We start from the raw sequence: 56,764 nt of genomic DNA, 5'->3' as shown, positions 1-56,764 counted from the left end.
CAGTCGCTGTTCCAGCGGCGGGCGGGGCTGTTGACCCTGACCGCCACCACCGCGGCGGGCAGCGGCGCCTACACGATCCACGACGCGGCACAGGACGAGGGGCTCGCCTTCGCCGCGGACGCGGTGCCGGGACTGCTGGAACCCTTCCTCGTACGGGACGAGCCGGCCGAGGAGGGCGCGGCGGCCGGCTGAGGTTCTGCGACGGGCATCAATGGCCGGTCGCCGGATAGAGGCAGCCCGTCTCCGGGTAGGGCCCGTTGACGGTCGCCCAACCGGAAGGCGTTGTTCAGACCGTTGTTCGGGGCGCCGTCCGCCACACCGTCTTCCCTGCGGGACGTGGAGGGGGCGTGTCTGCTCCTTCCGTGGAAGAGGCCACCCTGTCCGTGGAAGAGGCCACCCGGTCGGCGCCGGAAACATACCTGTGGCCCGGTCCGAGCAACGGACCGGGCCACGGCGGCAGTTGGTGCTTGCTAGGCGGATGCCGGCGGGTAGAGGTCCCGGGGCAGCTCGGACGCCGCCGCCGAGTCCAACAGCCAGAGCGTGCGGCTGCGCCCCCGGGCACCGGCGGCCGGGGTCTGGATCTCCCCCGCCCCCGACAGCGCCATCGCGACCGCGTTGGCCTTGTCCTCGCCCGCGGCCAGCAACCACACCTCACGGGCCGCCCGGATGGCGGGCAGCGTCAGGGAGATCCGGGTCGGCGGCGGTTTCGGTGCGCCGTGCACCCCGACCACCGTCCGCTCGGTCTCCCGTACGGCGGGCAACTCCGGGAACAGCGAGGCCACATGGGTGTCCGGACCGACGCCCAGCATCAACACGTCGAAGGTGGGCACAGGACCGTGGTCCTCCGGGCCGGATGCAGCGGCCAGCGCCTGTGCGTAGGCGGCGGCTGCCGCCTCCACGTCGCTGCCGTACGCACCGTCCGAAGGGGCCATGGGGTGCACCCGCGCCGGGTCCACCGCCACCCGGTCCAACAGCGCCTCGTGGGCCTGGGTGACATTGCGTTCGGGGTCCCCGTCCGGCAGGAACCGCTCATCGCCCCACCACAGGTCGAGGCGCTGCCAGTCCACCGCGTCCCGGGCCGGTGAGGCCGCGAGGGCCGCCAACAGGGCGTTGCCGTTGCGACCGCCCGTCAGCACCACCGAAGCCGAGCCGCGCGCCGCCTGTGCATCCACGATCCGGGTGAGCAACCGGGCCGCGGCTGCCTGCGCCATCAACTCCTTGTCCCGGTGGACGACCAGTTGCGGAGTGCTCACTTGGCCGCCGCCTTGCGTGCGGGAGCCTTGCGGGCCACGGCCGGAGCGGCTGCCTTCTTCTCCGCGGTCGACGCGGCGGAAGGCGCCGCGTCCGATGTGCCCGGACGCGGCGAAGCGCCCTCGGCCTCGCCGTCGTCGAGCCGGTCCACGCCGAAGCGCAGCGTCGCCTCGTAGGTGTCGTCCGGGTCCAGCCTGCGCAGCTCCTCCGCGATCAGTTCCGCGGTGTCACGGCGCTTGAGGGCCACCGCGCGGTCGGGCTGCCCGTGGATGGCGAGGTTCGCCAGGGACCCGTCGGCGCGGTCGAGGACGATCGGGCCGCTGCTCGTCTCCATGCGGACCGCGGTCAGGCCGGGCCCCGAGGAGAGCGAGCGCCGCACCGGCACCGAGAGCCGGTCCGCCAGCCACATGCCCAGCAGTTCCACACTGGGGTTGAACTCCTCGCCCTCCACCTCGACCGAGGTGACGTCGCACACCACCTGGTCCAGCGCGGCGGCGAGCATGGAGCGCCAGGGCGTGATCCGGGTCCAGGCCAGATCCGTGTCCCCGGGGGTGTACGCCTCGGAGCGCGCGGTCAGCTCGTGGATCGGCCGCTCGGCTGCGTAACTGTCGGTGACCCGCCGCTGGGCCAGTGCGCCCAGCGGGTCCTTGGCGGGGTCCAGCGGCGCATTGACCGGCCACCAGACCACCACGGGGGCGTCGGGGAGCAGCAGCGGCAGCACCACCGACTGGGCGTGGTCGGTGACCTCGCCGTACAGCCGCAGGACGACCGTTTCACCGTTGCCCGCGTCCGCGCCGACGCGCACCTCGGCGTCCAGGCGGGTCTGTGCCCGGTCGCGCGGCGAGCGGGAGACCCGCTTGATGACCACGAGCGTCCGCGAGGGGTGCTCGCGGGACGCGTCGTTGGCGGCCTTCAGCGCGTCGTAGGCGTTCTCCTCGTCCGTGACGACGACCAGGGTCAGGACCATGCCGACGGCCGGGGTGCCGACCGCTCGGCGCCCCTGCACCAGCGCTTTGTTGATCTTGCTGGATGTGGTGTCCGTGAGGTCGATCTTCATGGCCGACGCCAGCTCCGTCCGTCTCGTGCGAGCATTTCGTCCGCCTCGATCGGGCCCCAGGTCCCGGACGGATACTGGGCGGGCTTGCCGTGGGTGTCCCAGTACGTCTCGATGGGATCGAGGATCTTCCAGGACAGCTCGACCTCCTCCACCCTCGGGAAGAGGTTCGAGTCACCGAGCAGGACGTCGAGGAGGAGGCGCTCGTACGCCTCGGGGCTCGACTCGGTGAAGGACTCCCCGTAGGCGAAGTCCATCGAGACGTCCCGAACCTCCATCGAGGTGCCCGGCACCTTGGAGCCGAACCGCAGTGTCACGCCCTCGTCCGGCTGCACCCTGATCACCAGGGCGTTCTGCCCCAACTCCTCGGTCGCGGTGTGGTCGAAGGGGGAGTGCGGAGCCCGCTGGAAGACGACCGCGATCTCCGTGACCCGCCGCCCCAGCCGCTTGCCCGTCCGCAGGTAGAAGGGCACGCCGGCCCAGCGGCGGTTGTCGATCTCCAGCTTGATCGCCGCATAGGTGTCGGTCGTCGACTTGGGGTCGATGCCCTCCTCCTGGAGGTAGCCGACGGCCTTGGCGCCGCCCTGCCACCCGGCCGCGTACTGACCGCGCACGGTGTTCGCGCCCAGGTCCTTGGGCAACCGGACCGCGCCCAGCACCTTGGTCTTCTCCGCCGCCAGCGCGTCCGCGTCGAAGGAGGCGGGCTCCTCCATGGCCGTCAGCGCCAGCAGTTGCAGCAGATGGTTCTGGATGACGTCACGGGCGGCACCGATGCCGTCGTAGTACCCGGCACGGCCGCCGATGCCGATGTCCTCGGCCATGGTGATCTGCACATGGTCGACGTACGACCGGTTCCAGATCGGCTCGAACAGGGTGTTGGCGAACCGCAGCGCCAGGATGTTCTGGACGGTCTCCTTGCCCAGGTAGTGGTCGATGCGGAAGACCTCGTGGGGCGGGAAGACCTCGTGCACCACCTGGTTGAGCTCCTTGGCCGACACCAGGTCGTGGCCGAAGGGCTTCTCGATCACGGCACGCCGCCAGGAACCCTCCTTCTGGTCGGCCAGGCCGTGCTTCTTCAGCTGCTTGACCACCTTGGGGAAGAACTTCGGCGGCACCGACAGATAGAAGGCGAAGTTGCCTCCGGTGCCCTGTGCCTCGTCCAGTTCGGTGATCGTCTTCTTCAGCGTCTCGAACGCGTCGTCGTCACCGAAGTCGCCCTGGACGAACCGCATCCCCTGGATGAGCTGCTGCCAGACCTCCTCCCGGAACGGAGTGCGGGCGTGGGCCTTGACCGCGTCGTGGACCTCCTGTGCGAAGTCCTCGTTCTGCCACTCCCGACGGGCGAACCCGACCAGGGAGAAACCCGGCGGCAGCAACCCGCGATTGGCCAGGTCGTAGACGGCGGGCATCAGTTTCTTACGGGACAGGTCACCCGTGACACCAAAGATGACCAGGCCCGACGGCCCCGCGATACGCGGGAGCCGTCGGTCGGCGGCATCACGAAGCGGATTTGCTTCGCCGGTACCGAACAAGGTCGTCAGCCCTCCGAGGGGGCGAGGCGCTTGAGCTCCGCCTCGGTCGACTTGAGCAGATCGTTCCAGGAGGCCTCGAACTTCTCGACGCCTTCGTCTTCCAGCAGCTTGACGACATCGTCGTACGAGATGCCCAGCTCCGCGACCGCAGCCAGCTCGGCACGCGAGGCGTCGTAGGTGCCGCGCACCGTGTCACCGGTGATCTGCCCATGGTCCGCGGTGGCGTCCAGGGTGCTCTCGGGCATGGTGTTCACCGTGCCCGGCGCGACCAACTCGTCCACGTACAGGGTGTCCTTGTACGCCGGGTCCTTGACTCCCGTCGAGGCCCACAGCGGACGCTGCTTGTTGGCCCGAGCGCGGTCCAGCACGGCCCAGCGGTCCGAGCCGAAGACCTCTTCGTACGCCTCGTACGCCAGGCGCGCATTGGCGAGCGCCGCCTTGCCACGGGCGTCCTTGGCCTCGGCGGTACCCAGCGCGTCCAGCCGCTTGTCGATCTCAGTGTCCACGCGGGAGACGAAGAACGAGGCCACCGAATGGATCTTCGACAGATCCAGACCGCGCTCCTTGGCCTTCTCCAGGCCCGCCAGATAGGCGTCCATCACCTCGCGGTAGCGCTCCAGCGAGAAGATCAGCGTGACGTTGACGCTGATGCCGTTCCCGATGGTCTCGGTGATCGCGGGCAGACCGGCCTTGGTCGCCGGGATCTTGATCAGGGTGTTGGGACGGTCCACCAGCCAGGCCAGCTGCTTGGCCTCGGCGACCGTCGCGGTGGTGTTGTGGGCCAGTCGGGGGTCGACCTCGATCGAGACCCGGCCGTCCTGACCTCCGGTGGCGTCGAACACCGGCCGCAGGATGTCGGCGGCGTCCCGCACGTCCGCCGTCGTGATCATGCGGATGGCTTCCTCGACGGTGACCTTGCGCGCGGCCAGCTCCGCGAGCTGCCGCTCGTAGCCGTCGCCGCTGCTGATCGCCTTCTGGAAGATCGACGGATTGGTGGTCACGCCCACCACGTGCTGTTGATCGATCAGCTCGGCCAGGTTCCCCGAGGTGATCCGCTTGCGCGACAGGTCGTCGAGCCAGATCGCGACGCCTTCGTCGCTCAGGCGCTTGAGTGCGTCTGTCATGAGGGTTGCATCTCCTGCTTGATACTCAGTCGTTTAACGGCGTCAGCGTGCAGCGGCGGCGAGAGATTCCCGCGCGGCTGCGGCAACCGCGTCCGCGGTGAATCCGAACTCGCGGAACAGGACCTTCCCGTCCGCCGACGCACCGAAGTGCTCCAGCGAGACGATCCGACCCGCGTCACCCACAAAGCGGTGCCAGGTGAGCCCGATGCCGGCCTCCACCGCCACCCGCGCCCTGACGGCGGGCGGCAGCACCGAGTCCCGGTACTCCTGGTCCTGAGCCTCGAACCACTCCACCGACGGCATCGAGACCACCCGGGTCGGCACCCCGGCCGCCTGGAGCTGATCCCGCGCCTCGACGGCGAGCTGCACCTCGGAACCCGTACCGATCAGCAGCACCTGGGCGTCGCCGCCCTCGGCCTCGAACAGCACATAGCCGCCGCGCGCCGCGTCCTCGTTGCGCTCGTACGTCGGAACGCCCTGACGGGTCAGCGCCAGACCGTGCGGCGCGCCCACGCCGAACTCCTTCGTGTACCTCTTCAGGATCTCGCGCCAGGCGATCGCCGTCTCATTGGCGTCGGCCGGGCGGACGATGTTCAGGCCCGGGATGGCCCGCAGCGACGCCAGGTGCTCCACCGGCTGGTGGGTCGGGCCGTCCTCGCCGAGACCGATCGAGTCGTGCGTCCAGACGTAGGTGACGGGCAGGTGCATCAGCGCCGACAGCCGCACCGCGTTGCGCATGTAGTCGGAGAACACCAGGAAGGTGCCGCCGTAGATGCGGGTGTTGCCGTGCAGCGCGATGCCGTTCATCACGGCCGCCATCGAGTGCTCGCGGATGCCGTAGTGGACCGTGCGGCCGTACGGGTTCGCCTCCGGCAGCGGGTTGTCCGCGGGCAGGAACGACGAGGTCTTGTCGATGGTGGTGTTGTTGGAGCCCGCGAGGTCGGCCGAGCCGCCCCACAGCTCCGGCACGATCGCACCGAGCGCCTGGAGGACCTTCCCGGACGCCGCCCGGGTGGCGACGCTCTTGCCGGGCTCGAAGTCGGGGATCGCCTCCTCCCAGCCCGCGGGCAGCTCGCCCGCTCGCACCCGGTCGAACTCGGCCGCGCGCTCCGGGTGGGCGGTGCGCCAGGCGGCGAACGTCTTCTCCCACTCGCCGCGCGCCTCACGGCCCCGGTCCAAGGCCCCGCGGGTGTGCGCGATGACCTCGTCGGAGACCTCGAAGTGCTGCTCGGGGTCGAAGCCGAGGACGCGCTTGGTGGCCGCGACCTCCTCCTCGCCGAGCGCCGAACCGTGCGCCGCCTCGGTGTTCTGGGCGTGCGGGGCCGGCCAGGCGATGATCGAACGGGCCGCGATGAAGGAGGGCCGCTCGGTCTCGGCCTGCGCCGCCCTCAGCGCCCGGTACAGGGCCGCGGGGTCGAGGTCGCCGTTCTCCTGCTGCTCCACGCGCTGGACGTGCCAGCCGTACGCCTCGTACCTCTTGAGGGTGTCCTCGGAGACCGCGGTCTCCGTGTCGCCCTCGATCGAGATGTGGTTGTCGTCCCACAGGAGCACCAGATTGCCCAGCTTCTGGTGACCGGCGAGGGAGGACGCCTCGGCGGCGATGCCCTCCTGGAGGCAGCCGTCACCGGCGATGGCGAAGACCGTGTGGTCGAACGGCGAGGTGCCGGGCGCCGCCTCCGGGTCGAACAGGCCGCGCTCGTAACGGGCGGCCATCGCCATGCCCACGGCGTTGGCGACACCCTGGCCGAGGGGACCCGTGGTCGTCTCCACACCGGTGGTGTGGCCGTACTCCGGGTGGCCGGGGGTCTTGGAGCCCCAGGTCCGGAACGCCTTCAGATCGTCCAACTCCAGCCCGAAACCGGCCAGGTAGAGCTGGGTGTAGAGGGTGAGCGACGAGTGCCCGGCGGAGAGCACGAACCGGTCCCGACCGGTCCAGTCCGCGTCCGCGGGATCGTGGCGCATCACCTTCTGGAAGAGCACATAGGCGGCGGGCGCGAGGCTCATGGCCGTACCGGGGTGGCCGTTGCCGACCTTCTGTACGGAATCCATGGCCAGGACGCGGGCGGTATCAACGGCCCGCTGGTCCAGATCGGTCCACTCAAGGTCTGTGGTGGTCGGCTTGGTGCTCACCCTGGGTCAGGGCTCCTCTCCACATGTCTGTGCACGTGTTCCCACGTGCCGTCCCCCGGTGACGCGAAAGCACCGGGCGGCATCGAGCCTACCCGCGACACGGCCGACGGCCCGTCGGTGAAGCCGCCGGCCCGCCCGTGGGAGCGTTGCCGCAGGCAGGGCCGGGCGTTCAACACGAGCGCACCCCCGTGCGGAGCGGCGTACGGGCAGCCTCTAAAGTGACGTCGTACGCGCAAGCCACGACCGGACCCTTTCCTCGGCTCCGGGGCTTGCTGGGAGTCTCTGTCAGGGGTGTGCGTGACGGCCGTCGAATCCCGTCCAGCGGGGGTGCTCGGGACGAGCCCCGGCGCCCGGCCGTTCGGGGCCAGGGTCAAGGCATTCGTGGCCCTCACCAAGCCACGAATCATCGAGCTTCTGCTCATTACCACCGTGCCCGTGATGTTCCTCGCGGCGCAAGGGGTGCCCGACCTCTGGCTGGTGCTCGCCACCTGCTTCGGTGGCTATCTCTCCGCGGGCGGCGCCAACGCGCTGAACATGTACATCGATCGCGATATCGATGCCCTCATGGACCGCACCTCGCAGCGACCCCTGGTCACCGGCATGGTGTCGCCGCGTGAGGGCCTGGTCTTCGGCATTACGCTCGCGATCGTCTCCACGCTCTGGTTCGGGCTCCTGATCAACTGGCTCTCCGCCTGGCTCTCGCTCGGCGCGCTCCTCTTCTACGTCGTCGTGTACACGATGATCCTGAAGCGGCGCACCTCGCAGAACATCGTCTGGGGCGGCATCGCCGGCTGCATGCCGGTTCTGATCGGCTGGTCCGCGGTCACCAACTCGATGTCCTGGGCCGCGGTCATCCTCTTCCTGGTCATCTTCTTCTGGACGCCGCCGCACTACTGGCCGCTGTCGATGAAGGTGCGCGAGGACTACGCCCGCGTCGGGGTCCCGATGCTGCCGGTGGTCGCCTCCAACCGGGTGGTGGCCCGCCAGATCGTCCTCTACAGCTGGGTGATGGTCGGCGTCTCACTGCTGCTCACCCCGCTCGGCTACACCGGGTGGTTCTACACGACGGTGGCGCTGGCCACCGGCGGATGGTGGCTGTGGGAGGCCCACGCACTCCAGGCGCGCGCCAAGTCCGACGTCACCGGCGGCAAGCTCAAGGAGATGCGCCTCTTCCACTGGTCGATCACCTATGTGTCGCTGCTGTTCGTCGCGGTCGCAGTGGACCCCTTCGTCAGCTGACGGGCCCTGCCGGCCGGCCCCGCACCCCCTCGGGTGCGGGGCTTCATCGTTCTCGGGGACGGTTTCTCGGGCACGCTCTCCCGGAGAGCTTCCCGAAGGGGTCGGAGCGACCTCGTACCCGTGCGTTCCCCAGGGGAGGTACGCACGGCCTTCGTGGCACACACCACGTGGGTGCGCCATCGCCTTCGGGCATACCCGTGCGTAGCATCGCGATCATGGCAGACATCATGCAGTCGGAGCGCCGCGCCGAGCGCAAGGCGGCCAAGCTCGCCCGGGAGATCGGCGCCTTCTCCCGCGCCCACGGGGGCGCCGAGGGTCAACTCGCCTATCTGGGACAGGCCGGTACCCGGATCGTCCTCGTCGGGGAGGACGGCCGCTGGGGCGATCTCGTCGCCCCCACCCACCCGATCGCCGTCGCCGCTGCCGACAAGGCCGGCCTCACCCTCCACGACTCCTTCGACGGAGAATTCGCGGCCAAGGTCCGCACCGGCCCCTACGAGTGGAGCCGGATGGCGGGCATCCAGGTCGGCGGCCCCACGGACGACTGACCCCCGGCGGGGCCCACGCGCAAGGGAGGAGCCCCACCGCGTACGGGATTCCGTGCGCGGTGGGGCTCCTTCGTACGGTCAGAGAGCGGAGAGCACGGGGTCGCTCTGCGCGGGTACGGTGGCGGGCGCCTGCGAACGCTCCCGCAGGCTCAGGGCCAGCCGCAGCACGGCGATCCACATCAGGGCCGAGCCGAGCATATGGGCGCCCACCAGGATCTCCGGCACCCCGGTGAAGTACTGGAGGTAGCCGATGCCGCCCTGGAGCAGCAGGATGACCAGCAGGTCCCGGGAGCGGGCCCGGATGTCGGTCGGGGCGTCCACCACGCGCAGCACGAACCACATCGCGAGGGCCAGCGCGCACACCACCCAGGCGGAGGCGGCGTGGACGTGCGCGGCGTTCGCCCAGTCCCAGGGCATCCGCGGCACGTCGCTGCTGTCGCCCGCGTGCTTGCCCGAGCCGGTCACTCCGGTGCCCAGAACGATCAGCACCACCGAGGTGAGGACGATCGCCCAGGACAGTTGACGGACCGGGCGTGGCACCCGCGGGCGGGGAGCAGCATCCGTCTCGCCCGCCCGGTGCCAGGTGAGGACGGCCACGGTGAGCAGGGCGTTCGCGGCCAGGAAGTGGCCTGCCACGGTCCAGGGGTTGAGGCCGGCCCAGACGGTGATGCCACCGAGGACGGCATTGCTGAGGACGATCCAGAACTGCGCCCAACCGAGCCTGGTCAGGGGGTACCGCCGCGGCTTCGCCGAGCGGGCGGCGATGATCGCCCAGCCCACCGCGGCCGACAACACATAGGTGAGCAGCCGGTTGCCGAACTCGATCGCCCCGTGCAGACCCTGCTCGGGGGTGGCGAAGAGACTGTCGTCCGTGCACTTGGGCCAGGTGTCGCAGCCGAGACCGGAACCGGTGAGCCGGACCGCTCCACCGGTGACGATGATCAGCACCGACATCACGACGGCGGAGAGGGCGGCACGCCGGACGATACGGGGAGACGCGGTCCAGCGTCGGGCGATGAGAGCGAGGGGGGTCTGCACGGCCCTATCGTAGGCGGGTGCCTTGTGCATGTTTTCACGAGGGGTGGGATCGACCGGCGCGCCGCTCTGAACAGTGCCGACGTCCGGTTGGACTGTGTCGGGACCGTGTTGGCGTCCGGTTCGTCATCGCACCGCGTCGGGGGCCGCGGCTCCCTTGCCCGCCGTGTGCGTGACGCAGAACCGCGAGCCGTCCAGATGGCCCTCCTCCTCCCACCACACCGCGATCCGCCACTGTGCGGCCCCCGGTGGCCTAACCGGGCCGTGGAGGAAGGCGTCCACCAGATCGGCGGCCACCGCAGCCGCACTGAGATCGGTCACCGCGTCCGTACCGCGCCACGGATGCGCCAGTGCCGTCCAGGGCGCGCCGTCCTCCTCGCGCGTGTCGAAGCGCCAGACCGCGCGCCAGGAGCGCGCCCGCAACATCCGCCGCACCTCCGCCGGGGCGAGCCCCAGCCCGGCGGCGATCGCCCCGGGCTCCACGCCCTCGATGCGGGCGGCCACCACGGCGAGCGGAAGCAGCGGCTCTGGCAGCAGGCCGTCGGAGTGCAGTCGGGTGAGCCCGCCGTGGAAGGGGCAGCGCCGCAGGCGGCGTTCCAACTGGTCGCCCAGGTGCTCCAGGGCGGCGGCGCGCACGGTGGTGGGCGTTCCGACGTCCGGCGGCAGCGCCCGGAACTCGCGCTGTGACCTGACCGCCCACGCCGCCGCCTCCACCGGGTCGCCGAGTTCCTCCAGTCGATCGCCGAGAAAGGCGTGGGACTGGGCCAGACCCTGTCGATTGCGCGGATCGTGGGGGTCGAGCCGCTCCCAGACCTCGATGGCACGGCGGGTGGACGCGAGGGCGGCGCACCCGTCGGCCCGGTCCGCGGCCGACGGGCGGTCGCCGCCCTGCCGGAAGGAGTAGCGCGGCAGCCCCAGTTCGTCACTGAGGGGCTCCGCGAGGTAGAGCGAGTGGCTGATCAGGGCGTGGGCGTACCAGCGGGCGTGCTCGGGGTCCTGGTCGGCAGGGCCAGCGCAGCGCCTCAGCGCCTCCCGCACCGCGCTGAGGGCGTCCGCCCGCCGACCGGCGTCGAAGTGGTGCCGGGCCAGATCGGTGTAGCGGAGTCCGAGGCGCGCCGCGAGCGGGGGGTCGGTGTCGGCGTGCGGTGTGAGGGCGGCGATCAGTTTGCGGAGCATCCGCTCGCGTGCGGCCGATGCAACACCGGCCCGACCCTTTCTGACCCGAGTCCACTCCGCGTCCAGTCGCAGTGCCGCGGTCCGCTCCATCCGTGCCTCCCACGCGAAAGATCGCACTGATCTTGGTAGGCACATACTGGCGCGGGGTTCAGTACCAGCGGAAGATGCCGGACGCCAACCGGGACAGGGAAGTCGGAATGCGCACCGCCGGGACGCCGCTCGGGCGGAGCCCAGGGCGTCTCCCTGCGGTGCTGCGCCCCCGCTACTCCCAGCGGAAGAAGCGGGCCGCCGCGCCCAGACCGAGGGCCGCCCACAGCGCCAGCACGCCCAGATCCACCCAGGGCAAGGCGGCACCGTGTTGGAGCACGTCGCGCAGGCCGTCCGAGAGCGCGGAGATCGGGAGCAGGGAGAGCACCGACTCCACACCGTCCGGGAACCGGTCCAGCGGCACGATCACGCCACCGCCCACCAGGAGCAGCAGGAACACCAGGTTCGCCGCGGCCAGCGTCGCCTCGGCCCTGAGGGTGCCCGCCATCAACAGCCCAAGCCCGCTGAACGCGGCGGTACCGAGCGCCAGCAGCAGGAGGACGGACAGGGGATTGCCGCGGGGTGACCAGCCCAGCGTCAGGGCGATGGAGGTCAGCAGGGCGATCTGGAGGAGTTCGGTGACCAGGACCGAGAGCGTCTTGGCGCACATCAGGGCCCAGCGGGGGAGCGGTGAGGCGCCGAGCCGCTTGAGCACCCCGTAGCGGCGCTCGAAGCCGGTGGCGATCGCCTGACCGGTGAAGGCGGTGGACATGACGGCCAGCGCGAGCACCCCGGGCGTCAGGAAGTCGACCGCCTCGCCGCTCCCGGTGTCGATGATGTCCACGGTCGAGAACAGCACGAGCAACAGGGAGGGGATGACGACGGTGAGCAGCAGTTGTTCGCCGTTGCGCAGCAGCATCTTCGTCTCGAACACCGTCTGTGCCGCGATCATGCGACCGAGCGGGGCGGCGCCCGGCCGCGGTGCGTAGGTTCCGGCGCTCATGGGCGCACCCCCTCACAGCGGGCGAACGGCCGTCGGCCGCACGCGATCGTGTACCGGTTCATGCCCGCAGCTCCTTGCCCGTCAGCTCCAGGAAGACGTCCTCCAGGGTGTGCCGCTCCACGGAGATGCCGTCCACCGTCACCCCGTGCTGTGCGCACCAGGAGGTGACGGTGGCCAGTAGCTGCGGTCCGACCTCGCCCGATATCCGATAGGCGCCGGGGGTCAGCTCGACCGCTTCGGTGCCGTCGGGCAGTGCCTTGAGCAGGGAGCCGACATCGAGCCCGGCCCGGCCGGTGAAGCGCAGGGTGTTCTCGGCGCCGCCCCGGCAGAGCTGTTCGGGGCTGCCCTGGGCGATCACCTGGCCGGCGTCGATGATCGCGACGTCGTCGGCGAGCTCCTCCGCCTCGTCCATGAAGTGGGTGGTGAGGATGGTGGAGACGCCGTCGCTGCGCAGTTCGCGCACCAGGTCCCAGGTGGAGCGGCGGGCTTGGGGGTCGAGCCCGGCGGTGGGTTCGTCCAGGAAGACCAGTTCGGGACGGCCGACCACGGCCAGGGCGAGCGCGAGCCGCTGCTGTTGGCCGCCGGAGAGCCGACGGTAGGTGGTCCGGCCACAGCTGCCGAGGCCCAGGCGCTCGATCAGGGCGTCCACGTCCAGCGGATGGGCGTGGAGCTTCGCCATGTGGCGCAGCATCTCGTCGGCGCGGGCGCCGGAGTAGACGCCGCCGGACTGGAGCATCACGCCGATCCTGGCGCGCAGCCGAGCGGAGTCGGCGATGGGGTCGAGGCCGAGGACCCGTACGGTGCCGGCGTCGGCGCGCCGGTAGCCCTCGCAGGTTTCGATGGTGGTGGTCTTGCCCGCCCCGTTCGGGCCGAGTACGGCGGTCACCAGACCGGGGGAGACGTCGAGGTCGAGGCCGTTGACGGCAGTCTTCGATCCGTACCGCTTGGTCAGGCCCCGGATCTGGACGACCGGCTCGCTTCGCATACGCGGAGTCTAGGCGGGCGCTCGGGGGCATCGGAGCGCGCCCCCGAGGAGAGCGGATGCCGAGGGGCGAATACCAGCCGAAATGAACTTCTGGTGTTCCTTCGGTGTTCTTCGACCCCACGGCGTCCGAGCGGATTTCTCGTTGCCCCGATGGCGGATCCTCCCGAGGAAACGTCGGCGCAGACGCTGGACCTGCGCTTTCCGCCCTCTTTCAAAGAAATCTCGGTTGGATACGATCAAGGTCACCGAGTGTCCTGATCCAGTGGTCGAAAATCCGGTAAAATGGCTGGTCAGGGGAGGTCCGATGGGCTTCGGTCAGACGGTCTAATTAGGTAACCCTAAGTGATGAAGCGCACCGCCCCTGCGCCCGGACGGCGGTTGTCACGCCCAGACGAATTACGCAACAATGGTGTTGTGAAAAACGTTGGCGAGTCCCTCGGGGAGGACCTTGCGACCGGAACGCGCGCGGATCATCCGACGCGCAACCGGGTCGCGCGGTCCGTCCTGGACCACGGCCCGTCGACCGTCGCCGATCTGGCCGGCCGGCTGGGCTTGACGCAGGCAGCCGTCCGCCGACACCTCGACACCCTCGTCGCGGAGAACGTCGTCGAACCCCGCGAACAGCGGATCTACGGCGCCCGCACCCGGGGCAGGCCCGCCAAGGTGTTCGCCCTGACCGCCTGCGGTCGGGACGCGTTCGACCAGTCGTACGACTCGCTGGCCGTGGACGCCATCCGCTGGATCGAGAGATCAGCGGGCGGCGGAGCAGCGGGTGGGGCGGCCGTCGCGGCGTTCGCACGCGATCGCATCGAGGCGCAGGCCGAGCCCTACCGCGAGGCCGTCGAGTCGGCGCCCCCCGAGGAGCGCACCGAAGCGCTGGCGAAGGCGCTGAGCGTCGACGGGTACGCTGCTACGGCGCGTAGCGCGCCGGGCCCCCAGCAGGGCGAGCAGCTCTGCCAGCACCACTGCCCGGTCGCCCATGTGGCCGAACGCTACCCGCAGCTGTGCGAGGCGGAGACGGAGTTCTTCTCCCGTCTGCTCGGCACCCATGTACAGCGTCTGGCCACCATCGCCCACGGCGACGGCGTCTGTACGACGTTCATCCCGCGCAACCGGCCCCATCCGGCCGGTCACGCGAGCACGCAGACCACCACACCATCAGCATCTGGAAGCACGGCCGGGAGGAACCCCGCATGACTCTCCCCACGGAGACTGCCCACCCCGAACTGGAAGGGCTGGGTACGTACGAGTTCGGTTGGGCCGACTCCGACGCGGCAGGCGCCGCGGCCAAGCGCGGCCTCTCCGAAGACGTCGTCCGCGACATCTCGGCGAAGAAGAACGAGCCGGAATGGATGCTGAAGCTGCGCTTGAAGGGGCTGCGGCTGTTCGACAAGAAGCCCATGCCGAACTGGGGCTCCGACCTCTCCGGCATCGACTTCAACAACATCAAGTACTTCGTGCGCTCCACGGAGAAGCAGGCCGCCTCCTGGGAGGATCTGCCCGAGGACATCAAGAACACGTACGACAGGCTGGGCATCCCGGAGGCGGAGAAGCAGCGCCTGGTCGCCGGTGTCGCCGCGCAGTACGAGTCTGAGGTCGTCTACCACCAGATCCGTGAGGACCTGGAGGAGCAGGGCGTCATCTTCCTCGACACCGACACCGCGCTGAAGGAGCACCCCGAGCTCTTCCAGGAGTACTTCGGCACCGTCATCCCCGTCGGCGACAACAAGTTCGCCTCGCTGAACACCGCGGTGTGGTCCGGCGGCTCCTTCATCTACGTGCCGAAGGGCGTGCACGTCGACATCCCGCTCCAGGCGTACTTCCGTATCAACACGGAGAACATGGGGCAGTTCGAGCGGACGCTGATCATCGTCGACGAGGACGCCTACGTCCACTACGTCGAGGGTTGTACCGCGCCCATCTACTCCTCGGACTCGCTGCACAGCGCCGTGGTGGAGATCATCGTCAAGAAGGGCGGCCGGTGCCGCTACACGACGATCCAGAACTGGTCGAACAACGTCTACAACCTGGTGACCAAGCGCGCCGTCGCCTACGAGGGCGCCACCATGGAGTGGGTCGACGGCAACATCGGCTCCAAGGTGACCATGAAGTACCCGGCCGTCTACCTGATGGGCGAGCACGCCAAGGGCGAGACCCTGTCCATCGCCTTCGCGGGCGAGGGACAGCACCAGGACGCCGGCGCCAAGATGGTCCACATGGCTCCGAACACCTCCTCGAACATCGTCTCCAAGTCGGTGGCGCGAGGCGGCGGCCGTACCTCGTACCGCGGTCTGATCGAGATCGGCGAGGGTGCGCCGGGTTCCAAGTCCAATGTGCTCTGTGACGCCCTGCTGGTCGACACCATCTCGCGTTCGGACACCTACCCCTACGTCGACGTCCGCGAGGACGACGTCTCCATGGGGCACGAGGCGACCGTCTCCAAGGTCTCCGAGGACCAGCTGTTCTACCTGATGAGCCGCGGCATGACCGAGTTCGAGGCCATGGCGATGATCGTGCGCGGCTTCGTCGAGCCGATCGCCAAGGAACTGCCGATGGAGTACGCGTTGGAGCTCAACCGGCTGATCGAGCTCCAGATGGAGGGATCGGTCGGCTGACCCCGACCCCCCACGGCCGGGGCGGGCGCATCCGTGCCCGCCCCGCATGCGACTGATTTCTTGACCCGAAGGCAGAGAGAGAGCACGACGACAGCCATGGCTGAGGCTCAGAACATTCCGGCGGGGTCCACCACCGCCGGCGCGATCGCGGTGGCCGCCGAGTCGACCGTCGCCACCCGTATGAGTGCGCCCCCGTCGTTCGACGTGGCGGACTTCCCGGTTCCGCACGGCCGTGAGGAGGAGTGGCGCTTCACGCCCCTCGACCGGCTCGCGGGGCTGCACAACGGCACCGCCGTGGCCAACGGCGGCGGGGTGAAGGTCGTCATCGACGCGCCCGACGGCGTCACCGTCGAGACCGTCGGCCGGGACGACGAGCGGCTCGGCAAGGCCGGTATCCCCGTGGACCGGGTCGCCGCCCAGGCGTACTCCTCCTTCGAGCAGGCGTCGGTCGTGACCGTGCCCAAGGAGAAGGTGCTCTCCGAGCCCATCCGCATCGCCGTCCACGGCGAGGGCGGGACCGCCTTCGGCCACCAGGTGATCGAGCTCGGCGCGTTCGCCGAAGCGGTCGTCGTCATCGACCACACGGGCGATGCCGTACTCGCCTCCAACGTCGACTACCTCCTCGGTGACGGCGCCAAGCTCACCGTCGTCTCCGTCCAGGACTGGGACGACAAGGCCGTCCACGTCTCCCAGCACAACGCGCTGATCGGCCGGGACGCCTCGTTCAAGTCCGTCGTGGTCACCTTCGGCGGCGACCTGGTCCGGCTCCACCCCCGCGTGTCGTACGCGGCGACCGGCGGCGAGGCCGAACTGTTCGGCCTCTACTTCACGGACCAGGGCCAGCACCAGGAGCACCGCCTCCTCGTCGACCACAACAACCCGCACAACAAGTCCAACGCCGTCTACAAGGGCGCGCTCCAGGGCCAGGACGCCCATGCGGTGTGGATCGGGGACGTGCTGATCCGGGTGATGGCCGAGGGCACCGACACCTACGAGATGAACCGCAACCTCGTCCTCACCGACGGTGCGCGCGTCGACTCCGTGCCCAACCTGGAGATCGAGACCGGCGAGATCGTCGGCGCCGGCCACGCCAGCGCCACCGGTCGCTTCGACGACGAGCAGCTGTTCTACCTGATGGCCCGCGGCATCCCCGAGCAGGAGGCCCGCCGTCTGGTCGTCCGCGGCTTCTTCGCCGAACTGGTCCAGCAGATCGGGCTGCCCGATGTCGAGGAGCGCCTGATCGCCAAGATCGAACAGGAGCTGGAGGCGTCGGTCGCATGAGTTTCGTCCGTGCCTGCGGGCTGAGCGAGCTCGAAGAGGACACCCCGAAGCGGGTGGAACTCGATGGCACCGCGATCTCGGTCGTCCGTACCGAGGGCGAGGTGTTCGCGATCTACGACATCTGCTCGCACGCGAACGTCTCGCTCTCCGAGGGCGAGGTGGAGGACTGTCAGATCGAGTGCTGGCTGCACGGCTCCGCCTTCGACCTCCGCACCGGCAAGCCGTCCGGACTGCCCGCGACGCGCCCCGTCCCCGTATACCCCGTACAGATCCAAGGGGACGATGTGCTCGTCTCCATCACCCAGGAGTCCTGAGTCACCCATGGCAACGCTTGAAATCCGCGACCTGCACGTCTCCGTCGAGGCCGACAACGGCTCCCGGGAGATCCTCAAGGGCGTCGACCTGACCGTGAAGCAGGGCGAGACCCACGCCATCATGGGCCCCAACGGCTCCGGCAAGTCCACCCTCGCCTACTCGCTCGCCGGCCACCCCAAGTACCAGATCACCGGTGGCACGGTCACCCTGGACGGCGAGGACGTCCTGGAGATGAGCGTGGACGAGCGGGCGCGTGCCGGCGTCTTCCTCGCCATGCAGTACCCGGTCGAGATCCCCGGCGTCTCCGTCTCCAACTTCCTGCGCACCTCCGCCACCGCGATCCGCGGCGAGGCACCCAAGCTGCGTACGTGGGTGAAGGAGGTCCGGGAGACCATGGAGCGCCTCCACATGGACCCCGCCTTCGCCGAGCGCAACGTCAACGAGGGCTTCTCCGGCGGTGAGAAGAAGCGCCACGAGATCCTCCAGCTGGAGCTGCTCAAGCCGAAGATCGCCATCCTCGACGAGACCGACTCCGGCCTCGACGTGGACGCGCTGCGCGTCGTCTCCGAGGGCGTCAACCGCGTCCGTGAGTCCGGCGAGGTCGGCACCCTGCTGATCACGCACTACACGCGCATCCTGCGTTACATCAAGCCGGACCACGTCCACGTGTTCGCCAACGGCCGGATCGCCGAGTCCGGCGGCCCCGAGCTGGCGGACAAGCTTGAGGCCGAGGGCTACGAGGCCTACACGAAGGACGGCGTATCTCAGTGAGCGACGCACGCGAGGCCACCGGCCCGCAGATGATCTGCCGCGGGCGGGTGCGCCTCGCGGGCCGCCATGCAAGTGGAAGGGGAAGGCTGTGACCACTGTCCGGCAGGGGCTTGACGGCCTCCTCGACACGGAGACGATCCGTAAGGACTTCCCGATCCTCGATCGGGTCATCCACGACGGCAAGAAGCTCGTCTACCTCGACAGCGCGGCCAGCTCGCAGAAGCCGCGCCAGGTGATCGACGCGATCACCGACTACTACGAGCAGCACCACGCCAATGTGCATCGCGGCGTCCACGTGCTCGCCGAAGAGGCCACGGCGCTCTACGAGGGCGCCCGCGACAAAGTGGCGTCCTTCATCAACGCGCCCAGCCGCGACGAGGTCATCTTCACCAAGAACGCCTCGGAGTCGCTGAACCTCGTCGCCAACATGCTGGGCTGGGCCGATGAGCCCTACCGCGTGGACAGCGACACCGAGATCGTCATCACCGAGATGGAGCACCACTCCAACATCGTGCCGTGGCAGCTGCTCGCACAGCGCACCGGCGCCAAGCTGAAGTGGTTCGGTCTCACGGACGACGGCCACCTCGACCTCTCCAACATCGAGGAGATCATCACCGAGAAGACGAAGATCGTCTCCTTTGTGCTGGTCTCCAACATCCTGGGCACCCACAACCCGGTCGACGCGATCGTGCGCCGCGCCCAGCAGGTCGGCGCCCTCGTCCTGATCGACGCCTCGCAGGCGGCGCCCCACATGCCGCTCGACGTCCAGGCGCTCCAGGCCGACTTCGTGGCCTTCACCGGCCACAAGATGTGCGCACCCACCGGCATCGGCGTGCTGTGGGGCCGGCAGGAGCTGCTGGAGGACCTGCCGCCGTTCCTCGGTGGCGGCGAGATGATCGAGACCGTCTCCATGCACTCCTCGACCTATGCTCCGGCGCCCCACAAGTTCGAAGCGGGTACGCCCCCGATCGCCCAGGCCGTCGGTCTCGGCGCGGCCGTGGACTACCTCAATGCGATCGGCATGGAGAAGATCGCCGCCCATGAGCACGCGATCACCGAGTACGCGGTGAAGCGGCTGCTTGAGGTCCCCGACCTGCGCATCATCGGCCCCACCACGGCCGAGGAGCGGGGTGCGGCAATCTCCTTCACCCTGGGTGACATCCACCCCCATGACGTGGGCCAGGTCCTCGACGAGCAGGGCATCGCGGTCCGGGTCGGGCACCACTGCGCCCGGCCGGTGTGCCTGCGCTACGGAATTCCCGCGACCACCCGGGCGTCGTTCTATCTGTACTCCACGCCCGGAGAGGTCGACGCGCTGATCGACGGGCTGGAGCACGTCCGTCAATTCTTCGGGTAGGGCGGTTGTTGCTGTGAAGCTTGATTCGATGTATCAGGACGTCATCCTGGACCACTACAAGCACCCGCACGGGCGCGGTCTGCGTGATGGCGATGCCGAGGTGCACCACGTCAATCCGACCTGCGGCGATGAGATCACCCTGCGGGTGAAGTACGACGGCTCCCGGGTCGCGGACGTGTCCTACGAGGGCCAGGGTTGTTCCATCAGCCAGGCCAGCGCGTCCGTCCTCAACGAGTTGCTGGTCGGCAAGGAGCTGGCCGAGGCGCAGAAGATCCAGGCCACATTCCTGGAGCTGATGCAGTCCAAGGGCAAGATCGAGCCGGACGATGCGATGGAAGAGGTGCTGGAGGACGCGGTCGCGTTCGCCGGTGTCTCCAAGTACCCGGCACGCGTGAAGTGCGCGCTGTTGAGCTGGATGGCGTGGAAGGACGCGACCGCGCAGGCGCTGGGCAACGGCTCCGGTGCACTGGACGACGGCTCCGGTTCGTTGGGCGACGGCCCTGAGAGGAAGACGGCATGACCGAGAACGCAGGAGCCGCGCTGAAGCCGGCCTCCGAGGAAGAAGTCCGCGAGGCCCTGTACGACGTGGTCGACCCCGAGCTGGGCATCGACGTCGTCAACCTCGGGCTGATCTACGGCATCCACATCGACGACTCCAATGTCGCCACGCTCGACATGACGCTGACGTCGGCCGCCTGTCCGCTCACCGATGTGATCGAAGACCAGGCGAAGTCGGCGACGGACGGCATCGTGAACGAGCTGAAGATCAACTGGGTCTGGATGCCGCCGTGGGGTCCGGACAAGATCACGGACGACGGGCGCGAGCAGCTGCGCGCCCTGGGCTTCAACGTCTGACGCGACCGCCCACCCGGTGTGGGCACGACAACGGCCGTACCGACCGGAGTGACCGGTGGGTACGGCCGTTGTCGTGCCCACCGGGTGTGAGTGGCGCCGAGGCGGCCCCGATCCCCCTCGGCGATCAGCAGACGCCAAGTCGGACGTCCCCGGTGCTCAGGGGCGTCCAAGGGGGGCGCTGCCGGGTGGGTGAGGCGCTTCCCGGCGCCCCTGGAGGGAGATGTCGTCCGCGGCAGGACCCCTCGGTCGTGTACGCACGGCGCGAAAGGGCGCGGGCGCGTCCGTCGCCGTGTGATGGTTCGGACGGACCGGTCGACGCCCTCGGTCGCGGACTCCGGGCCATTCCTCTTTATGTACGGCCGTACGCATCATGTGTACACTCGTACACATGGGATACGCACTCCTGGCCGCGGCCATCGTCGCCGAGGTGGCCGGCACCACCGCCATGAAGTTCAGCGAAGGCTTCACCCGCCTCTGGCCCTCGATCCTCACCGTCCTCGGCTATCTGCTCGCCTTCTCCCTCCTCGCGCAGACCCTGAAGACGCTCTCCGTGGGCACCGCGTACGCGATCTGGGCGGGAGTGGGCACGGCGGCCATCGCGGCCATTGGAATGATCTTCCTGGGTGAGACGGTCAGCGCCGCCAAGTTCCTGGGCATCGGCCTGGTGATCGCGGGCGTCATGGTGCTCAACCTCGGCGGAGCCCACTGATGGCCCGACGCTACGACCCGGAGCGGCGTCAGCGCATCATCGACGCCGCGATCCGGATCGTCGGCGAGAGCGGCATCACGGCCCTCAGTCATCGGACGGTGGCCGCCGCGGCGGACGTCCCGCTCGGCTCCACGACCTACCACTTCGCTTCCCTCGATGAACTACTGGTCGCCGCGCTCCGCCAGATCAACGAGGGCTTCGTGGCCGCCCTGCGCGCCATCGACCCGCGCCCCGCCCCCGACCTCGCCCACACCCTGGCCCGCATCACGGGGGAGTGGCTGGCCGCGGACCGCTCCCGCGTCGAGCTGGAGTATGAGCTCTACCTGGCGGCCCTGCGGCGCCCCGCGTTGCGCCCGGTCGCGGCCGAGTGGACCCACGGCGTCGTGGACCACTTCAGCCGGGGCACGGACCGGGCCACCGCACGGGCCCTGGTCGCCCTGATGGACGGGATCTGCCTCCAGGTCCTCCTCTCGGACGTCCCGTACGACGAGGCGTACGCACGCGAGATGTTCGGACGTGTGCTGTCCTCCTGAGCCGTTGCGCCCTGGTTGCACGGCACCCCGGCCATCGGGTGCGACGCCCGGCGCCGCCTGCGGACGGAGCGTGAGACCGGTTCGCCCGGCAGGTGCGACCCGCGTTAGGTTCTCCCCATGACCGATACCACCGCCTCGCGCACCACCGGCGCCACAGCCGCCGGGCTCGCCACCCTCGCTGCTGACGGAACCGTCCTCGACACCTGGTTCCCCGCCCCCGTGTTGGAGGCCGAGCCCGGCCCCGCGGGAACCGAGCGGCTCACCGCCGAACAGGCCGCCGAACAACTCGGCGCAGGAGCGGCAAAGGCGTTGGGGCCGGATGCGCGCAGGGGAGTGGAGGTCATCGCCGTCCGTACGGTCATCTCCTCGCTCGACGAGAAGCCGCTGGACGCCCACGACGCCTACCTGAGGCTGCACCTGCTCTCCCACCGGCTCGTCAAGCCGCACGGCCAGAGCCTCGACGGCGTGTTCGGGCTGCTCGCCAACGTGGCGTGGACCTCGCTGGGACCGGTCGCCGTCGACGACATCGAGACCGTGCGCCTGAGCGCCCGGGCCGAGGGACTGCACCTCCAGGTGACCAGCATCGACAAGTTCCCGCGGATGACGGACTACGTCGTACCCAAGGGCGTGCGCATCGCCGACGCCGACCGGGTGCGGCTCGGCGCCCACCTCGCCGAGGGCACCACCGTGATGCACGAGGGCTTCGTCAACTTCAACGCCGGCACGCTCGGCACCTCCATGGTCGAGGGTCGCATCTCGGCCGGTGTCGTCGTCGGCGACGGCTCCGACATCGGCGGCGGCGCGTCTACCATGGGCACCCTCTCCGGCGGCGGCAACGTCATCATCGCCATCGGCGAGCGCTGTCTGGTCGGCGCCGAAGCCGGGGTGGGAATCGCGCTCGGCGACGAGTGCGTGGTCGAGGCGGGTCTGTACGTCACCGCCGGCACCCGCATCACCATGCCCGACGGCGAGATCGTCAAGGCCCGGGAGCTTTCCGGCGCCAGCAACATCCTCTTCCGCCGCAACTCGGTGACCGGCGCGGTGGAAGCCCGGCCCAACAACGCGGTGTGGGGCGGTCTCAACGACGTGCTGCACAGCCACAACTAGTCCACGACCGGTCCACCACCGCGAGGGCTCGATCGGGCCGGGAGCCGTGGCGCCTCGCCGCGGCCCCGGCCCGATCAGTTCCACTCGTCGCGGTGGGCCAGCAGGGTTTCACGGGCCCTGCGCAGCCGCTCCACGGACTGTGGGTCGGCGTCCTGGAGCGGTGCCCTCACGCTTCCCGCGCCCAGGACCGCCTTGGCCGTCACCGCTCCCGGAAGCCCCGAGGCCATCATCAACTCGACCAGGGGCAAGGTCAGTCGGTTGATCCGGGCGGCTCGCGCGGTGTCCCCGCGGTCGAAGGCGTCCAGCACCGCCCGCAGCGCTTCGGGCGCCGCATTGGCGACCGTGCTCACCTGCCCCGCTCCCTCCACCGCATAGAGCGGAAGGTTCAGCTCCTCGCATCCGGAGTAGTACGCGAGCGAGGTGTTCGCGATCACCTTCGTCGAGCCCGCCAGATCCTGCGCACAGTCCTTCACGGCCACGATCCGGGGGTGCTCCGCCAGTCGGAGCATGGTGTCCACCTCGATCCTGACCCCCGTACGGCCGGGGATGTCATAGAGCATCAGTGGAACGTCCACCGTGTCGGCGACCGTGCGGAAGTGCGCCTCGACGGCGGGTTGTGGCGGTCGACTGTAGTACGGCGCCACCACCAACAAGCCGTCAGCGCCGGCCCGTTCGGCCTCCCGGGCCAGGGCGACGGTGTGCCGGGTGTCCGCGCTGCCCACTCCCGCCACCACGGCGACCGTAGGGCCCACGGCCTTCCGCACCGCTCGCACGAGCGCCGTCTTCTCCGCATCGGAGGTGGTCGGAGCTTCGCCGGTGGTGCCGTTGAGGACCAGCCCGTCACAGCCGTCGGCCACCAGACGGACCGCATGGCGTGCGGCTGCGGCGACATCGAGCGCACCGGACGCATCGAAGGGGGTGATCATTGCGCACAGTGAGCGGCCGAAGGGGCGCGGTGTCGTCATGGCGGCAATCTTCTGGGCCCTGACTCTTCAGGTCCACTTAGTTCTTCTTTAAGCAAACGATAAGCAGCACTGAACAGTGACATATGGCGGCGGTCTTGGCCCCACGGTGCTCCGTGGGACACCATGACGGCACGGGGTCCGGCCTTCGTCCGTCCTGCCCCGCAGGGTCTCTCCGTACCCACTGCTCCCTGCGCTCCCGGCACTTCAGCACCGCCGCTCCGTCTGCTCGGCCAGCACTTCCGGCCCCTGCGCCGCCTGTTCCGACCGTTCCATCCGGGCGCGCACTCGCGTGCCCGCTCGCCGCTCGTTTCGCCCCAACGGAGGTCTTCATGAGGCTTGGCAAGCCGCTCGCCAAGGGATACGCAGAAGAGGAGCCGCTGGTTCAGGCGGAGTCCGATGAACCGAGCCCGACCCCGGCCTCGGAGCCGGCGCCGAGCGGACAGTCCGGTACGCATTCCGCCGAGGTTGCGGTAGCTCCGTGAATCCGCGGCTCCTTGAGGAACGCCCTGCGGACCCGCCCATCGGCTACAAGATCGCCCATCCGATGCTCTCGCGCGATCTCACCCGGGCCGGGTTCCTCGGGGTCGCCCTCGGAGGCCGGGAGCCCTACTCCGTGCTGGACGACGCCCACTGCGCGTACGGACATCGACATCGCGTGCCTTCTCGACGCTGTGACTGCGGCTTCCACGCCCTCAACTCACGTGCCAGCGCGCTGGGCCTCACCTGCACTGCCGAGCACCGCACGGCCGTGCTCTTGGAAGTGGCGGTCCTCGGCGTCTATCTGCGCTACGAACTCGGCTTCCGCTACGCACGGCAGCGCGTACGCACCATGACCGTTGGCTGTTGTCCGTGCCTCGGGCGGACGACCCTGCTGGCCGACGCCGGCTGGGGAAGGCCGGGTTGGCATGCGCTGGAGGCGGCCTGCGGCGGTTGTGTCCGGGGCCGCATGGCGCTGACCCTGTCCGACTTCGCGCGCATCGCGGGCCAGGGGCTCTCCGTGCTGCGGGCGGGACAGATCGCGCGCACTCCGGCCGGCTGTTGACCTCAACCGAGCTTGATGTTCAACCCTGGTGATCGACGGCGCACCCACCGGGGGTGCGCCGGTTCGAAGGGCCGTCACCATGATTCTCTCGTTGATCACCCAGCACCAGACCTACGCCCGGCCGGTTCTCGACCGGCCCGACTCCCGTGTCGCGAAGGTCTCCACCTGGGACGTCGGCACTCCCGAGCGCCAGCACGCCACCGTTGCCGCCCTGGCACGGGCTTGGCGGCGGCGCGGCTGGCCGGGGGGCGGGCTGCTCTCGTACACCGTGCACATCGGCGAGGACGGCCATACCTTGCTGCACTACACGCAGTGGACCAGCGAGGAGGACTTCCAGGAGTTCCTGCGCACCGCCACCGACTTCAAGGACGGGTGGAACGCCGAAGTCGACGCCGCAGTCCCCGGCATCGAGCGGTTGGGGCTCCACGGCTACGAGCTCTATCGCAGTGCTGCCGTCCCGGGTGACTCCAGGGTGCCCGGATCGGTGGTGATCGTCGACGTGGAGTTCGAAGGACCGGACGTCGACCGGCAGAGGGCCTGGGTGGACACCGTCTTCGCCGCGCTGCAAGCGGACGAGGACGCGGCCGACGATCCGGACACCGCGCCGGAGGTCACCGCCCTCCAGGGCGCCGGCATCTCCGGACACTTCCATCTGGGCCAGAACGGTGACCGGGTGCTCAACTACGCCGAGTGGGAGAGCGGCGAAGCCCATCAACGGGCGCTGGACGCGCCCGGCAACGGAATCGGTTCGCACTCTAAGGAGTGGGCCCGTGTCCATGCCTTCCCCGGGGTCACCGGGGGCTCGGTGCGCCGCTACACGCCCGGGTTGACGCTCGGCCCGGGCGTGTAGTCATGGGCGTGTCACCGCCGAGGGGCACATCCAACCCCTCGGTGGCCACCCGCCCAACCGATCCACCGGCCGCTCACCAACACACGCGCCAACACACGGGCCCACGGGGGTCAGCGCTCGCGGGGCCCGGGCGACGCACAGGGGGCACGGGGCTCAGGGGCGAAACCGCAGCACCTGCGGATCGTGGTCGCTGTTCTGGTCCGCGAACTCGGCGTTGATGTGGACGCTGTCATAGCTGAAGTCGTCGATCGACGGGCTGGTCAGGATCTGGTCGAGCACCTGGCTGTTGCCCTGGTAGACGTACGAGTACCGCTCGGAGCGCGGCAGCGAGGTGATGGCCGCGCGCAGGACGCCGTCCGCGGTGAGCGCCTTGGTGGTCGCCGAGAACTCGAAGTCGTTGATGTCGCCCACGACCAGGACGTCGGCCCGGCGGTCCGCCTTCAGGATGTCCTTGACGAAGGCGTTCACCGACTGCGCCTGCTGGATGCGCTTGACCTCGGAGATGCGGTTCGGCGGCTGCCGGTGGGAGGTGAGCGCCTCGTCGCCGCCCTTGGAACCGAAGTGGTTGGCGATCACGAAGACGGTGCGCCCGCGGAAGGTGAACTCCCCCGCGAGGGGCTTGCGGCTGGCTTCCCAGGCGCTGTTCGCGGGATCGATCCGGCCGGGCGACAGGGTCAGTGCCGCCCTGCCCCGCTCGCGCACGACACCGGTCGGGGTGGTGGCGTCGCCGCCGGGGCGGTCGGTGAAGGAGACCCGGTCGGGGTTGAAGAGGAAGACCTGGCGGATGTTGCCCCCGGGTTCCCCGCCGTCCTCGTTGTTCTTCGGGTCCACGCTGCGCCACTGGTAGGACGGGCCGCCCGCGGCGGCGATCGCCCGGATGAACTTCTCGACCGTCTGGTCGGCCGCGACCGTTCCGTCGTTCTTCGCCCCGCTGTTGTCCTGGATCTCCTCCAGGGCCAGGACGTCCGGCGAGGCGAGGTTGGTCACGACGGCCCGCCCGAGGGCGTCGAAGGTCTCCTGCGGGTCCGATGGGTCGAGGTTCTCGACGTTGTACGTGGCGACCGCCAGTTCCCCCGAGCGCTGCGGGCGGGTCCGCTCGCGCTCCAGGTCGCGGCCGACGACCGTGCCCAGGGTGCGGGCGGTGAGGGTGTAGCCCCCGTACTGGTTGAAGTCGAGCGGGCCCTCGGACCGGCCGGTCAGCACATCGCCGACGTCCGCCGTGGGAAAGGGCTGCTCGGCGAGGGGGACCAGGGACTGCACCTTGAGCCGGCCGCCGTTCTGCGAGGCGTACGAGCCGTACAGCGCTCCGCCGCGGCCGGTGCGGACCTCCCACGGCTTGACCGTCACCCACAGTTCGGAGAAGGCGCTGGCACCGACCACGGGGGAGGTGCCGATGGTGACGTTGCTCCCCTCCAGGGACTCGTAGTAGTCGAGGGCGAAGGAGCGGGGTTTCAGCGGCAGGGCGTTGATGCTGCCGCCGGCGGCGGGGTCGCCGGCGGGGGCGTAGGCGGACGGCACCGACCGGCCGGTGATGGCGGCGGGCGCGGGCAGCGGGTTCCCCGACGACACCACGGTGACCGAGGGGCGCGAGAGCTGGGTGAGGGACTGGTTGCCGGAGGCCGTGCCCCCGGGAACGAACTCGCTCACCGTGCCCGACACCCGCACTTCGTCACCCACCGTGACCGAGGGGGTGGAGCCGGCCCCGGTGAAGACGAAGATGCCCTCGCTGGTCGCCGGGTTGCCGTCGCCGTGGGGGTCCTGGAACCAGAAGCCGCGGGACGATCCGTAGCCCCGTATGCCGGTCACGATGCCGGGCACATCGGTGACCTGCTGCCCCACCAGCGGGGAGAGGCGGGTGGTGCCCTGGACGTCATGGATGTGAACGCCCGTCGTGCTGTCCACCGACGTCGGCGCGTGCGGTGTCGCGGCGGTGGCGGAACCGGTCAGGAGCCCCGCGGCCAGCGCGGAGGCGATGAGGGTGGCGACTGCGGCGGTTCTCGGTACGGCGGGGAAAGGCATGAAGACTCCGGAATCGAGGGTGGTCGGGACGGCACGGTGCTCGTGGCGTCGTCGCGTGCCGGCGGTACTCGTCTACGGGATGGCCAGGCGTACGACCCACGGTGGTGGGCCTTGGCGCTCTACGCGCGTCAATCTCGGTGCTGCGGCGGGTACTTGTCAAGAGCGGGCGGGAGCATCGGATTCTGCGGCGGGTGCACCGAAAGGCCGTGGTGCCGTCACCGGTGCGTCAATGGTTGGCCGATGCCCACGGCCCGGGCGGCGAAACCCGGTGAAATGCGTCTACGCTGGAGAACCCCCGGCGCCACGTCCGGGCTCCCCAGACCCTTCAGGAGAAGTCCCAGATGCCCCACGACGGTCCCATCCTGCCGCCGGTGCGGCTGCGTCCGGACGCGGAGCTGGCGCGTGCCGCGCTGACCGCCCCCCTGCTGGCCAGGGCCGTACGACTGGCCCGCTGGGCAGGTCCGGAGACCAGGGTGGGAGCCGGTGGAGAGCTGATCGACGAGCAACTGCCGGCCGCGGCCGAGGCCTTGGGGCTCGGTGGTGACGACGACGGGCCCGCGTACGCCAGTGAGGCATGGCGCACGGCCGTCGACGCGGGGCTGCTGGAGGTGCACGATCCGGCCGACCACGAGGCAGCCGGCGCCGCGGACGCAGCGGAGGCGTACGGGACGGTCACCGCGGGGGAGGGCCTGGAGCTGATCGCATCCGGCGGCCCCCGGGACGTCCTGGCGATCTGGCAGGAGGCGCTGGAAGCGGTGTACGCCGACGCCATCGCGCCCCTGTTGGACGAGCTGTCCGAGGCGATCGGCCCGGACGGCGAGATCGACTACGCGGCGCTCGACTGGGACCCGGAGGGCGAGGCCGAGTTCCTCGACGGCGTGCTCGGCAACCTCTATCTGCTGACCGTCACCGACGGTGCCACGGGCGGCGAGCCGGTGCCGCTGCCCGCCCTGGCGGCGTCGATGATCGTGCCCGACGACATGGGCGAGCCCACCGATGACATCCTGGAGCAGGTCTCGGTCGCCATGATGCGACTGGACGACCAGTTCAGGCTGTTGGAGCCGATCGGACTGGTCGAGTACCAGCCGGTGGACGAGACCCTCATGGTGGAGGAGTCCGCAGACGGCTCCGCCTCGCTTGAGGACGAAGACCTCTCGCGGTACGGGCTGGTGAAGCTGACCCCGCTCGGTCTCCACGGGGTGCGGGTCCGGCTGCTGGAGGCCGGGGTGACGGCCCCGGTCGTGGGGGAGCTCGCCGACAAGGGCGCGGACGTGCTCCTCGACGGGCTCGCCCGCTATCCCGAGGCGGCGGCGCACGCCGAGACCGAACAGTGGTTGGCCCAGCGGGAGCCCGCGGCTGCCGCCCATGAACTCCTGGCCGCCGCCCGCGGTTCGGACGCCGGGGGCCCCTTGCGCAGGCTCCGCTGCCAGCAGGCGTTGACCCGCGTCGGCGCCCAGGCCGAGCCGGAGGTGCGCGCGGTCCTCGACGACGCCGAACTCGGGGGACTCGCCCGGGTCTGGCTCGCCGAGCGCGGCGCATCGGACGTCCCCGCACCACCCGAGTCCATGGTCTTCTGGCTCTCCATCGACACCATCGCCGCCCAACTCGACGCTGACGGCGAACCGGACGAACTGCGCGGTCTGGTGGAGGGTCTGACGGGCCAGCACAGCGGGTTCTTCGACGCGGCATGGCGCGTGGACCACCCGGCGACGGCGGACGTGCTCGAAGCCATGGGGCGGATGCACCCGAACAAGCGCGTCGCGAAGGAAGCCCGTAAGGCGGCGTTCAAGGCCCGCTCCCGCTGAGGCCCCGGTCGGGCGCGGAGCCGGGATTCCGGGCCCGACCTGATCGTTCCCTTCCCCGTGGATCGACCGCGTGCACGGCGCGTCCGGGCGCCCCTGCGACCTGGTGGGGCTCACCCGCGGGCCAGCACCCCCAGCGCCCGCTCCACGTCCGCCGTCGCGTTGTACAGGTGGAAGGCCGCCCGCAGATACCCCGCCCGCTCCGCGACCACGATTCCCGCACCGGCCAGGTCCGCCGCACGCCCACCGAGTCCGGGTACGGCGACGATCGCCGAGTCCGAGACCACCGGGGAGTGCCCGAGCGCCGCCAGCCCGGCACGGAACCGGCCGGCCAGTTCGGTGGCGTGCCGATGGAGGGCGGGCACACCGATCTCCTCCACCAGTTCCAGCGATCGCCGGGCGCCCTGGTACGCGAGGAACGCCGGAGGCTCGTCGTAGCGGCGGGCCGAGTCCGCCAGCCGCTCCACCGGCCCGTACGGCGGCCCCCACAGCTCCTCGGCGGCGAACGGGCCCGCGTGGAGCGGTGTCACCGTGGTCTGTGCCGCTTCCGTGAGGGTCAGGAACGAGACCCCCCGCGGGCAGAGGAGGAACTTGAAGCCGCCCGTCACCGTGTAGTCCCACTCCCCGGCGCGCAGCGGCAGCCACCCCGCCGACTGACTGGCGTCCAGGAGGGTGCGGGCCCCGTGGACGGCCGCTGCCTCCCGCACCGCGGGAAGATCGGCGATCCGCCCGTCCGCCGACTGCACCGCGGAGAAGGCCACCAGCGCGGTCCCGGGGCCCACCGCGTCCGCCAGCCCGTCCAGCGGGACGAACCGCAGCTTGAGGTCCCCCCGGACGGCGAAGGGCGTCACGACCGAGGCGAACTCGCCCTCGGGGAGCAACACCTCGGCGCCGGGCGGCAGCGAAGCGGCGATCAGCGCGGTGTGGACGACGACCGAGCCGCCGAGGGCGACCCGGTCCTCACCCACCCCGACGATCCTGGCGAACGAGCGGCGGACGGCGACCAGGGCTCCGTACTCCCCGGCGCCGTCCGTGCGCCCTGCGGCCAACCCGTCCATGAGCGCCGTCATCGCCGTGACGGCCCGGGCGGGCAGCAGCCCGCAGGTGGAGGTGTTCAGATACGTCGTCTCCGGCGCGAATTCGGCACCTACCAGGGTCTCCATGGACTCACCATGTGCCGCACCCGAGCCCGGGTCAATCGGGCATCGCCCTGTGATGGCCTTCTTCCGGACAGTGCCTCCGGGACGACTTCGCCGAGTCGATCAGCTCGGCGGCACCTCATGGGCCCCGTCCGGCTCACAGGCCGGGGCGGCCGGCCCTCGCATCCGCCTCGCGCCCCTGCCACGCCTGTTCCAACGCCTGGGTGAAGAGTTCGACCGGCTGGCCGCCCGAGACCCCGTACCGGCGGTCGAAGACGAAGAAGGGCACGCCGTTCGCGCCGAGCTCCGACGCCTCGCGCTCGTCGGCGCGCACCTCGTCGGCGTACCGCGTCCCGTCGGCGAGCACCGCCCGGACCTCCGTCTCGTCGAGTCCGGCCGCCACGGCGATGGCCACCTGGACCTCCGGGTCGTACACCGATCGCTCCTCCGCGAAGTTGGCCCGGTAGGCACGGGTCAGCAGTTCGTCCTGGAGCCCGCGGTCCTTGGCGAGGTGCAGCAGCCGGTGGAGGTCGAAGGTGCTGCCGTGGTCACGGCCCTCGGTGCGGTAGTCGAGTCCCTCGGAGCGTGCGTTGGACGCGACGTGCTCCTCCATGGCGTGCGCCTGCTCCAGGGTGCGCCCGTACTTGCTGGCGAGCATCTCCACGACGGACGCGGTGTCGCCCTTGGCCCGCTGGGGGTCGAGTTCGAAGGAACGGTGGATCACCTCGACCTGATCGCGGTGGGCGAACTCGGCGAGGCCCTTCTCGAAGCGCGCCTTCCCGATGTAGCACCAGGGGCAGGCGATGTCGCTCCATATCTCGACGATCATGCGGGGTCTCTCCAGGGGTTCGTGATGGATGGGGCCGTGTGTCCCACTGTGGGGGAACACGCAACGGTTCGGTCGGATTCCTGCTCGGCGGCCCGGGATCCGGTCGTCGGGGCGGACTGCAAGATCTTCGCCCGAGGGCCGGCAGCTCGTGCGATCGCATTGGCGTACGGGCGGGCGGACGGCGGTGCCGTGCTCGTCAGGAGCCGTCCCGCAGACCGCTGGGCCACCCCTCCCGGTAGTCGATGCGATCGAAGCTCACCACGCAGCCCTCTCCCACGGGTGACTGGGCGAGGAACCCCACCAGTGCGGCGCCCGCGGTCTCCTCCGTCCCCAGCGCGAAGATCCTCACGAAGGTCCAGTGCCGGCCGTCGGTCGATGCGTGGAAGGCGAACGCCCGCCCCGTGCGGCTGATGCGCAGCCACACGCTGTCTCCCTCGACCTCGAAGGAGTTGGCGTCGTCGGAGTGGCCCCGGGTGACGACCGTGCAGATCGTGGGCTTGTCCGGGGAGAGCTCCAGACAGAGCTTGGCCCATTCGCGCTCGTCCACGTGCAGATAGAGCGCGCCGGCGTCGAAGGAGGCACGGAAGCCGACCGTGACCCGGGCGATGAGCTGGAAGTCGCCCTCGGGTGCGCCCAGCAGCCGAGGTGCGTCAGACGCGGGATCGAGCGAACTGCCCGCGGGCGGTACGAAGCGGTCCGCCCTGGCGCCCGCCCATCCGGTCAGCACCCCGTTCTCGTAGGACCAGTTGGCCTGTGGGCCGTACGCGCGCAAGGGGAAGGGGAGCCCGGGCAGCTCACAGGGGTCGATCATCGGGGCAGTGTGCGTCAGCCGGGGGCGGGTCGTCCACCCGCGACACCGTCCCCGTCCCGTTCGGAGCAGCGCCGTGCCGCCCGCCCGTACGGGACGCGGCGAGTTGGTCGGTGCCGGTGGCGCGGCTGATCCCCGGCCGAGCCATATGAAGAAAATGTGAGAAACGGGACGTCAGGGAACTCCTGTGACGATCCCCTTCGTCTTGCAGTGGGATGAATAGGACAATCAGGCATGCCGCCGTCTTCAGTCTGCTGCTGGTGCTCGCCCTCCTGGTGCGGGCCACCTGGCTCCAGACCTATGAGGCCGAGGCCCTCGCGGACCAGGAAAAGAACCGACGCAACATCATCGACCAGTACGCACAACCGCTCGGGGACATCGTCGTCGCCGGCACCCCCGTCACCGGATCCAAGCCGACGACCGGCAGCGATCTGGCGTACCAGCGGACCTACGCCGACGGTCCTCTCTACGCCGCCGTGACGGGCTACAGCTCGCAGGCGTACGGCGCCACCCAGCTGGAGGGGATCTACAGCGAGGTCCTGGACGGCACCGATGACCGGCTGAAGGACCCGGTGGACGCGCTCATGGACAAACAGCTGAAGCCGGGGAACGTGCTCACCACGATCGACCCCGCGGTCCAGCGGGCCGGATACGAGGCGCTGGGCGACATCAAGGGAGCCGCGGTCGCCATCGATCCCACCACGGGCAAGATCCTCGGCATGGTCAGCACCCCCTCGTACGACCCGTCTACCATCGCCGGGATCAACGACGGGGAACAGTGGCGCAAACTGCTCGCGGACGAGGACAAACCACTGGTCAACCGTGCTCTGCGACAACCGCTGGCGCCCGGTTCCACCTTTAAGCTGGTGGTCGCGGCTGCGGCCCTGGAGAAGGGGCTCTACGACTCCGTCGACGAGCGGACCGACAGCCCCCTCCCGTACACGCTCCCGGGAACCACCCGTGTCCTCGTGAACGACATCCCCTCCGCGCCCTGTGAGAACGCCTCGCTGCGGACCGCCCTGCGGTACTCCTGCAACAACGTCTTCGGGAAGCTCGCGGCGGACCTCGGCCAGGACGAGGTGCGGGCCACGGCCGAGAAGTTCGGCTTCAACGAGGAGAAACTCGACGTGCCGGTACGGGCCTACGCCAGTGTCTATCCGACCGGCTTGGACAAGGCGCAGACCGCGCTGACGGGCATCGGCCAGTTCGACGTGACCGCCACGCCCCTCCAGATGGCCATGGTCTCCGCCGCCATCGCCAACGACGGTGTGCTGAAGGCTCCGCACCTGGTCTCCGAGGTGGAGGACGCGGACGGGAACACCCTCCAGTCCGGTGGCGCAGGCTCCTCGTCCAGGATCGTCTCGGCCGAGACCGCCAAGGAGTTGCGCAGCGCCATGGTCACGGTGGTGGAAGACGGGACCGGATCGAACGCCCGGGTCGACGGCGCCGAAGTGGGCGGCAAGACGGGTACCGCGCAGCGCGGCGAGAACAACAGCAAGACGCCGTACGCCTGGTTCACCTCGTACGCCAAGGACGACGACAGCGGCAAGGAGGTGGCGGTCGCCGTGCTCATCGAGGACGCGGGCGGTCCGCGCTCCGAGGTCAGCGGCAACGGACTGGCCGCCCCGGTCGCCCAGAAGATGATGGCGGCGGCGCTGAAGTGAGATCAGCGCACGGCGCGACCTTCGGGGAAGGCGCGGTCGACGAAGCCGGCGATGTGCCGTCGCAGCGCCGCGGCGGCGCCGAGGGCGTCACCCCGCAGCGCCAGCCGGAGGATCTCCCGGTGCTCGGCGTCCTCGCGCGCCCCTGATGGGTCGGCCGTCCACACGACGGCCGAGACCAGCGCGGCCTGGTCCCTGAGATCGTCGAGCATCCGGGCCAGGAGCGGATTGCCGCAGGGCAGGCAGAGGGCACGGTGGAAGTCACCGGACGCCAGCGAGTGCTCGGCCGGATCGGTCGCCCGTGCGGCCCTTGCAAGAGCCGCCGCGGCCCCGCCCAGATCCGCCTCCAGGTCGAGCGAGGACTCCACGACCCGACGCAGCGCCTCCGGTTCGAGGAGCAGCCGGACGTCGTAGACCTCGCGGGCCATCGCGGCGTCCACGGTCCGGACGGCGACCCCCTTGTACTGACTCATCACCACGAGCCCACTGCCCGCCAGGGTCTTGAGCGCCTCGCGCACGGGAGTCTTGGACACCCCGAACCGGAGGGCCAGTTCCGTCTCGACCAGCGGTTGTCCCGGCCGCAGCCGTCCGGTGAGGACGGCATGTCTGATTCCTTCCAGGACGTACTGGGTGCGGGAGGGGACGGGGGCGACGGTCATGGGGCGCCTTCCGCGTCGATCTCCTCCATGGGATGTGGCTGGATGACGCTAGACAGGGTCGAGCAGCGGCGTCAAGGTCACGGGACCCGCGCCGGGCTGCCCCGTTCCCCCTTGCGACGTGCGGAATCGAGCCCTCCGGCGGTCTTCGCGCAGCTGCCCGTGCCGGGTGCGGCGCCCGTCCCGTACGTCGACCCGACCCCGCACCGGTCATGCGCACTTCCGCCGGGGTGCTCGCGCGCCGGTCATCGGGTGCACGAACCGCCTGGTGGCGGCCCTTCACCCGGTCGGTCGCCGACCGAAAAGGTAAGGGAACGGCAAAGCCGTCTCGCTCGTTACCCCAGACATGACAGCTATGACCCCCGGCTCGAACATCCCCCTGTCCGCCGCTCGAATCGCGGTGGACGTCGCCGCTCCGGTGCGGCTCGACGTATCGGGCCTGCTGCTCACCGCCGATGGCAAGGTGCGCTCCGACGACGACTTCATCTTCTACAACCAGCCCGTGGGCCCCGGGGTGACCTACCGCTCCGGCGGGGGTGCCGCTCCGGACGCGATCGTGGTGGACACCTCCGCGGTGCCGGCCGGCATCGAGAAGATCGTGGTCACGGCCAGCCCCGACGCCGCCGGGCAGACCTTCCAGGGCGTCGAGCCGACGGCCACCATCCGCAACGCCGACGACGGCAGCGCCCTCGCCACGTTCACCCCGCCGCAGTTGGGTGGTGAGACCGCGCTCGTGGTCGTCGAGGTCTATCTGCGCAACGGCGCCTGGAAGGTGCGCGCGGTCGGCCAGGGGTATGCCAATGGGCTCGCGGGCATCGCCAAGGACTTCGGCGTCTCCGTCGAGGAGGAGCCGCAGGCGGCGCCGTCCGCCCCTGCCGCTGCGTCCGCACCTGTCGCACCCACCGCGCCCGTCGCTCCGGCCCCCGCCCCGGTGGCCCCGGCCGCCCCCGCGGCGCCGCCCGCCCCGCCCGTGGCGGCGTCGGGCTCAGGCAAGATCAACCTCGACAAGGGGCGCGTCAACCTCCAGAAGAACCAGACCGTATCGCTGGTCAAGGGCGGTCGTCCGTTGCTCTCGCAGGTCAAGATGGGCCTCGGCTGGGAGCCCGCGTACCGCTCCAAGGACATCGACCTCGATGCGTCCGTGATCGCCTACGGCCCCACGCGTAACCACCTGGACAGCTGCTACTTCGGCAAGCTCACCATCCTCCAGGGCGCCATCAGGCACTCGGGCGACAATCTGACCGGTGAGGGTGCGGGGGACGACGAGGTGATCACCGTGGACCTCGGACGGCTCCCGGCGGACGTCACCGGCCTGGTCTTCACGGTGAACTCGTTCTCGGGACAGAAGTTCACCGAGGTGGCCAAGGCGTACTGCCGGCTGATGGACGCGGCCACCGGTGAGGAGCTGGCGCGCTTCGACCTGACGAGCGCGGAGCCTCAGACCGGGGTGATGATGGCGAAGCTGATCAGGCAGTTCTCCGGTGAGTGGGAGATGACCGCCATGGGCGACTTCGTGAAGTCGCGGACCGTGCGAGGCATGGTGAAGCCGGCCGCACAGGCTCTGTGACCGGGCCGCCGGGGCCCGCCGCGGATCGCACGGCGGGTTCCGGAAGCGCGTTTCGGAGGCAGCGACCCTCAGAGTTTTGCGAGCTTGGTGTAAGGACTGGGGATTCTCCCCTTGCGACCGGCGAAGTCGACGTGGACAGCGGCATTGCCGCTCTCCACCGCGATGACTCGGCCCAGACCGTATTGATCGTGCGAGACCCGGTCCCCCACCGCGTACTCCTCGATGGGAGGACCCGCCTGTGCGCGGTTGAAGGGACTCGTCGGCAGATGGCGCCGGGATTCGGCTGACTTGTTCATTGCCGTGAGTATGACTCCTCCCGGGGCCTGAGGACATGTCCAATGCGGAACCGTGGTCAGATCGCAATGCCGCCTCGCCGGTGTCGAGGCCGCAATAGAGCCATCTACGCGCGTGGACCTGCTGGTCGTGCGCGCCTCGGAATTCCGTCCTCGCGATGGACCCGGCCATCACCCCGGGAGGTCGTTCGCGGAGCTCGTGGTGCGAGTCCCGGCCATCCGGCCTCGGGCCTCCGATCCGTGACCTCGACTCCGTTCCCGAGTCCCGGCCGGGCGCCGCGGCCCGCGCGGCGAGATCCCGCCTAACCCTCGTCGTGACAGTCCGCCGTCTGTACGCAGAGGTTGGCCTCCACCTTCCCGAGCAGTCGCACCAGCTCCCCGCGCTCCCCTTCGTCCAGCCCGGCCAGGGTGCGCGTCTCCAGTTCGGTCATCGCCTCCTGCACCGCCGCATTGAGCGCACAGCTTTCGGCGGTCGCCTCCACCAGGGCCGCCCTGCGGTCCGCAGGGTCCGGTCGACGACGGACGTGTCCGGCTTGTTCGAGCCGTTGCAGCATCTTGGTGACGGTCGACGGATCGAGCTCCAGGGTCTTGATCAGGTCGGACTGGCGCAACGGGCCCGCGTTCCACAGCTGGATCATCAAGGACTCCTGCCCCGGGTAGAGGTCGAGCCCCTTGAGCAGCTTGGCCGCCACCATGCGGTGCAGCCGGGCGGTCCTGGACAGGGAACGGCTCACCGGCCCGCCCAGGGCGCAGGCGGACAGCGGCTCGGAACAGACGGGGTCGGCGACTGCCTCGGGTTTCATCGTGACTCCTCGGTGGTGGGCTGCCGTGTGCACAGTGTCCCCGAACGTCGGGCAGCACCTCCAGGGAAAACTTTACCTTGGCCGGCCAAGTAAATGCGCTACAGTGACTCCCGGCGGAAATACTTGGCCGACCACATATCCTTTTCTGGAGTCCTGATGACCACCGCGTTCGACCCGATCGACCTCTCGGGCAAGAAGCTGGCGAACCGCATCGCCATGGCCCCCATGACCCGCAGTCGCGCCTTCGGCCCCGGCCTCACGCCGACCGACTCGGTCGTCGAGTACTACGCCCAACGAGCCGGCGCCGGCCTGATCATCACCGAAGGCATCCAGCCCTCGATCACCGGACAGGGCTACCCCGACACCCCCGGGCTGCACAGCGACGAACAGGTCGCCGCCTGGCGCAAGGTCACCGACGCGGTGCACGCCAAGGGCGGAAGGATCTTCGCCCAGCTGATGCACTCCGGACGCATCGGCCACCCCTCGCTCTTCCCCGACGGCCGCGCCAGCGTCGCCCCCTCCGCGGTCGCCGCCGCAGGACAGCTCTTCACCCACGAAGGCCCCAAGGACTTCCTGCCGCCCCGCGCGCTCGATGCCGCGGAGATCCCGGAGGTCGTGGAGGAGTTCACCCACAGCGCGCGCAACGCGGTCGAGGCGGGATTCGACGGCGTCGAACTGCACGGGGCCAATGGCTACTTGATCCAGCAGTTCCTGGCGTCGAACACCAACCAGCGCACTGACGAGTGGGGCGGCTCGGTGGAGAACCGCATTCGTTTCGCCACCGAAGTCACCCACTCCGTGGTCGCCGCGATCGGCGCGCACCGCACCGGTATCCGACTCTCGCCGCGCAACGAGTACAACGACATCGCCGAAGCCGACGCCCACGAGGTCTACCCGGCCCTGATCCGCAAGCTGGACCCGCTGGGCCTGGCCTACGTCCACATCTCGGAGACCAACGAGAAGGCCCGCGAGATCACGCTGGAACTGCGTCGCCAGTACAGCGGAACCGTGGTGCTGAACCCGGCGACGGAGGGACCGACCGACCACGCCGCCCTGCCGCTCATCGCGGAGGGCGTCGCCGACATCATCGCCTTCGGCTCGCTCTTCCTCGCCAACCCCGACCTCCCGGTCAGGTTGCAGAGCGAGGGCCCGTACAACGCTCCCGTCCCGGCCGCCTTCTTCGGCGGCGGCGACGAGGGGTTCATCGACTATCCGGTGCTGAGCACCGTCTGATGGACAGCAGGCGGGGCCGGTCCGGACGCCACCCGGACCGGCCCCGCCGCGGTGCTCACGAAGCCCGTGGAGCCGTCGTGCTCACCACGTTCCTGCCCCCGCACGCGCACGGCACGCGGTGCGGTCAGCGGATCGGGGTGAAGTCCCTGGCGCCGATGAAGTCCGGACGCGGCACCGGCGCCGCGAACGGCTGGACCGCCGCGTTCTCCACGCTGTTGAACACGATGAACACATTGCTGCGCGCGAAGGGCGTGATGTTGTCGCCCGAGCCGTGCATGCAGTTGCAGTCGAACCAGGTCGCCGAACCGGCCCGCCCGGTAAACAGCCGGATGCCGTGCTCCTGCGCGTACCGGGTCAGCGCCTCGTTCGACGGCGTGCCGGCGTCCTGCATCTGGAGCGACTTCTTGTAGTTGTCCTTCGGGGTCTCGCCCGCGCACCCCAGGAAGGTCCGGTGCGACCCGGGCATGATCATCAGCCCGCCGTTGGTGTCCCGGTTCTCGGTCAGGGCGATGGACACCGACACGGTGCGCATGTTCGGCAGCCCGTCCTCGGCGTGCCAGGTCTCAAAGTCGGAGTGCCAATAGAAGCCGGAGGCGCCGAAGCCGGGCTTCACATTGATGCGCGACTGGTGGACGTAGACGTCCGAACCGAGGATCTGGCGGGCCCGGCCCACCACACGCTCATCGCGGACGAGGGCGGCGAACACCGCACTGAGCTTGTGCACCTCGAAGACCGACCGCACGTCCTGGGACGCGGGCTCGATGATCGAGCGCTCGTCGGCTCGGACGGACGGGTCGGCGATCAGCCGCTCCATCTCCGAGCGGTATACGGCGACTTCGTCGTCGGAGATCATGTCCTCGACGGTGAGGAAGCCGTCGCGTTCATAGCCGCGCAGTTCGGTCGGGACGATGGGCCCGGGCGCGCCGGGCGCCGACCAGACGACCGGATCCTGGCGCGGGGTCATCACCTCTCCCACGCCTCGGGTCGGGTAGAGATCGGTGCGTACGGGTGCGGTCGTCATGATTCAGCCCTCCTCGGTGAGCAGCGGATAGACGCCGTTCTCGTCGTGGTCCTCGCGCCCGGTCACGGGCGGGTTGAAGACGCAGACGCAGCGGAAGTCGGTCTTGGGACGCAGGGTGTGGCGCTCGTGGCCGTCCAGGAGATACATCGTCCCGGGCTCGATCCAGTGGGTCTCGCCGGTCTCGTCGTCGGTGAGCTCGGCCTCGCCCTCCACGCAGAGCACCGCCTCGATGTGGTTCGCGTACCACATCGACGTCTCCGTGCCCGCGTACAGGACGGTCTCGTGGAGCGAGAAGCCCACCTTCTCCTTGGCGAGCACGATGCGCTTGCTCTCCCAGGTCCCCGAGGCCGCTCTCACATGGCGGTCGGTGTTCTCGATGTCCTTGAACGAACGGACGATCACAGTGGTTCGCTGCCTTTCTTCGGTGGTGGGGCGGGCGCTTCCGCGGCGTCGAGGGGGAAGCGCCCGTGAGGCATGGCGGTCAGCCGGCCAGTCGGTCAGTCGGTCAGCCGGTCTCGCGGACGCTGCGGGCGAGGATGCGCAGGCCCTGGTCCAACTCGTCGGGGGAGATGGTCAGCGCCGGCAGCAGCTTGACCACCTCGCTCCGGGGCCCGGAGGTCTCCAGCAGCATCCCCAGTTCGAAGGCGCGGGTGCAGATCGCCGAGGCGCGCGAAGGGTCCTCGAACTCCAGGCCCCACACGAGTCCGCGGCCCCGGAAGGAGACTCCGGCGTCGGCGTTCTCGGCCGCGATGCCCAACAGCGCCTGCTCGACCTGCTCACCGCGGGCGAGAGTCTGCTTCTCCATCTGCCCATCCGCCCAGTAGGCGTCGAGCGCCGCAGCCGCGGTGACGAAGGCCGGGTTGTTGCCGCGGAACGTGCCGTTGTGCTCGCCCGGCTCCCAGATGTCCAGTTCCGGCTTGAACAGGCAGAGCGACATGGGCAGGCCGTACCCGCTGATGGACTTGGACAGGGTGACGATGTCCGGTGTGATGCCCGCCTCCTCGAAGGAGAAGAAGCCGCCGGTACGGCCGCAGCCCATCTGGATGTCGTCGACGATCAGCAGCATGTCCTGGCGCTCGCACAGTGCTTGGAGCGCGCGCAGCCACTCGCCCCGGGCGACGTTGATGCCGCCCTCGCCCTGAACGGTCTCCACGATCACCGCGGCCGGCTTGTTCAGCCCCGAGCCCTGGTCCTCCAGCAGCCGCTCGAACCAGATGAAGTCCGGGACCTGACCGTCGAAGTAGTTGTCGAACGGCATCGGTGTGCCGTGGACCAGGGGGATTCCGGCACCGGCCCGCTTGAAGGCGTTGCCGGTCACGGCGAGCGAGCCCAGGGACATGCCGTGGAAGGCATTGGTGAAGGAGACGACCGATTCGCGACCCTTGACCTTGCGCGCCAGCTTCAGCGCGGCCTCCACGGCGTTGGTGCCGGTCGGGCCGGGGAACATCACCTTGTACGGCAGGTCGCGCGGGCGCAGGACGATGTTCTGGAATGACTCCAGGAACGCCCGTTTCGCGGTGGTGGCCATGTCCAGGCCGTGGGTGATGCCGTCGCGTTCGATGTAGTCGATGAGGGCGCGCTTGAGCACCGGGTTGTTGTGGCCGTAGTTGAGCGAGCCGGCACCGGCGAAGAAGTCGAGGTAGGCGTGGCCGTCCTCGTCGTGCAACTGGCTGCCCTGGGCCCGGTCGAACACGGCGGGCCAGCCGCGGCAGTAGCTGCGCACCTCCGATTCCAGGGTCTCGAAGACGCTCAGGGCGGGCGGGGTGATGGTCACAGTGGTCTCCAGGGGGTCCTGTGGGGCGAGTTCGTTGAACTGGCCGGGTGGGTGCGGGCATCCCGCTCGTGGCCGCTGACAGTCGCTGTCGGCCGATTGCGGGATCCGCACCCGTGGGGACGGGGGTGCGAAGGGCGTGGGGAGCGGAGTGCCGGACCGTGGTCAGGGGCCGAGCGGCCCGATCCGGTAGAGGACTTCCGGTTGGTGTGCGCCTGTGGGCTGCCCCGGTGCTGCGGATTCTCGGGGTGCTGGGGACCGGTGCTGCGGTTCGTCGGGGAACAGGGCGCCGTCGAAGAGGACTTCGCGGTCCACCCGTGCGCCGTGACGCCGGGCGAAGGAGGTGAAGAGTCGGTCCGATGCGGTGTTGTCGGGGGTGATCGTGGTCTCGACCTCGCTGATGCCGCGGTCGACGGTGACCTTGGCGGTCAGCGCGTCGAGCAGCACTCCGGCGAGCCCCCGGCCGCGGAACGAGTCGTCCACGGCGATCTGCCAGACGACGAGGGTCGTCGGTCGATCGGGCCGGGCGTACCCCGTGACGAAGGCGACCGGCTCGCCGTCGGGGGCACGTGCCACCAGCGAGGTGGCGGAGAAGTCACGGCACCACAGCAGATAGCTGTACGAGGAGTTGAGGTCGAGCACCTCGGAGTCGCGGGCAATGCGCCAGAGCGCGGCTCCGTCCTCTACTCGCGGGGGTTCAACGGTGATGAATTCGCTCGACGGGTTGGCTCGTACAAGGTCTTCCTGTGCGGCGGTCATGCCCAAGTAATTTACCGAGCAAATTCGAAAAATGCATGGATGGGAGGGGTTGGGTGAGATCACTTCCTGTGTTATCGCGCAGGCGCGAGAACTGATCATGGAGGGAGGCGTTATCGCCTATTTTAAGGGGTGCGAAAGGGATTTTCAGGATGCGCTGTGGAGTCGGTCACATCTCGATATCGCCCCGGAGAATATTAATGAAACTCATGCGTTTAGGGAGATGGGATGGGGGCAGACGAGAGAGGGAAACCTGCCATAGATAATCCTTCCGATAAATCCGCTCCGACGTGGGTCGATTTATCGAATGCGGCGAACTGAATTCTTGATGTGTTCCTGTCGCTCGGCGTCGGAAGTCGCCGGTTATGGGCTACCGGGCGGTGGATTGCCGGCGGAGCTCCCTGCGCTCCCCGCTCGATAGGCTCGGCGTGCTTTACCTGCTGTGTGCGCTGTGTGCACTCTGTGTGCTTTGCGGTGCTCGATGTGCTCCGTGCGCTCCCGACGCATGACCCGGGGCCACGGTTTCCCGCGCATCGCCCCTGCCCGCCCCGGCAGCCCGGGGACATCGACGCAGCACAACGGCCCCCGAGGCGGCGCCGAAGCCGCCCGGAGGCCGATGCGTGTGCTCGGGGGGCCAAGGAGGTGGCCGGCCCGCTGTGTTCGAGGTGCGGTCAGGCCCACACCTCGCTCACCGCGCGTCCCGCGGCCTCCAGATCCACCGTCGCGCCCGACTGGGCCAGGGCCGACCCCAGCGCGGTGAGCGAGGAACGCACCGCACCGCGGGTGGCGTCCACGCCGTAGTGGTTGACGCGGACCATCTCCTTGGCCAATGCCCCGCCGCCCGCGATCAACGGCAGCGAAGGGTCGGCGGCCAGAGCCCGCGCCACCAACTCGGATGCGTCCACGCCCGCCGGCACGCGCAAGGTCGTCGCCACCGGAGCCGCGTCCCGCGCCTCGTACACATACGGCTCCAGACCGCCCCCGAGCGCCGTCGCACCGGCACGCGTCGCGGTGGCGGCTGACGCATGGCGGGCCATCACCGCGTCCAGGCCCTCCGACTCGATGCGCTCCACGCACGCCTCCAGGGCCAGCATCTCCAACTGGGCCGGAGCGTGGAGCAGGGCTCGGCGTCCGCCGTCGATCCAACGTTCCTTCCAGTCCAACAGCGACAGATAGGAGCGCCGGGGCGCAGCCGGGTTGGCCGCGAACCGCTCCCAGGCCCGGGCGCTCACCGAAACCGCCGACACACCGGCCGGTCCCCCCATGGCCTTCTGCGCGCCGATCACGCACAGGTCGACTCCCCAGGCGTCCGGCAGCAGCGGTTCCGCGGCCACCGAAGCCACCGCGTCCAACATGAACAGGGCCCCGTGACGCCTGACGACCTCACCGATCTCCGCCACCGGGTTGGTGTTGCCCGTCGCCGCCTCCGCGTGCACCAGCGAGACGAAGTCGATCTCCGGGCGGGCGGCCAACGCCTGCTCCACCTGCTCCGCGGTGACCGCGGTGTGGAAGGGCACCTCCAGATCGACGACCGTGGCGCCGCAGTCCCGCAGCCAGTTGCCGAACGTCTGCCCGTAGGGGCCGGTCACCACGTTCAGCGCGGTCGAGCCGGCGCGGGCACCGCTGCGGATGCAGCCCTCCAGCGGAAGCAGCGCCTCACCCTGGGTGATCACCACATCGTGCTCGGTGTCGAGCAGCGCCGCCACACGACGCTCGATGCTCGCGAAGTGCGCGGCGGTCAACGGGGGCAGGTCCAGGAGCGGATGTGTCACGGTGGTGCCTCTTCAGGTCCGCGCTTCGGGGTCGCGCAATGGGGTCGTCTTCTGTTGGGGCCGGCCGGACCACGCCTGTGATCAGCGGCTTTCAGCATCACGCACGAGGGTACCCACCCCCGCGCACCACCCTCGTACAGTGCTGGCATGAGCGATCACGCGGTGCTGCATGTGAAGGGGCGGGTGCTCGCCGGCCCCGAGGACGTACGGGACGAACTATGGGTCGTCGGGGGGCGCATCACCTACCAACGCCCCCATGTGACCCGGGACGTACGGACCGTGTCCGGTTGGGCCCTCCCCGGGCTGGTCGACGCCCACTGCCACGTCGGGCTCGACCGGCACGGCCCGGTGGACGACGCCACCAGTGAGAAGCAGGCGCTCGCGGACCGGGACGCCGGCGCCCTGCTGATCCGGGACGCGGGCTCACCGTCCGACACCCGCTGGATCGACGAGCGCGACGACCTTCCGAAGATCATCAGGGCGGGCCGGCACATCGCGCGCACCCGCCGCTACATCAGGAACTACGCGCACGAGGTCGAGCCCGACGACCTGGTCGCGTATGTGGCGCGCGAGGCGCAGCGCGGTGACGGCTGGGTCAAGCTCGTCGGCGACTGGATCGACCGGGAGGCGGGTGACCTCACCGCCTGTTGGCCGCGCGGCGCGGTGGAGGCGGCGATCGCGGAAGCGCATCGGCTGGGAGCTCGCGTCACCGCCCACTGCTTCGCCGAGGATTCGCTCCGCGATCTGGTGGAGGCGGGCATCGACTGCATCGAGCACGCGACCGGACTCACCGAGGACACCATCCCGCTCTTCGCGGAACGCGGTGTCGCCATCGTCCCCACCCTCGTCAACATCGCCACCTTCCCCGCCCTCGCGGACGGCGGGGAGTCCAAGTTCCCCCGCTGGTCGGCCCATCTGCGCAGGCTCCACGAGCGGCGTTACGACACCGTGCGCGCCGCGTACGACGCGGGGATCCCGGTGTTCGTCGGTACGGACGCGGGCGGTTCGCTGGCCCACGGTCTGGTCGCGGCCGAGGTGGCCGAGTTGGTGAAGGCCGGTATCCCACCGCTGAAAGCACTGTCGGCCACCACCTGGGGTGCCAGGCAGTGGCTGGGGCGCCCGGCACTGGACGAGGGCGCTCCGGCGGACCTCGTGGTGTACGCGTCCGATCCCCGGGCGGACGTCAGGGTGCTGGCGGCGCCGCAACGGGTGATCCTCAACGGCCGGGTGATCGGCTGACCCCGGCCCGGTCGACACGGTGTTCGCGGGCCTTCCCCGGGCGATGGGGGAGGGGCACGCGCCCGGGCCCCTCCCGTGCGGCGGCCCCTTGACCGAGCGTTACTTCAGCTGGTCACGGCTCGTTGAACACCTCTGGGCACCCCCCGGGTCATGCACCGGCACGCGACCGGGCCCGTGAGACACGCCGCCACTTCAGGAACACCCGTACGTCACAAATCGAATGTGGACGCGGAAACCCCCTTTGGAGTGAACTAACCCCAGGTGTCTGTCGGTTCACTCTGAGTGCGTAAAGATTCCCGTGTCCCCGTCGTCACGGCCCGCATGTCCCTGCGGGCCGTGCGGCGATGCCGTAACTCTCGTGGGGGTTCCACCACCGTGAACAGCAATGCCTTCCGCACGTCCGCACGCCGCTGCGCCGCCGTCACCGCCTCCGTCGCGATCGTCGCGGCACCGATGGCGCTCGCCGGTCCCGCACACGCCACCGGCGGCGGCAGCGAGGGAAGGGCGAGTGCTGTCGTGCTCCGCGCCGGACTCGACGTCTCGCTGCACAACAAGACCGTGCAGATCCCCCTCAAGACCACGCTCAACGAGGTCACGGCACCGGCGAGCGCCGACAAGACGGCGCTCTCCGTCCGGCTCGACGGCGTCGACGGGGGGAGGCCGTTCTCGGTGCTGCGCGCGGACGTGGCCACCTCCCGGGGAACCGTCGGCAAGAAGCAGGCCGAGGGGTACGCCCGTCTCGTCGGCGCCCGGGTGCATGTGCCGGGACTTCCGCTGCTCTCCCTCATCGAGGTCGAACAGGTCACCTCCCGGGCCACCTGCCGGGTCGGCGCCCGCCCCACCGCCACATCGAACGTGCTCGGTCACGTCAAGGTGCTCGGCAAGAAGGTGACGCTCACCGCGGGCGGGCGGACCGCGGTGACCGTGCCGGGCGTCGGCACGGTCACGCTCGACCTGTCCCGGACCCACACCACCTCCCGCACGGCCGCAGCGACCGCCCTCGCCCTCAAGGTCGCCGTGAACCCCCTCAAGCTGAACGTCGCCGAGGTCAACGGGTCGGTGACCCTCGTGGAGGCCACGTGCGAGGCGCCGAAGGCCCCGCACCGGCAGCAGGAGACCCAGGCGCCGCAGGAGCCCGGACAGCAGCAGACCGAAGCCCCCGCGGAGACCGGAGCCCCGCAGGAGTCCGCGCCCACCGAGGGGATCAAGGCGCTCTCCGGCGGGGAGCCCACCGAGAACCTCGCCGAGACGGGCGGTAGTTCGACCACCAAGTACCTGGCTGCCGGCTCGGTGCTGCTGCTCGGCCTCGGCGGCGGTGCGCTGCTGATGGTCCGCAAGCGGGCACGCGCCCGCGGCTGACAGCCGGCCCCGGTGGGGCAGAGCGGAAGGGGCGGGGTTCCGACGCAGGGCGGACCCCACCCCTTCCGTACCTCCGATGCCGTACGGAACGTCAGTGGCCCACCATCGTCAGCGCCTGGTCCAGCGCCTGGAGGAAGCGGTTCGTCGTCACCCGGTCCCGTACCGCGATGCGCAACCAACCGGGGCCGAGACCGGGAAAGGTGTCACCGCGACGCACGGCGAACCCGAGGGAGCGCAGCCGTTCGCGCACCTCCGCACCCCGGTGCACATGGGCGAGGACGAACGACGCCTCGGCCGACTCCACCACCCGTACCTCGTCGAACTCCGCCAGACCGGCCAGCAGATGGGCCCGCTCCAGTGCGATCGACTCCGCCGCATGCTCCGCCTCCTTCAACGCCGCCGGGCTCATACACACTTCGGCGGCGACCAGGGCCGGCGTCGACACCGGCCACAGCGGTTGGACGCGCTCCAACTCCGCGATCACCTCCGGTGGCGCCAGCACATAGCCGACGCGCAGACCGGCGAGGCCCCAGGTCTTGGTGAGACTGCGCAGCACCACCAGCCCCGGTATGTCCGTACGGTCCGCCAGTGTTTCGCGCTCCTGCGGTACCGCGTCCATGAACGCTTCGTCCACGACGAGCAGCCGTCCCGGCCGGGCGATCGCCGCAAGATCCGCGGCCGGATGGAGCACCGAGGTCGGGTTGGTCGGATTGCCGATCATCACCAGGTCCGCCGTATCGGGCACGGCCGCGGGATCGAGCCGAAAGCCGTCCTCCTCCCGGAGCACGAGCCGGTGCACGGTGTGGCCGGCGTCCCGCAGAGCCGCTTCCGGCTCGGTGAACTGCGGATGGACGACCAGGGGATGTCGCACCCGCAGCGCCCGGGCGAGCAGGACGAACGCCTCCGCCGCACCGGAGGTCAGCAACACCCGCTCCACCGGAAGCCCATGGCGCGCCGCAACCGCTGCGCGTGCCGCGCGACCGTCCGGATAGCTGGCGAGCGTCACCAAGGAGGCGGCGATGCGTTCGCGCAGCCATTCGGGAGGGGTGTCGGTGCGCACGTTGACCGCGAGATCGGTCATGTGCGCAGCACTGTCCCGGACTTCGGCATCGCCGTGGTGGCGCAGGTCGTGGGGGTCAGTGTGCGTGTACATGGCTGCTGTCTGGACTTTCGTGGGTACGGGGGAGCGGGGACGTCACACGTGCTCCTTGGGGGTGAGGGACGTACGGCAGGAGGGAGCGCGTGACGGGAGAGACCACGCGGTGATCGGATGCGACATCCCCGGGTGGGGGCGCGGTGGTGGGGAGGGTCACCGCGCACGACGGGGTCGGAATCGCAGGGTGTCGGCGGGGCCTGCGCGCGCCGGCCGGGAGCGCCCGGTGCGGTGCGGGGGAGGCGGCGCGGCGGCGACATCGCGGGGGCGGTCGTACCGTCTGGCCCGGACACCGTCTGGCCCGGACACCGTCGCTCCGCGAAGGATTCGTACGGCCGTCGTCGGTGGCGCGGTCGGGCGCGCCACAGGGGCCGCGGGCGGTTCGCCGGTACCTGGTGCACGGCGCCGCGCGGTCTGAAGGAGGCCATCGCAACCCGTGCGGGGTCGCCGCTCGGTCCACGATGAGCGGGTGGCTGGGTTGCCGACCGTCACGATCGTCATCCTGTCCACCATCGCGGCATCCACTCCGTGCACTGTGCTCACATGGCCTGTTCTTTTCGGTCTCTTGGGGTGATGGAGAGAGCGAGAGCCTCCCCTCCTCCGGACGACCCTCACCATGGTCGACCCCGTTCGAGGCGGCTCGGGGTGAGGGGCCAGCCTTGAGGCCGGGTCGGCACGAGGACCTGTCAACTACCGCAAAGTCTGAGTGGGGAGGCTCTGAACAGCAATATTGTCACTCGGGTGACCATGCTGACGCCCCTGGTCCCGGCTGTGGTGGCAAGGAGTCGCCCGCCCTGCCCGTACGAGGATCCTCCCTGTGGGCCATCAGCCCGCCGCCCTGCTCACCAGCAGGGCCATCCCCGGTCACGTCGAGGCCGGATTTGGACCCTGGACCCTCTTTATCCCTGCCATGGACCTCGGTGATCGACACTCTGCGTACCACCGCACAGGTCGCCCCGGCGGGCCTCCCCTCCGGCCGGGACACCCGCTTCGGCACCAGCAGCACGCCCCCACTGGCCAGCGCAGCGGCCTCCGCGACCGACGGGGTGCCGACGGCGCCCAGCGGAGCCGCGGAAGGATGCGGTACGGGGACGCGGGCCAGCCGGTCCGCAGGATGGGTCACCAGCGGGACGCCCAACCACTCGGCCAGCGCCAGGACCCCCGGCTCACCGGCCTTGGCCACCACGGTGGCCACCTCGGCGACGGCCGCGGTCGCCAGCCCCGCCGTTCGCAAGGTCTCCTCGACGAGTCCGACCACCTCGCTCACGGGCACACCCCGCGAGGCACCGACCCCCACGACCAACAGCCCCTCGCCCGGGGCCGTCCACCCGCTCATCGCCCCCACCGCCCCCCGCGGTGACAAGCAACCCGCGCAATGCCGAGGCGTGCGCTGACGACCTGGTCCATGAGCTCACTCCCCCCGGGGCAAACGGGTGATTGCGGCGGGTCCCGCAGCAGGAACCGCACAGCGGCGGATCGATCCGCTAGCAAAGGCGCATGGCGGTGTTCGTTGCGCTCGGCGCGTTCCTGATGACGCTGTTCGGCGGTTGGGTCGCGCAACGCGTCACCGACCGCCGCCATTTGGTGCTGGGCCTGGCCGGCGGTCTGATGCTCGGCGTGGTGGGACTCGATCTGCTGCCCGAGGCACTGGAGGCGGCGGGCGAGGACGTGTTCGGGGTGCCCCAGGCGCTGCTGCTCTTCGTCGGCGGCTTTCTGGTGGCACACATGGTGGAACGTCTGCTGGCCGCCCGCCAGATCTCCCACGGCGCCGCGGAGGAGCGCGTTCCGCAGGTGGGGCTGACCGCGGCCGGCGCCATGGTCAGCCACAGCCTGATGGACGGCATCGCGATCGGCGCCGCCTTCCAGGTGGGCGATGCGATGGGGATCACCGTGGCACTGGCCGTCGTCACCCATGACTTCGCCGACGGCTTCAACACGTACACGATCGCCAGCGTGTACGGGAACACCCGGGCCAAGGCCATGGTGATGCTCTTCGCCGACGCTCTCGCGCCGGTCGTCGGCGCGGCCTCCACCCTGCTGTTCACCCTGCCCGTGGAAGCTCTCGGCAGCTATCTCGGCTTCTTCGGCGGCGCACTGCTCTACCTCGCCGCCGCCGAGATCCTCCCCGAGGCCCACCACTCCCACGCGGCCGGCCCCACCCTGCTGTGCACGACCGCGGGGGTGGGGTTCATCTGGCTGGTGACCGGCATCGCCGAATGAGGACCCCGAACCGGCCGGCGTCGCCCCGGCAGCCGAGGGCGCGCGCCACCGGCTCATCGTGTGCACCGGGCGACGAATCGCGCGGCCACCCCCGGCTCGGCCGCCCAGTGGGTGTGCAGATAGCTCGCGTGGACCCCGCCGCGGACGAAACCCTCCATCCGCGGCTGCGGAAGTCGCATCCCCCACGCGGGGTCCGGTCCCGCCGACGGTTCGATCACCGTCCGATGGAACTCGTGTCCCCGCAGCCGCGTCCCCACGGCCGCCAGACAACTGTCGGTCACGGCGACCGCCTCGCGGTATCCGAGGGTCAACCGCTCACCCATCCGAGCATCGGCGTCCAACACCCCGCACATCGGTCGGCCGTCGAGCGACCGCGCCAGGTAGAGCAGACCGGCGCACTCCGCCGCCACCGGTCCACCGGAGCGGGCGAAGTCCGCCACGTCCTTGCGCAGCGCCTCATTGGCGGACAGCTCGGCACCGAACACCTCGGGGAAGCCGCCCCCGATGACCACGCCGGAGGTCCCCACGGGGAGTTGGGTGTCCCGCAGCGGGTCGAAGGGGACCACCTGCGCACCGGCCGCCGCCAGCAGTTCGACGTGCTCGGCGTACGAGAAGGTGAAGGCCGGGCCACCGGCGACCGCGACCACCGGCGAAGGCCCCACCGCCGTCTCAGGGCCGACCGACGTTCCCCTGCCGCCCACGGGTGGGGACCAGGGCGTCGTCCCCAACGGCGGCGCACTGCGCGCAAGGGCCAACAGACCCTCCAGATCACACCCCTGCCGCACCAGATCGGCCATCGCGGCAACCGCGGCCAGGGCCTCGGTCCGTCGTTCCGCCACCGGCACCAACCCCAGGTGCCGTGACGGGGTCGCCACCGCCTCACCCCGCCGCAGCACCCCGAGCACGGGCACCCCGGACTCCTCCAGGGCGTCCCGCAACAGGGCCTCGTGCCGGTCGGTGCCCACCTTGTTGAGGATGATCCCCCCGATCCGCACCTCCGGATCGAACGAGACGAAGCCGTGGACCAGCGCCGCAACCGACCGCGACTGCGACGAGGCGTCGACCACCAGCACCACCGGTGCCCGCAGCAACTTCGCCAACTGCGCCGTGGACGCCAACTCCCCGGCCCCCGAAGCGCCGTCGTACAGCCCCATCACCCCCTCGACCACCGCCAGATCGCATCCGGCAGCGCCGTGGGCGAACAACGGCGCCATCAACTCCGTACCGCAGAGGTAGGCGTCGAGATTGCGGCCGGGCCGGCCGGTGGCCAGTGCGTGGTAGCCGGGGTCGATGTAGTCGGGACCCACCTTGTGCGGGGACACGGCGAGACCCGTGGCGGCGAAGGCGGCCATCAGGCCCGTCGCCACGGTGGTCTTGCCGCTGCCCGACGACGGGGCCGCGATGACGAGACGTGCTACCACTCGATGCCCCGCTGCCCCTTCTGACCTGCGTCCATCGGGTGCTTCACCTTGGTCATCTCGGTCACCAGATCCGCGAACTCCAACAGTTCGGCCGGTGCGTTACGGCCGGTGATCACCACATGCTGGTTGCCGGGCCGATCCCGCAGCACCGAGATCACCTCGGCCGTGTCCACCCACCCCCAGTGCAGCGGGTAGGCGAACTCATCGAGGACGTACAGCCGGTACGCCTCCGCCGCCAGGTCCCGCTTGACCTGCTCCCAGCCCTCCCGGGCCGCCTCCTCGTTGTTGTACTGCGCGTCGCGCTGCACCCACGACCAGCCCTCGCCCATCTTGTGCCAGTCCACCCGGCCACCCTCGCCGGAGGCCCCCAACACCTTCAGGGCGTTCTCCTCGCCGACCTTCCACTTGGCCGACTTGACGAACTGGAACACCCCGATCGGCCACCCCTGGTTCCAGGCGCGCAGGGCCAGCCCGAACGCGGCCGTCGACTTGCCCTTGCCGGTGCCCGTGTGGACGAAGACCAACGGACGGTTGCGACGCTGGCGGGTGGTGAGTCCGTCGTCCGGAACGACGGACGGTTGTCCTTGCGGCATCTACGCGGCCCTTCCCATCGAGATCGATCCGGCCGTGCGCCGGGCGCTCTGCTCGCCCGGCTGCCGGGCGTCCTTCACCAGACCGGCGATGGCGTCCGCCCGCAGCTCGTCCAACGTCACCGCGGTCCCCGCGAGATCCGTCGCCAGCCGGACCGCGAGGCCCAGCCGGACCGGCCCCGACTCGCAGTCCACGACGATCGCCGCCGTGCCCTCGCTCGCGTGCAACCGGGCGGCGCGGGTCGCCAGACCCACCGGATCGGGGCCCTTGCCGGTCGCCCGGCCATCCGTCACCACGACCAGCAGCGGACGGCGCGAGGGGTCCCGCATCCGCTCCACCCGCAGGACGTCATGGGCCTTGAGCAGACCGGCGGCCAGCGGAGTGCGCCCGCCCGTCGGCAGCAGGGCGAGCCGGGCCGCCGCCGTGTCCACCGACGACGTGGGCGGCAACGCCACTTCGGCATCCTGGCCGCGGAAGGTCACCAGCCCCACCTTGTCCCGACGCTGATAGGCATCGAGCAGCAAGGACAGCACGGCACCCTTGACCGCGCCCATGCGCTGCCGGGCCGCCATCGAACCGGAAGCGTCCACCACGAACAGCACCAGATTGCTCTCGCGCCCCTCGCGAGCCGCCTGCCGCAGATCGTCCCGACGGATCACCAACCCCCGGCCGCTGCGCCCCCGAGCCTGCTGATGGGGGGCTGCGGCCTGCACGGTCGCCGCCAGGTGCAGTCGGGTCAGGGCGCCGCGGGGCCGGTGCGACCCCGTCGTCCGACCGTGCTCGGCCCTGGCGCGCGAGCGCCGACCGGCGGCCCCCTCACCGATGCCGGGAACGCTCAGGGCCTTTGTACGGAAGGGCTCCGTGGCCTGGACAGCGCGTTGCTCACCGCCACCGGCCCCGGGGGATTCCTGCGGGGCGGGACCTTCGGGCGCCGGTGCATCGGGAGCGTCCTGCGACGGCGGGGTGCCAGGAGTCTCCGGACTGTCCGGGGCGTTCGGCGGCGATCCTCCGCCGTCCGGCCCGCCGCCGGGATCGGGATCGGGATCGGGATCGGGGTCTGGGTCCGTCTCGGGCGGGTCCGGTTCACCCGACCCACCGAACTCCTGCAACGTCTCGTCGAGCTTCTCCTCGTCGAGCCCGGGCGCATCGAAGGGGTTGCGCCGACGGCGGTGGGGCAGCGCCAACAGCGCCGCCTGCCGGACGTCCTCGGCGAGCACGTCCGTACGCCCCGCCCAGGCGGCCAGTGCGGTGGCGGCGCGCGCCATCACGATGTCGGCGCGCATCCCGTCCACCTCGAACGCCGCACAGGTGGCGGCGATCTGCCGCAGGGCGTCATCGCCGAGCGACACCGTGGGCAGCAACGCCCGTGCGGCGGCGATCCTCGTCCGGAGCGCGTCCTCATCGGCCGTCCACCGCAGGGCGAACGCGGCCGGGTCGTCGTCGTACGCCAGTCTGCGCCGCACCACCTCGACCCGCTGGTCCGGCTCGCGCGAAGCGGCCACCTCCACCGTCAGCCCGAACCGGTCCAGGAGCTGCGGCCGTAGCTCACCCTCCTCCGGGTTCATCGTCCCCACCAGCAGGAAGCGCGCCGCGTGCCGCACGGACACGCCCTCCCGCTCCACATACGACGCCCCCATCGCGGCGGCGTCCAGCAGCACGTCCACCAAGTGGTCGTGGAGCAGGTTCACTTCGTCGACGTACAGGATCCCGCGGTGCGCGTCGGCGAGGAGCCCCGGCTCGAACGCCTTCACACCGTCCGCCAGCGCCCGCTCGATGTCCAGGGCGCCGACCAAGCGGTCCTCCGACGCACCCACCGGCAGCTCCACCATGCGCGCGGGGCGGGCCGACGGAAGTCCGGGCTCGTGCGGTCCGTCGGGACACGCCGGATCGGGCGCGTTCGGGTCGCAGGAGAACCGACAGCCCGGAACGACGGCCACCTCCGGTATCAGCGCTGCCAGCGCCCGGACCGCCGTGCTCTTCGCCGTGCCCTTCTCACCGCGGACGAGCACACCGCCCACCTGCGGTGATACGGCGTTCAGCAACAGGGCGAGCCGTAGGTCGTCCTGTCCGACAATGGCGGTGAACGGGTACGGCGTGCTCATCCGGCCTCCTCAGAGGGGTGCGAGTGGGTCTGTGGGTGCCGAGGACTCCCCGGCGGTGGTGCGATGGGCGCGGCATCGGTGTGGCGATCCGGAGCCTTCGGTGGCTGCGCGTCGCCGTCTCCCGGCGTGGCCCTGTCCTTGGACGTGGTGCCGGGCAGTGGTGGGGCTCCTGGCGGGACGAAGGGAAGCCCCGCAGGAGGGCCCTGTTCGATGAGCCGCAGCAGGGCGTCCGTGTCCGCGTGCTCCTCGACGAGATCGCCGAGCCGGTCCAACTGCTCCTCGCGCAGCGCCGCGAACGATGTGTCGGGGGCCGGTACGAACCGACGGCCGGCGGCTCGGGCGACCGCCCGCAGGAACTGCCGACGAAATCCGTCGCTCTCCAGCGAACCGTGCCAGTGGGTGCCCCACACCTGCCCGACGCGGCACCCCGCCAGGAAGGGCTCCCCGCCCAGGACTTCGGCCACCCCGTGGTGGATCTCGTACCCCTCCACCGGCTCCCCGAGGGCACTTCCCACCGGCCGGGCGAGCGTCTTGTCGGTCGCGAAGCGGATCCGCACCGGGAGCAGGCCGAGGCCCTTGACCGACCCCGCCCGGGACTCCACCTCGTCGTGGATGTGTTCGCCGAGGAGCTGGAAACCCCCGCAGATGCCCAGCACCGGACGGCCGGCAGCAGCCCGCCGCGCCAACTCGCTGGCCAGACCGCGTTCCCGGAGCCAGCGCAGGGCCCGTACCGTGCCCCGGGTGCCCGGGACGATCACCAGATCGGCATCGGCCAACTCCTCGGGCCGGTCCACGAAGCGCACGAGCACGCCCGGCTCAGCCGCCAGGGCATCGACGTCCGTGAAGTTGGACATCAGCGGAACGGCACACACCGCGACCCGCAGCACGTCATCGCCGACCGGGGGAGCGGTGACCGACTCGCGCACGGCACCGCGCAGGGACACCCTCAGACCGTCCTCCTCGTCGATGCCCAGCCCGTGGGCGTACGGGAGGACCCCGAACGTCCGCCGTCCGGTGAGGCCGTGGAGCATGTCGAGGCCCGGCTCCAGCAGGGAGACGTCACCACGGAACTTGTTGATGAGATAGCCCGCCACCAGCCGTTGGTCCTCGGGCGCGAGCAGGGCCGTCGTGCCGAAGAAGGAGGCGAACACCCCACCGCGGTCGATGTCGCCCACGACCAGCACCGGCAGCCCGGCGGCGCGGGCGACGCCCATGTTGACGATGTCGGTGCGCCGTAGGTTGATCTCCGCGGGGCTCCCTGCCCCCTCGCAGATCACGGCGTCGTGGGTGGCCCGCAACTCCTCCAGGCACTCCACGACGGTGGCCAGCAGGGCCTGCTGCCGTCCACCGTGATAGCCGCGCGCGCTCATTTCGCCGACCGGCTTGCCCATCAGCACGACCTGGCTTGAACGGTCGCTGCCGGGCTTGAGGAGCACCGGGTTCATCAGTGCGGTCGGCTCGACCCGGGCGGCCTGCGCCTGCATCGCCTGGGCCCGACCGATCTCCGCGCCCTGACGGGTGACGAAGGAGTTCAGCGACATGTTCTGGCCCTTGAAGGGGGCTACCTTCACGCCCTGTCGCACCAGCCAGCGGCAGATGCCCGCCGTGACCACGCTCTTGCCCGCGTCCGACGTGGTCCCCGCGATCAGCAGGCCACCGCCGGCGCGTCCTCGGCCCGTCATGAAGTCCCTCGCCTCCCCCGCCGCCCCGGACGGGGTGCGGCGGCCCGTCGGAACAGCGACCGTCCGACCGCGCTCACGCCGAGCGCCAACAGACCGACCCGACGCGACAGCCGCACCGCGCGCTCGATGTCGGCGACCTCCACCGGCCGGCCCACGGTGTGCAGGACCGGCCGGTGTTCGACCCGGCCGGCGTACGAGAGCGTCCCGCCGAGCCGTACGCCCAGCGCGCCGGCGAACGCGGCTTCCACGGGGCCGGCGTTGGGGCTCGGGTGCCGGTGGGCGTCGGCCCGCCAGGCCCCGAAGGCCCGCGGTGCGTTCCCTCCAGCGACGGCGGCCAGCACCGCCGTCAGACGTGCTCCGGGCCAGCCGGCGACGTCGTCGAGCCGTGCCGCTGCCCAGCCGAACCGCCGATGACGGGGGGAACGGTGACCCACCATGGCGTCCAGGGTGTTCACCGCCCGGAACGCGACCAGCCCGGGCACACCGGCGACCGCCCCCCACACCAGGGCCCCCACGACCGCGTCGGAGGTGTTCTCGGCAACGGACTCGACGACGGCCCGCGCGATCTGCTGCTCATCCAGGTACTGGGGGTCGCGTCCGCACAGATGCGGCAGTCGGGCGCGGGCACGCTCGACGTCACCGGCCGTGAGCGCGGCACCGATGGCCCGGGCCTCCCGGCCCAGCGACGTCCCACCGACGACGGTCCAGGTGGCGATCGCGGTCAGCGCGACGGATGCGACGGGACTGCGCCGTGCGGTACGGGAGACGAGCGCGGCAGCGGCGGTCGCCCCGCCGACACAGAGCCCGGTGTGGACGGCACCCCAGCCGCGGTGATCACGCCACAGGGCCCGTTCGACGGCACCGGCGGCCTGTCCGAACAGAGCGACGGGATGCCCCCTGCGCGGGTCGCCGAGCAGGAGGTCGCCCAGGAGCCCGGCAGCGGCGCCGTAGGCGAAGACACGATCGTTGCGCATCGGCTCAGACCGGGATTCCGTCGCGGAGAACCCGCGGAGCCGGCCCGTGGGAGGTGTGTGCTCCCCGCCGGGCCGCCGTCGTCGCCGGGAGTGCACCGGGCGGAACTCGATTGCCGTGGGTCGGAGCAGGGGCTGGACCGCAGCCGGGCATGGCGATATGTCCTCACTCAGGGTGTCCGCGCCCTGGTTCGACGTGATCGGCGGCGAGAGTTCCTGGCTCGCGGGGAGACTCTCCCCGGTCACAGTGGCGGGACCGCGCCGGATTCTCACCGGCTTCCTCTACTGCCGTCGTACTTGGCCCCGGCAGTCCACCACGCTCCGAGAACAGCCGTCAACCTGCCGTTGACCTGCGACGGTGCAGTGTGCCGAGCCACACATCGCCCCTACTT

The 56,764-nt window shown here is 70.3% G+C and carries 50 protein-coding genes, 3 pseudogenes and 1 riboswitch (1 of these 54 only partly in view); of the genes and pseudogenes, 24 read left to right on the top strand and 29 right to left on the bottom strand.

The window, feature by feature from the left end:
- Positions 1-192, top strand: partial view of a PH domain-containing protein gene (locus ABZ348_RS08400; RefSeq protein WP_358930643.1) — the 3' portion only. The gene continues 1,464 nt to the left of window position 1, outside the view; 192 of the gene's 1,656 nt are visible here — the last part of the coding sequence; the start codon falls outside the window, past its left edge; its stop codon occupies positions 190-192.
- A gap of 278 nt (positions 193-470) precedes the next feature.
- On the opposite strand, the gene pgl is transcribed toward ABZ348_RS08400, so the two are convergent.
- From pgl to tkt, 5 genes are read right to left on the bottom strand one after another with little or no spacing between them, the layout of a single operon-like run.
- Complete coding sequence (pgl, locus tag ABZ348_RS08395) at positions 471-1,253, bottom strand: 6-phosphogluconolactonase (protein WP_358930641.1); 783 nt, start codon at positions 1,251-1,253, stop codon at positions 471-473.
- The gene (gene opcA / locus ABZ348_RS08390) at positions 1,250-2,308 is read right to left on the bottom strand and encodes a glucose-6-phosphate dehydrogenase assembly protein OpcA (protein WP_358930639.1); all 1,059 of its coding nucleotides are present in this window, start codon (positions 2,306-2,308) and stop codon (positions 1,250-1,252) included. Before opcA ends, pgl begins: the two co-directional genes overlap by 4 nt.
- On the bottom strand, positions 2,305-3,837 hold the full coding sequence (zwf, locus tag ABZ348_RS08385) for a glucose-6-phosphate dehydrogenase (RefSeq protein ID WP_358930637.1): 1,533 nt from the start codon (positions 3,835-3,837) through the stop codon (positions 2,305-2,307). Before zwf ends, opcA begins: the two co-directional genes overlap by 4 nt.
- 5 nt (positions 3,838-3,842) lie before the next feature.
- A complete protein-coding gene (gene tal, locus ABZ348_RS08380; RefSeq protein WP_358930635.1) occupies positions 3,843-4,961 on the bottom strand; it encodes a transaldolase in 1,119 nt (372 codons plus the stop codon).
- 42 nt (positions 4,962-5,003) lie between these two features.
- Positions 5,004-7,091 (bottom strand): transketolase, encoded by a 2,088-nt coding sequence (gene tkt / locus ABZ348_RS08375; protein ID WP_358930633.1) that lies wholly within the window; start codon positions 7,089-7,091, stop codon positions 5,004-5,006.
- A 291-nt stretch (positions 7,092-7,382) separates the two neighbouring features.
- On the opposite strand from tkt, the gene ABZ348_RS08370 reads away from it, so the two are divergent.
- Both ABZ348_RS08370 and ABZ348_RS08365 read left to right on the top strand, forming a co-directional pair.
- Positions 7,383-8,330, top strand: a complete 948-nt coding sequence (locus ABZ348_RS08370) for a heme o synthase (protein WP_358930631.1) — start codon at positions 7,383-7,385, stop codon at positions 8,328-8,330.
- Between the two features lie 215 nt (positions 8,331-8,545).
- Positions 8,546-8,878, top strand: coding sequence for a hypothetical protein (locus ABZ348_RS08365; RefSeq protein ID WP_358930630.1), 333 nt, complete (start codon positions 8,546-8,548; stop codon positions 8,876-8,878).
- A 78-nt stretch (positions 8,879-8,956) separates the two neighbouring features.
- Here the strand turns inward: ABZ348_RS08365 and ABZ348_RS08360 are convergent, their stop codons facing one another.
- From ABZ348_RS08360 to ABZ348_RS08345, 4 genes are all read right to left on the bottom strand, one after another.
- A complete protein-coding gene (locus ABZ348_RS08360) occupies positions 8,957-9,946 on the bottom strand; it encodes a COX15/CtaA family protein (RefSeq protein WP_358930628.1) in 990 nt (329 codons plus the stop codon).
- Between the two features lie 93 nt (positions 9,947-10,039).
- The gene (locus ABZ348_RS08355) at positions 10,040-11,179 is read right to left on the bottom strand and encodes a hypothetical protein (protein ID WP_358930626.1); all 1,140 of its coding nucleotides are present in this window, start codon (positions 11,177-11,179) and stop codon (positions 10,040-10,042) included.
- A gap of 172 nt (positions 11,180-11,351) precedes the next feature.
- Entirely contained in the window at positions 11,352-12,119 is a 768-nt protein-coding gene (locus ABZ348_RS08350; RefSeq protein WP_358930624.1) for an ABC transporter permease, read from the bottom strand.
- A 58-nt stretch (positions 12,120-12,177) separates the two neighbouring features.
- On the bottom strand, positions 12,178-13,104 hold the full coding sequence (locus ABZ348_RS08345; protein WP_358930623.1) for an ABC transporter ATP-binding protein: 927 nt from the start codon (positions 13,102-13,104) through the stop codon (positions 12,178-12,180).
- Between the two features lie 414 nt (positions 13,105-13,518).
- Here ABZ348_RS08345 and ABZ348_RS08340 point away from each other — a divergent pair, with 414 nt between their 5' ends.
- The 11 genes from ABZ348_RS08340 to dapD all read left to right on the top strand — a co-directional run bounded on the left by ABZ348_RS08340 (position 13,519) and on the right by dapD (position 22,647).
- Positions 13,519-14,301: a metalloregulator ArsR/SmtB family transcription factor gene (locus tag ABZ348_RS08340; RefSeq protein ID WP_358930621.1), complete on the top strand. Its 783-nt coding sequence runs from the start codon at positions 13,519-13,521 to the stop codon at positions 14,299-14,301.
- The gene (gene sufB, locus ABZ348_RS08335) at positions 14,298-15,719 is read left to right on the top strand and encodes a Fe-S cluster assembly protein SufB (RefSeq protein ID WP_358930619.1); all 1,422 of its coding nucleotides are present in this window, start codon (positions 14,298-14,300) and stop codon (positions 15,717-15,719) included. Before ABZ348_RS08340 ends, sufB begins: the two co-directional genes overlap by 4 nt.
- Positions 15,720-15,815: 96 nt before the next feature.
- The gene (gene sufD / locus ABZ348_RS08330) at positions 15,816-17,000 is read left to right on the top strand and encodes a Fe-S cluster assembly protein SufD (RefSeq protein ID WP_358930617.1); all 1,185 of its coding nucleotides are present in this window, start codon (positions 15,816-15,818) and stop codon (positions 16,998-17,000) included.
- Positions 16,997-17,314, top strand: a complete 318-nt coding sequence (locus ABZ348_RS08325) for a non-heme iron oxygenase ferredoxin subunit (protein WP_358877641.1) — start codon at positions 16,997-16,999, stop codon at positions 17,312-17,314. The genes sufD and ABZ348_RS08325 overlap by 4 nt, the downstream gene beginning before the upstream one ends.
- A 7-nt stretch (positions 17,315-17,321) precedes the next feature.
- On the top strand, positions 17,322-18,086 hold the full coding sequence (gene sufC, locus ABZ348_RS08320; RefSeq protein ID WP_358930616.1) for a Fe-S cluster assembly ATPase SufC: 765 nt from the start codon (positions 17,322-17,324) through the stop codon (positions 18,084-18,086).
- 88 nt (positions 18,087-18,174) lie between these two features.
- Positions 18,175-19,443, top strand: coding sequence for a cysteine desulfurase (locus ABZ348_RS08315; protein ID WP_358930614.1), 1,269 nt, complete (start codon positions 18,175-18,177; stop codon positions 19,441-19,443).
- 13 nt (positions 19,444-19,456) lie between these two features.
- Positions 19,457-19,963 carry a Fe-S cluster assembly sulfur transfer protein SufU gene (gene sufU / locus ABZ348_RS08310; protein ID WP_358930612.1) on the top strand — a complete coding sequence of 169 codons (507 nt, stop codon included), beginning with the start codon at positions 19,457-19,459 and terminating at the stop codon, positions 19,961-19,963.
- Entirely contained in the window at positions 19,960-20,298 is a 339-nt protein-coding gene (locus ABZ348_RS08305) for a metal-sulfur cluster assembly factor (protein ID WP_153480386.1), read from the top strand. The genes sufU and ABZ348_RS08305 overlap by 4 nt, the downstream gene beginning before the upstream one ends.
- 388 nt (positions 20,299-20,686) lie before the next feature.
- Complete coding sequence (locus ABZ348_RS08300) at positions 20,687-21,007, top strand: multidrug efflux SMR transporter (protein ID WP_358930610.1); 321 nt, start codon at positions 20,687-20,689, stop codon at positions 21,005-21,007.
- Positions 21,007-21,540, top strand: a complete 534-nt coding sequence (locus tag ABZ348_RS08295; RefSeq protein WP_358930608.1) for a TetR family transcriptional regulator — start codon at positions 21,007-21,009, stop codon at positions 21,538-21,540. Before ABZ348_RS08300 ends, ABZ348_RS08295 begins: the two co-directional genes overlap by 1 nt.
- 117 nt (positions 21,541-21,657) lie before the next feature.
- Positions 21,658-22,647: a 2,3,4,5-tetrahydropyridine-2,6-dicarboxylate N-succinyltransferase gene (gene dapD, locus ABZ348_RS08290; protein WP_358930606.1), complete on the top strand. Its 990-nt coding sequence runs from the start codon at positions 21,658-21,660 to the stop codon at positions 22,645-22,647.
- 74 nt (positions 22,648-22,721) lie between these two features.
- Here dapD and dapA read toward each other — a convergent pair whose 3' ends face one another.
- Positions 22,722-23,612 carry a 4-hydroxy-tetrahydrodipicolinate synthase gene (dapA, locus tag ABZ348_RS08285; protein ID WP_358930605.1) on the bottom strand — a complete coding sequence of 297 codons (891 nt, stop codon included), beginning with the start codon at positions 23,610-23,612 and terminating at the stop codon, positions 22,722-22,724.
- Positions 23,613-23,941: 329 nt separating this feature from the next.
- Between dapA and ABZ348_RS08280 the strand changes: the two genes are divergently transcribed.
- From ABZ348_RS08280 to ABZ348_RS08270, 3 genes are all read left to right on the top strand, one after another.
- A complete protein-coding gene (locus tag ABZ348_RS08280) occupies positions 23,942-24,094 on the top strand; it encodes a hypothetical protein (protein WP_358930603.1) in 153 nt (50 codons plus the stop codon).
- A complete protein-coding gene (locus ABZ348_RS08275) occupies positions 24,091-24,654 on the top strand; it encodes a hypothetical protein (protein ID WP_358930601.1) in 564 nt (187 codons plus the stop codon). The genes ABZ348_RS08280 and ABZ348_RS08275 overlap by 4 nt, the downstream gene beginning before the upstream one ends.
- A gap of 79 nt (positions 24,655-24,733) precedes the next feature.
- Positions 24,734-25,504 carry an antibiotic biosynthesis monooxygenase gene (locus tag ABZ348_RS08270; protein WP_358930599.1) on the top strand — a complete coding sequence of 257 codons (771 nt, stop codon included), beginning with the start codon at positions 24,734-24,736 and terminating at the stop codon, positions 25,502-25,504.
- 153 nt (positions 25,505-25,657) lie between these two features.
- Here ABZ348_RS08270 and ABZ348_RS08265 read toward each other — a convergent pair whose 3' ends face one another.
- Positions 25,658-27,523 carry an endonuclease/exonuclease/phosphatase family protein gene (locus tag ABZ348_RS08265; RefSeq protein WP_358930598.1) on the bottom strand — a complete coding sequence of 622 codons (1,866 nt, stop codon included), beginning with the start codon at positions 27,521-27,523 and terminating at the stop codon, positions 25,658-25,660.
- A 341-nt stretch (positions 27,524-27,864) separates the two neighbouring features.
- On the opposite strand from ABZ348_RS08265, the gene ABZ348_RS08260 reads away from it, so the two are divergent.
- Positions 27,865-29,328, top strand: a complete 1,464-nt coding sequence (locus tag ABZ348_RS08260) for a hypothetical protein (protein WP_358930597.1) — start codon at positions 27,865-27,867, stop codon at positions 29,326-29,328.
- 110 nt (positions 29,329-29,438) lie between these two features.
- Here ABZ348_RS08260 and ABZ348_RS08255 read toward each other — a convergent pair whose 3' ends face one another.
- The 3 genes and pseudogenes from ABZ348_RS08255 to ABZ348_RS08245 all read right to left on the bottom strand — a co-directional run bounded on the left by ABZ348_RS08255 (position 29,439) and on the right by ABZ348_RS08245 (position 32,104).
- Positions 29,439-30,488 (bottom strand): aminotransferase class V-fold PLP-dependent enzyme, encoded by a 1,050-nt coding sequence (locus ABZ348_RS08255; RefSeq protein ID WP_358930596.1) that lies wholly within the window; start codon positions 30,486-30,488, stop codon positions 29,439-29,441.
- Between the two features lie 99 nt (positions 30,489-30,587).
- Positions 30,588-31,293 (bottom strand): annotated as a pseudogene (locus ABZ348_RS08250) (DsbA family oxidoreductase).
- Positions 31,294-31,489: 196 nt separating this feature from the next.
- Positions 31,490-32,104 (bottom strand): DUF1349 domain-containing protein, encoded by a 615-nt coding sequence (locus ABZ348_RS08245; RefSeq protein WP_358930595.1) that lies wholly within the window; start codon positions 32,102-32,104, stop codon positions 31,490-31,492.
- A gap of 212 nt (positions 32,105-32,316) precedes the next feature.
- Between ABZ348_RS08245 and ABZ348_RS08240 the strand changes: the two genes are divergently transcribed.
- Positions 32,317-33,765, top strand: a complete 1,449-nt coding sequence (locus ABZ348_RS08240) for a penicillin-binding transpeptidase domain-containing protein (RefSeq protein ID WP_358930594.1) — start codon at positions 32,317-32,319, stop codon at positions 33,763-33,765.
- A gap of 2 nt (positions 33,766-33,767) precedes the next feature.
- Here ABZ348_RS08240 and ABZ348_RS08235 read toward each other — a convergent pair whose 3' ends face one another.
- Positions 33,768-34,421 carry a GntR family transcriptional regulator gene (locus ABZ348_RS08235; RefSeq protein WP_358930592.1) on the bottom strand — a complete coding sequence of 218 codons (654 nt, stop codon included), beginning with the start codon at positions 34,419-34,421 and terminating at the stop codon, positions 33,768-33,770.
- A gap of 343 nt (positions 34,422-34,764) precedes the next feature.
- Between ABZ348_RS08235 and ABZ348_RS08230 the strand changes: the two genes are divergently transcribed.
- On the top strand, positions 34,765-35,985 hold the full coding sequence (locus tag ABZ348_RS08230) for a TerD family protein (protein ID WP_358930590.1): 1,221 nt from the start codon (positions 34,765-34,767) through the stop codon (positions 35,983-35,985).
- Between the two features lie 68 nt (positions 35,986-36,053).
- Here the strand turns inward: ABZ348_RS08230 and ABZ348_RS08225 are convergent, their stop codons facing one another.
- Together ABZ348_RS08225 and ABZ348_RS08220 are read right to left on the bottom strand one after the other, a co-directional pair.
- Positions 36,054-36,281 (bottom strand): hypothetical protein, encoded by a 228-nt coding sequence (locus ABZ348_RS08225; protein WP_329016940.1) that lies wholly within the window; start codon positions 36,279-36,281, stop codon positions 36,054-36,056.
- A 299-nt stretch (positions 36,282-36,580) separates the two neighbouring features.
- Entirely contained in the window at positions 36,581-37,081 is a 501-nt protein-coding gene (locus ABZ348_RS08220; protein ID WP_358930588.1) for a MarR family winged helix-turn-helix transcriptional regulator, read from the bottom strand.
- Positions 37,082-37,237: 156 nt separating this feature from the next.
- On the opposite strand from ABZ348_RS08220, the gene ABZ348_RS08215 reads away from it, so the two are divergent.
- Positions 37,238-38,314: an alkene reductase gene (locus ABZ348_RS08215; protein WP_358930587.1), complete on the top strand. Its 1,077-nt coding sequence runs from the start codon at positions 37,238-37,240 to the stop codon at positions 38,312-38,314.
- A gap of 124 nt (positions 38,315-38,438) precedes the next feature.
- On the opposite strand, the gene thpD is transcribed toward ABZ348_RS08215, so the two are convergent.
- The 5 genes from thpD to ABZ348_RS08190 form a co-directional block, all read right to left on the bottom strand.
- Positions 38,439-39,335 carry an ectoine hydroxylase gene (gene thpD, locus ABZ348_RS08210; RefSeq protein WP_358930585.1) on the bottom strand — a complete coding sequence of 299 codons (897 nt, stop codon included), beginning with the start codon at positions 39,333-39,335 and terminating at the stop codon, positions 38,439-38,441.
- Positions 39,336-39,338: 3 nt separating this feature from the next.
- On the bottom strand, positions 39,339-39,737 hold the full coding sequence (locus ABZ348_RS08205) for an ectoine synthase (protein WP_358930583.1): 399 nt from the start codon (positions 39,735-39,737) through the stop codon (positions 39,339-39,341).
- Between the two features lie 103 nt (positions 39,738-39,840).
- Positions 39,841-41,109 (bottom strand): diaminobutyrate--2-oxoglutarate transaminase, encoded by a 1,269-nt coding sequence (ectB, locus tag ABZ348_RS08200; protein WP_358930581.1) that lies wholly within the window; start codon positions 41,107-41,109, stop codon positions 39,841-39,843.
- Between the two features lie 162 nt (positions 41,110-41,271).
- Positions 41,272-41,865: a diaminobutyrate acetyltransferase gene (gene ectA / locus ABZ348_RS08195; protein WP_358930579.1), complete on the bottom strand. Its 594-nt coding sequence runs from the start codon at positions 41,863-41,865 to the stop codon at positions 41,272-41,274.
- Between the two features lie 668 nt (positions 41,866-42,533).
- Entirely contained in the window at positions 42,534-43,634 is a 1,101-nt protein-coding gene (locus ABZ348_RS08190) for an aminotransferase class V-fold PLP-dependent enzyme (protein ID WP_358930577.1), read from the bottom strand.
- A gap of 147 nt (positions 43,635-43,781) precedes the next feature.
- Here ABZ348_RS08190 and ABZ348_RS08185 point away from each other — a divergent pair, with 147 nt between their 5' ends.
- Together ABZ348_RS08185 and ABZ348_RS08180 are read left to right on the top strand one after the other, a co-directional pair.
- Positions 43,782-44,873: an amidohydrolase family protein gene (locus ABZ348_RS08185; RefSeq protein WP_358930575.1), complete on the top strand. Its 1,092-nt coding sequence runs from the start codon at positions 43,782-43,784 to the stop codon at positions 44,871-44,873.
- 375 nt (positions 44,874-45,248) lie between these two features.
- Complete coding sequence (locus ABZ348_RS08180; RefSeq protein WP_358930573.1) at positions 45,249-46,232, top strand: SCO1860 family LAETG-anchored protein; 984 nt, start codon at positions 45,249-45,251, stop codon at positions 46,230-46,232.
- A 91-nt stretch (positions 46,233-46,323) separates the two neighbouring features.
- On the opposite strand, the pseudogene cobC reads toward ABZ348_RS08180, so the two are convergent.
- Both cobC and ABZ348_RS08170 read right to left on the bottom strand, forming a co-directional pair.
- A pseudogene (gene cobC / locus ABZ348_RS08175) lies at positions 46,324-47,400 on the bottom strand (Rv2231c family pyridoxal phosphate-dependent protein CobC); the annotation flags it as partial.
- Between the two features lie 835 nt (positions 47,401-48,235).
- A pseudogene (locus tag ABZ348_RS08170) lies at positions 48,236-48,688 on the bottom strand (cobalamin biosynthesis protein); the annotation flags it as partial.
- Between the two features lie 194 nt (positions 48,689-48,882).
- On the opposite strand from ABZ348_RS08170, the gene ABZ348_RS08165 reads away from it, so the two are divergent.
- Positions 48,883-49,605 (top strand): ZIP family metal transporter, encoded by a 723-nt coding sequence (locus ABZ348_RS08165; RefSeq protein ID WP_358930572.1) that lies wholly within the window; start codon positions 48,883-48,885, stop codon positions 49,603-49,605.
- Positions 49,606-49,658: 53 nt separating this feature from the next.
- Here ABZ348_RS08165 and ABZ348_RS08160 read toward each other — a convergent pair whose 3' ends face one another.
- The 5 genes from ABZ348_RS08160 to ABZ348_RS08140 are packed head-to-tail and all read right to left on the bottom strand — an operon-like array spanning position 49,659 to position 56,375.
- Positions 49,659-51,026 (bottom strand): cobyrinate a,c-diamide synthase, encoded by a 1,368-nt coding sequence (locus tag ABZ348_RS08160; protein WP_358930570.1) that lies wholly within the window; start codon positions 51,024-51,026, stop codon positions 49,659-49,661.
- On the bottom strand, positions 51,020-51,619 hold the full coding sequence (gene cobO, locus ABZ348_RS08155; protein ID WP_358930568.1) for a cob(I)yrinic acid a,c-diamide adenosyltransferase: 600 nt from the start codon (positions 51,617-51,619) through the stop codon (positions 51,020-51,022). The genes ABZ348_RS08160 and cobO overlap by 7 nt, the downstream gene beginning before the upstream one ends.
- The gene (locus ABZ348_RS08150; protein ID WP_358930566.1) at positions 51,620-53,719 is read right to left on the bottom strand and encodes a putative cobaltochelatase; all 2,100 of its coding nucleotides are present in this window, start codon (positions 53,717-53,719) and stop codon (positions 51,620-51,622) included.
- Positions 53,716-55,401, bottom strand: coding sequence for a cobyric acid synthase (locus ABZ348_RS08145; protein ID WP_358930564.1), 1,686 nt, complete (start codon positions 55,399-55,401; stop codon positions 53,716-53,718). Before ABZ348_RS08145 ends, ABZ348_RS08150 begins: the two co-directional genes overlap by 4 nt.
- Positions 55,398-56,375 (bottom strand): cobalamin biosynthesis protein, encoded by a 978-nt coding sequence (locus ABZ348_RS08140; RefSeq protein ID WP_358930562.1) that lies wholly within the window; start codon positions 56,373-56,375, stop codon positions 55,398-55,400. The genes ABZ348_RS08145 and ABZ348_RS08140 overlap by 4 nt, the downstream gene beginning before the upstream one ends.
- Before the next feature lie 186 nt (positions 56,376-56,561).
- A riboswitch (cobalamin riboswitch) is annotated at positions 56,562-56,704 on the bottom strand.
- Positions 56,705-56,764 lie beyond the last annotated feature (60 nt).

Source organism: Streptomyces sp. NPDC005963, assembly GCF_040638655.1.
Taxonomy (GTDB): domain Bacteria; phylum Actinomycetota; class Actinomycetes; order Streptomycetales; family Streptomycetaceae; genus Streptomyces.
This window is presented reverse-complemented; position numbering and strand designations above follow the sequence as displayed.

Bases quoted from the DNA above. Each gene is read 5' to 3' on its own strand.
- dapD (WP_358930606.1), top strand. From the start codon at position 21,658: ATGACCGATACCACCGCCTCGCGCACCACCGGCGCCACAGCCGCCGGG.
- ABZ348_RS08245 (WP_358930595.1), bottom strand. From the start codon at position 32,104: ATGATCGACCCCTGTGAGCTGCCCGGGCTCCCCTTCCCCTTGCGCGCG.
- ABZ348_RS08235 (WP_358930592.1), bottom strand. From the start codon at position 34,421: ATGACCGTCGCCCCCGTCCCCTCCCGCACCCAGTACGTCCTGGAAGGA.
- ABZ348_RS08150 (WP_358930566.1), bottom strand. From the start codon at position 53,719: ATGAGCACGCCGTACCCGTTCACCGCCATTGTCGGACAGGACGACCTA.
- cobO (WP_358930568.1), bottom strand. From the start codon at position 51,619: ATGCCGCAAGGACAACCGTCCGTCGTTCCGGACGACGGACTCACCACC.
- ABZ348_RS08230 (WP_358930590.1), top strand. From the start codon at position 34,765: ATGACAGCTATGACCCCCGGCTCGAACATCCCCCTGTCCGCCGCTCGA.
- dapA (WP_358930605.1), bottom strand. From the start codon at position 23,612: ATGACGACACCGCGCCCCTTCGGCCGCTCACTGTGCGCAATGATCACC.
- opcA (WP_358930639.1), bottom strand. From the start codon at position 2,308: ATGAAGATCGACCTCACGGACACCACATCCAGCAAGATCAACAAAGCG.
- sufD (WP_358930617.1), top strand. From the start codon at position 15,816: ATGGCTGAGGCTCAGAACATTCCGGCGGGGTCCACCACCGCCGGCGCG.
- ABZ348_RS08165 (WP_358930572.1), top strand. From the start codon at position 48,883: ATGGCGGTGTTCGTTGCGCTCGGCGCGTTCCTGATGACGCTGTTCGGC.
- ABZ348_RS08305 (WP_153480386.1), top strand. From the start codon at position 19,960: ATGACCGAGAACGCAGGAGCCGCGCTGAAGCCGGCCTCCGAGGAAGAA.
- ABZ348_RS08255 (WP_358930596.1), bottom strand. From the start codon at position 30,488: ATGGAGACCCTGGTAGGTGCCGAATTCGCGCCGGAGACGACGTATCTG.
- ABZ348_RS08265 (WP_358930598.1), bottom strand. From the start codon at position 27,523: ATGCCTTTCCCCGCCGTACCGAGAACCGCCGCAGTCGCCACCCTCATC.
- sufB (WP_358930619.1), top strand. From the start codon at position 14,298: ATGACTCTCCCCACGGAGACTGCCCACCCCGAACTGGAAGGGCTGGGT.
- sufC (WP_358930616.1), top strand. From the start codon at position 17,322: ATGGCAACGCTTGAAATCCGCGACCTGCACGTCTCCGTCGAGGCCGAC.
- ABZ348_RS08145 (WP_358930564.1), bottom strand. From the start codon at position 55,401: ATGACGGGCCGAGGACGCGCCGGCGGTGGCCTGCTGATCGCGGGGACC.
- ABZ348_RS08295 (WP_358930608.1), top strand. From the start codon at position 21,007: ATGGCCCGACGCTACGACCCGGAGCGGCGTCAGCGCATCATCGACGCC.
- ABZ348_RS08185 (WP_358930575.1), top strand. From the start codon at position 43,782: ATGAGCGATCACGCGGTGCTGCATGTGAAGGGGCGGGTGCTCGCCGGC.
- ABZ348_RS08225 (WP_329016940.1), bottom strand. From the start codon at position 36,281: ATGAACAAGTCAGCCGAATCCCGGCGCCATCTGCCGACGAGTCCCTTC.
- ABZ348_RS08355 (WP_358930626.1), bottom strand. From the start codon at position 11,179: ATGGAGCGGACCGCGGCACTGCGACTGGACGCGGAGTGGACTCGGGTC.
- ABZ348_RS08350 (WP_358930624.1), bottom strand. From the start codon at position 12,119: ATGAGCGCCGGAACCTACGCACCGCGGCCGGGCGCCGCCCCGCTCGGT.
- ABZ348_RS08280 (WP_358930603.1), top strand. From the start codon at position 23,942: ATGAGGCTTGGCAAGCCGCTCGCCAAGGGATACGCAGAAGAGGAGCCG.
- ABZ348_RS08345 (WP_358930623.1), bottom strand. From the start codon at position 13,104: ATGCGAAGCGAGCCGGTCGTCCAGATCCGGGGCCTGACCAAGCGGTAC.
- ABZ348_RS08240 (WP_358930594.1), top strand. From the start codon at position 32,317: ATGAATAGGACAATCAGGCATGCCGCCGTCTTCAGTCTGCTGCTGGTG.
- ectA (WP_358930579.1), bottom strand. From the start codon at position 41,865: ATGACCGCCGCACAGGAAGACCTTGTACGAGCCAACCCGTCGAGCGAA.
- ABZ348_RS08215 (WP_358930587.1), top strand. From the start codon at position 37,238: ATGACCACCGCGTTCGACCCGATCGACCTCTCGGGCAAGAAGCTGGCG.
- ABZ348_RS08140 (WP_358930562.1), bottom strand. From the start codon at position 56,375: ATGCGCAACGATCGTGTCTTCGCCTACGGCGCCGCTGCCGGGCTCCTG.
- ABZ348_RS08365 (WP_358930630.1), top strand. From the start codon at position 8,546: ATGGCAGACATCATGCAGTCGGAGCGCCGCGCCGAGCGCAAGGCGGCC.
- ABZ348_RS08300 (WP_358930610.1), top strand. From the start codon at position 20,687: ATGGGATACGCACTCCTGGCCGCGGCCATCGTCGCCGAGGTGGCCGGC.
- ABZ348_RS08360 (WP_358930628.1), bottom strand. From the start codon at position 9,946: ATGCACAAGGCACCCGCCTACGATAGGGCCGTGCAGACCCCCCTCGCT.
- thpD (WP_358930585.1), bottom strand. From the start codon at position 39,335: ATGACGACCGCACCCGTACGCACCGATCTCTACCCGACCCGAGGCGTG.
- ABZ348_RS08270 (WP_358930599.1), top strand. From the start codon at position 24,734: ATGATTCTCTCGTTGATCACCCAGCACCAGACCTACGCCCGGCCGGTT.
- tal (WP_358930635.1), bottom strand. From the start codon at position 4,961: ATGACAGACGCACTCAAGCGCCTGAGCGACGAAGGCGTCGCGATCTGG.
- ABZ348_RS08260 (WP_358930597.1), top strand. From the start codon at position 27,865: ATGCCCCACGACGGTCCCATCCTGCCGCCGGTGCGGCTGCGTCCGGAC.
- ABZ348_RS08220 (WP_358930588.1), bottom strand. From the start codon at position 37,081: ATGAAACCCGAGGCAGTCGCCGACCCCGTCTGTTCCGAGCCGCTGTCC.
- ABZ348_RS08325 (WP_358877641.1), top strand. From the start codon at position 16,997: ATGAGTTTCGTCCGTGCCTGCGGGCTGAGCGAGCTCGAAGAGGACACC.